The organism is Aliidiomarina maris, assembly GCF_003987335.1.
In the GTDB taxonomy this organism is placed as follows: domain Bacteria; phylum Pseudomonadota; class Gammaproteobacteria; order Enterobacterales; family Alteromonadaceae; genus Aliidiomarina; species Aliidiomarina maris.
The window spans coordinates 286,170-343,840 of record NZ_PIPK01000001.1 but is presented as its reverse complement, the minus strand read 5'-3'; the positions used below and the strand labels follow the sequence as shown (position 1 = coordinate 343,840).

The 57,671-nt window shown below is 50.6% G+C and carries 52 protein-coding genes and 3 tRNA genes (2 of these 55 cut by a window edge); 39 read left to right on the top strand and 16 right to left on the bottom strand.

Annotated elements, in window-relative coordinates:
• On the top strand, positions 1 to 932 hold the 3' portion of the coding sequence (rmuC, locus tag CWE07_RS01665) for a DNA recombination protein RmuC (RefSeq protein ID WP_111568196.1). Its footprint begins 370 nt before the window's first position; 932 of the gene's 1,302 nt are visible here — the last part of the coding sequence; its start codon lies off the left edge, out of view; it ends in the stop codon at positions 930 to 932.
• Here rmuC and CWE07_RS01660 read toward each other — a convergent pair.
• On the bottom strand, positions 929 to 1,915 hold the full coding sequence (locus tag CWE07_RS01660; protein ID WP_111568195.1) for a hypothetical protein: 987 nt from the start codon (positions 1,913 to 1,915) through the stop codon (positions 929 to 931). The genes rmuC and CWE07_RS01660 overlap by 4 nt on opposite strands.
• Before the next feature lie 70 nt (positions 1,916 to 1,985).
• Positions 1,986 to 2,576 (bottom strand): sn-glycerol-3-phosphate transporter, encoded by a 591-nt coding sequence (locus tag CWE07_RS01655; protein WP_157983196.1) that lies wholly within the window; start codon positions 2,574 to 2,576, stop codon positions 1,986 to 1,988.
• A 260-nt stretch (positions 2,577 to 2,836) separates the two neighbouring features.
• Between CWE07_RS01655 and smc the strand changes: the two genes are divergently transcribed.
• The 3 genes from smc to ligA all read left to right on the top strand — a co-directional run bounded on the left by smc (position 2,837) and on the right by ligA (position 9,590).
• Positions 2,837 to 6,346 (top strand): chromosome segregation protein SMC, encoded by a 3,510-nt coding sequence (gene smc, locus CWE07_RS01650; protein WP_111568193.1) that lies wholly within the window; start codon positions 2,837 to 2,839, stop codon positions 6,344 to 6,346.
• 70 nt (positions 6,347 to 6,416) lie between these two features.
• Positions 6,417 to 7,508 (top strand): cell division protein ZipA, encoded by a 1,092-nt coding sequence (gene zipA / locus CWE07_RS01645; protein WP_157983195.1) that lies wholly within the window; start codon positions 6,417 to 6,419, stop codon positions 7,506 to 7,508.
• A 6-nt stretch (positions 7,509 to 7,514) separates the two neighbouring features.
• Complete coding sequence (ligA, locus tag CWE07_RS01640) at positions 7,515 to 9,590, top strand: NAD-dependent DNA ligase LigA (RefSeq protein WP_111568191.1); 2,076 nt, start codon at positions 7,515 to 7,517, stop codon at positions 9,588 to 9,590.
• Between the two features lie 22 nt (positions 9,591 to 9,612).
• Here ligA and CWE07_RS01635 read toward each other — a convergent pair whose 3' ends face one another.
• From CWE07_RS01635 to gloB, 3 genes are all read right to left on the bottom strand, one after another.
• Entirely contained in the window at positions 9,613 to 10,146 is a 534-nt protein-coding gene (locus tag CWE07_RS01635) for a hypothetical protein (protein ID WP_111568190.1), read from the bottom strand.
• On the bottom strand, positions 10,146 to 11,768 hold the full coding sequence (locus CWE07_RS01630; protein ID WP_111568189.1) for a LysM peptidoglycan-binding domain-containing protein: 1,623 nt from the start codon (positions 11,766 to 11,768) through the stop codon (positions 10,146 to 10,148). Before CWE07_RS01630 ends, CWE07_RS01635 begins: the two co-directional genes overlap by 1 nt.
• A gap of 158 nt (positions 11,769 to 11,926) precedes the next feature.
• Positions 11,927 to 12,688, bottom strand: coding sequence for a hydroxyacylglutathione hydrolase (gloB, locus tag CWE07_RS01625; RefSeq protein WP_111568365.1), 762 nt, complete (start codon positions 12,686 to 12,688; stop codon positions 11,927 to 11,929).
• Between the two features lie 55 nt (positions 12,689 to 12,743).
• On the opposite strand from gloB, the gene CWE07_RS01620 reads away from it, so the two are divergent.
• The 5 genes from CWE07_RS01620 (at position 12,744) to CWE07_RS01600 (ending at position 15,602) form a co-directional block, all read left to right on the top strand.
• Entirely contained in the window at positions 12,744 to 13,490 is a 747-nt protein-coding gene (locus CWE07_RS01620; RefSeq protein ID WP_111568188.1) for a class I SAM-dependent methyltransferase, read from the top strand.
• A gap of 77 nt (positions 13,491 to 13,567) precedes the next feature.
• On the top strand, positions 13,568 to 14,314 hold the full coding sequence (locus CWE07_RS01615; protein WP_111568187.1) for a sulfite exporter TauE/SafE family protein: 747 nt from the start codon (positions 13,568 to 13,570) through the stop codon (positions 14,312 to 14,314).
• A gap of 57 nt (positions 14,315 to 14,371) precedes the next feature.
• Positions 14,372 to 14,767, top strand: a complete 396-nt coding sequence (locus CWE07_RS01610) for a rhodanese-like domain-containing protein (protein WP_111568186.1) — start codon at positions 14,372 to 14,374, stop codon at positions 14,765 to 14,767.
• A gap of 17 nt (positions 14,768 to 14,784) precedes the next feature.
• Positions 14,785 to 15,207, top strand: a complete 423-nt coding sequence (locus tag CWE07_RS01605) for a YeeE/YedE family protein (protein ID WP_111568364.1) — start codon at positions 14,785 to 14,787, stop codon at positions 15,205 to 15,207.
• Positions 15,201 to 15,602, top strand: coding sequence for a DUF6691 family protein (locus CWE07_RS01600; protein ID WP_111568185.1), 402 nt, complete (start codon positions 15,201 to 15,203; stop codon positions 15,600 to 15,602). The genes CWE07_RS01605 and CWE07_RS01600 overlap by 7 nt, the downstream gene beginning before the upstream one ends.
• Positions 15,603 to 15,604: 2 nt before the next feature.
• On the opposite strand, the gene rnhA is transcribed toward CWE07_RS01600, so the two are convergent.
• Positions 15,605 to 16,078 (bottom strand): ribonuclease HI, encoded by a 474-nt coding sequence (gene rnhA / locus CWE07_RS01595; protein ID WP_111568184.1) that lies wholly within the window; start codon positions 16,076 to 16,078, stop codon positions 15,605 to 15,607.
• A gap of 71 nt (positions 16,079 to 16,149) precedes the next feature.
• Here rnhA and dnaQ point away from each other — a divergent pair, with 71 nt between their 5' ends.
• The 8 genes from dnaQ to tilS all read left to right on the top strand — a co-directional run bounded on the left by dnaQ (position 16,150) and on the right by tilS (position 24,783).
• The gene (gene dnaQ, locus CWE07_RS01590; protein ID WP_111568183.1) at positions 16,150 to 16,881 is read left to right on the top strand and encodes a DNA polymerase III subunit epsilon; all 732 of its coding nucleotides are present in this window, start codon (positions 16,150 to 16,152) and stop codon (positions 16,879 to 16,881) included.
• On the top strand, positions 16,878 to 18,218 hold the full coding sequence (locus tag CWE07_RS01585) for a TIGR03503 family protein (protein ID WP_111568182.1): 1,341 nt from the start codon (positions 16,878 to 16,880) through the stop codon (positions 18,216 to 18,218). The genes dnaQ and CWE07_RS01585 overlap by 4 nt, the downstream gene beginning before the upstream one ends.
• Before the next feature lie 102 nt (positions 18,219 to 18,320).
• A tRNA-Asp gene (locus CWE07_RS01580) sits at positions 18,321 to 18,397 on the top strand.
• A gap of 47 nt (positions 18,398 to 18,444) precedes the next feature.
• A tRNA-Asp gene (locus CWE07_RS01575) sits at positions 18,445 to 18,521 on the top strand.
• A gap of 43 nt (positions 18,522 to 18,564) precedes the next feature.
• A tRNA-Asp gene (locus CWE07_RS01570) sits at positions 18,565 to 18,641 on the top strand.
• Between the two features lie 265 nt (positions 18,642 to 18,906).
• Positions 18,907 to 22,386, top strand: a complete 3,480-nt coding sequence (dnaE, locus tag CWE07_RS01565) for a DNA polymerase III subunit alpha (RefSeq protein WP_111568181.1) — start codon at positions 18,907 to 18,909, stop codon at positions 22,384 to 22,386.
• Between the two features lie 20 nt (positions 22,387 to 22,406).
• Positions 22,407 to 23,363, top strand: coding sequence for an acetyl-CoA carboxylase carboxyl transferase subunit alpha (accA, locus tag CWE07_RS01560; protein WP_111568180.1), 957 nt, complete (start codon positions 22,407 to 22,409; stop codon positions 23,361 to 23,363).
• Positions 23,350 to 24,783: a tRNA lysidine(34) synthetase TilS gene (gene tilS, locus CWE07_RS01555; RefSeq protein WP_111568179.1), complete on the top strand. Its 1,434-nt coding sequence runs from the start codon at positions 23,350 to 23,352 to the stop codon at positions 24,781 to 24,783. Before accA ends, tilS begins: the two co-directional genes overlap by 14 nt.
• Positions 24,784 to 24,789: 6 nt before the next feature.
• Here the strand turns inward: tilS and CWE07_RS01550 are convergent, their stop codons facing one another.
• A complete protein-coding gene (locus CWE07_RS01550) occupies positions 24,790 to 25,944 on the bottom strand; it encodes a patatin-like phospholipase family protein (protein ID WP_338067856.1) in 1,155 nt (384 codons plus the stop codon).
• A gap of 110 nt (positions 25,945 to 26,054) precedes the next feature.
• Between CWE07_RS01550 and CWE07_RS01545 the strand changes: the two genes are divergently transcribed.
• The 7 genes from CWE07_RS01545 (at position 26,055) to CWE07_RS01515 (ending at position 36,508) form a co-directional block, all read left to right on the top strand.
• A complete protein-coding gene (locus CWE07_RS01545; protein WP_157983194.1) occupies positions 26,055 to 27,293 on the top strand; it encodes an efflux RND transporter periplasmic adaptor subunit in 1,239 nt (412 codons plus the stop codon).
• Positions 27,290 to 30,445, top strand: coding sequence for an efflux RND transporter permease subunit (locus tag CWE07_RS01540; protein WP_241973981.1), 3,156 nt, complete (start codon positions 27,290 to 27,292; stop codon positions 30,443 to 30,445). The genes CWE07_RS01545 and CWE07_RS01540 overlap by 4 nt, the downstream gene beginning before the upstream one ends.
• A 133-nt stretch (positions 30,446 to 30,578) precedes the next feature.
• Entirely contained in the window at positions 30,579 to 31,385 is an 807-nt protein-coding gene (locus tag CWE07_RS01535) for a DUF599 domain-containing protein (protein ID WP_111568176.1), read from the top strand.
• Positions 31,386 to 31,424: 39 nt separating this feature from the next.
• Entirely contained in the window at positions 31,425 to 32,468 is a 1,044-nt protein-coding gene (astE, locus tag CWE07_RS01530) for a succinylglutamate desuccinylase (RefSeq protein WP_111568175.1), read from the top strand.
• A 268-nt stretch (positions 32,469 to 32,736) separates the two neighbouring features.
• Positions 32,737 to 33,921 carry a thiamine pyrophosphate-dependent dehydrogenase E1 component subunit alpha gene (locus tag CWE07_RS01525; protein ID WP_111568174.1) on the top strand — a complete coding sequence of 395 codons (1,185 nt, stop codon included), beginning with the start codon at positions 32,737 to 32,739 and terminating at the stop codon, positions 33,919 to 33,921.
• Complete coding sequence (locus tag CWE07_RS01520; protein ID WP_111568173.1) at positions 33,921 to 34,898, top strand: alpha-ketoacid dehydrogenase subunit beta; 978 nt, start codon at positions 33,921 to 33,923, stop codon at positions 34,896 to 34,898. Before CWE07_RS01525 ends, CWE07_RS01520 begins: the two co-directional genes overlap by 1 nt.
• Before the next feature lie 11 nt (positions 34,899 to 34,909).
• The gene (locus CWE07_RS01515) at positions 34,910 to 36,508 is read left to right on the top strand and encodes a dihydrolipoyllysine-residue acetyltransferase (RefSeq protein WP_111568172.1); all 1,599 of its coding nucleotides are present in this window, start codon (positions 34,910 to 34,912) and stop codon (positions 36,506 to 36,508) included.
• A gap of 53 nt (positions 36,509 to 36,561) precedes the next feature.
• On the opposite strand, the gene CWE07_RS01510 is transcribed toward CWE07_RS01515, so the two are convergent.
• Positions 36,562 to 37,239, bottom strand: a complete 678-nt coding sequence (locus CWE07_RS01510) for a GOLPH3/VPS74 family protein (protein WP_111568171.1) — start codon at positions 37,237 to 37,239, stop codon at positions 36,562 to 36,564.
• Between the two features lie 213 nt (positions 37,240 to 37,452).
• On the opposite strand from CWE07_RS01510, the gene CWE07_RS01505 reads away from it, so the two are divergent.
• Entirely contained in the window at positions 37,453 to 37,875 is a 423-nt protein-coding gene (locus CWE07_RS01505) for a hypothetical protein (RefSeq protein WP_111568170.1), read from the top strand.
• A gap of 6 nt (positions 37,876 to 37,881) precedes the next feature.
• Here the strand turns inward: CWE07_RS01505 and CWE07_RS01500 are convergent, their stop codons facing one another.
• Positions 37,882 to 38,397 (bottom strand): dienelactone hydrolase family protein, encoded by a 516-nt coding sequence (locus CWE07_RS01500; RefSeq protein WP_111568169.1) that lies wholly within the window; start codon positions 38,395 to 38,397, stop codon positions 37,882 to 37,884.
• 261 nt (positions 38,398 to 38,658) lie between these two features.
• Here CWE07_RS01500 and CWE07_RS01495 point away from each other — a divergent pair, with 261 nt between their 5' ends.
• The 4 genes from CWE07_RS01495 to CWE07_RS01480 all read left to right on the top strand — a co-directional run bounded on the left by CWE07_RS01495 (position 38,659) and on the right by CWE07_RS01480 (position 39,947).
• Positions 38,659 to 38,868, top strand: a complete 210-nt coding sequence (locus CWE07_RS01495; RefSeq protein WP_111568168.1) for a cold-shock protein — start codon at positions 38,659 to 38,661, stop codon at positions 38,866 to 38,868.
• A 188-nt stretch (positions 38,869 to 39,056) separates the two neighbouring features.
• Positions 39,057 to 39,281 (top strand): DUF4177 domain-containing protein, encoded by a 225-nt coding sequence (locus CWE07_RS01490; RefSeq protein ID WP_111568167.1) that lies wholly within the window; start codon positions 39,057 to 39,059, stop codon positions 39,279 to 39,281.
• A gap of 10 nt (positions 39,282 to 39,291) precedes the next feature.
• The gene (yidD, locus tag CWE07_RS14675; protein ID WP_111568166.1) at positions 39,292 to 39,564 is read left to right on the top strand and encodes a membrane protein insertion efficiency factor YidD; all 273 of its coding nucleotides are present in this window, start codon (positions 39,292 to 39,294) and stop codon (positions 39,562 to 39,564) included.
• Positions 39,564 to 39,947, top strand: coding sequence for a TM2 domain-containing protein (locus CWE07_RS01480; protein ID WP_241973979.1), 384 nt, complete (start codon positions 39,564 to 39,566; stop codon positions 39,945 to 39,947). The genes yidD and CWE07_RS01480 overlap by 1 nt, the downstream gene beginning before the upstream one ends.
• A 59-nt stretch (positions 39,948 to 40,006) precedes the next feature.
• On the opposite strand, the gene CWE07_RS01475 is transcribed toward CWE07_RS01480, so the two are convergent.
• Entirely contained in the window at positions 40,007 to 40,408 is a 402-nt protein-coding gene (locus CWE07_RS01475) for a glutathione S-transferase N-terminal domain-containing protein (protein ID WP_111568164.1), read from the bottom strand.
• Between the two features lie 115 nt (positions 40,409 to 40,523).
• Between CWE07_RS01475 and CWE07_RS01470 the strand changes: the two genes are divergently transcribed.
• From CWE07_RS01470 to CWE07_RS01440, 7 genes are all read left to right on the top strand, one after another.
• A complete protein-coding gene (locus CWE07_RS01470; protein ID WP_111568163.1) occupies positions 40,524 to 41,045 on the top strand; it encodes a HEAT repeat domain-containing protein in 522 nt (173 codons plus the stop codon).
• 13 nt (positions 41,046 to 41,058) lie between these two features.
• Positions 41,059 to 41,955, top strand: coding sequence for a putative RNA methyltransferase (locus CWE07_RS01465; protein ID WP_111568162.1), 897 nt, complete (start codon positions 41,059 to 41,061; stop codon positions 41,953 to 41,955).
• A complete protein-coding gene (locus tag CWE07_RS01460) occupies positions 41,952 to 42,395 on the top strand; it encodes a YaiI/YqxD family protein (RefSeq protein ID WP_111568161.1) in 444 nt (147 codons plus the stop codon). The genes CWE07_RS01465 and CWE07_RS01460 overlap by 4 nt, the downstream gene beginning before the upstream one ends.
• 167 nt (positions 42,396 to 42,562) lie before the next feature.
• A complete protein-coding gene (pgsB, locus tag CWE07_RS01455) occupies positions 42,563 to 43,768 on the top strand; it encodes a poly-gamma-glutamate synthase PgsB (RefSeq protein WP_111568160.1) in 1,206 nt (401 codons plus the stop codon).
• Positions 43,765 to 44,340 (top strand): poly-gamma-glutamate biosynthesis protein PgsC, encoded by a 576-nt coding sequence (gene pgsC / locus CWE07_RS01450; protein ID WP_111568159.1) that lies wholly within the window; start codon positions 43,765 to 43,767, stop codon positions 44,338 to 44,340. Before pgsB ends, pgsC begins: the two co-directional genes overlap by 4 nt.
• Before the next feature lie 10 nt (positions 44,341 to 44,350).
• A complete protein-coding gene (pgsW, locus tag CWE07_RS01445; RefSeq protein WP_111568158.1) occupies positions 44,351 to 45,526 on the top strand; it encodes a poly-gamma-glutamate system protein in 1,176 nt (391 codons plus the stop codon).
• Positions 45,527 to 45,575: 49 nt separating this feature from the next.
• Positions 45,576 to 46,037, top strand: a complete 462-nt coding sequence (locus CWE07_RS01440) for a methyltransferase family protein (RefSeq protein WP_111568157.1) — start codon at positions 45,576 to 45,578, stop codon at positions 46,035 to 46,037.
• Between the two features lie 29 nt (positions 46,038 to 46,066).
• On the opposite strand, the gene CWE07_RS01435 is transcribed toward CWE07_RS01440, so the two are convergent.
• From CWE07_RS01435 to CWE07_RS01410, 6 genes are all read right to left on the bottom strand, one after another.
• Positions 46,067 to 46,849, bottom strand: a complete 783-nt coding sequence (locus tag CWE07_RS01435; RefSeq protein WP_111568156.1) for an SDR family oxidoreductase — start codon at positions 46,847 to 46,849, stop codon at positions 46,067 to 46,069.
• On the bottom strand, positions 46,846 to 47,457 hold the full coding sequence (gene rnhB / locus CWE07_RS01430; protein WP_111568155.1) for a ribonuclease HII: 612 nt from the start codon (positions 47,455 to 47,457) through the stop codon (positions 46,846 to 46,848). Before rnhB ends, CWE07_RS01435 begins: the two co-directional genes overlap by 4 nt.
• Complete coding sequence (gene argE, locus CWE07_RS01425; RefSeq protein ID WP_111568154.1) at positions 47,454 to 48,611, bottom strand: acetylornithine deacetylase; 1,158 nt, start codon at positions 48,609 to 48,611, stop codon at positions 47,454 to 47,456. The genes rnhB and argE overlap by 4 nt, the downstream gene beginning before the upstream one ends.
• 153 nt (positions 48,612 to 48,764) lie before the next feature.
• Entirely contained in the window at positions 48,765 to 50,315 is a 1,551-nt protein-coding gene (locus tag CWE07_RS01420; protein ID WP_111568153.1) for an AbgT family transporter, read from the bottom strand.
• A 163-nt stretch (positions 50,316 to 50,478) separates the two neighbouring features.
• Positions 50,479 to 51,045 carry a hypothetical protein gene (locus CWE07_RS01415; protein ID WP_126818961.1) on the bottom strand — a complete coding sequence of 189 codons (567 nt, stop codon included), beginning with the start codon at positions 51,043 to 51,045 and terminating at the stop codon, positions 50,479 to 50,481.
• Positions 51,046 to 51,199: 154 nt separating this feature from the next.
• Entirely contained in the window at positions 51,200 to 51,847 is a 648-nt protein-coding gene (locus tag CWE07_RS01410; RefSeq protein ID WP_111568151.1) for a hypothetical protein, read from the bottom strand.
• An 85-nt stretch (positions 51,848 to 51,932) separates the two neighbouring features.
• Here CWE07_RS01410 and CWE07_RS01405 point away from each other — a divergent pair, with 85 nt between their 5' ends.
• The 3 genes from CWE07_RS01405 to CWE07_RS01395 all read left to right on the top strand — a co-directional run.
• Complete coding sequence (locus tag CWE07_RS01405; RefSeq protein ID WP_111568150.1) at positions 51,933 to 54,392, top strand: alpha/beta hydrolase family protein; 2,460 nt, start codon at positions 51,933 to 51,935, stop codon at positions 54,390 to 54,392.
• A gap of 123 nt (positions 54,393 to 54,515) precedes the next feature.
• Positions 54,516 to 55,850 carry a histidine-type phosphatase gene (locus CWE07_RS01400; protein WP_111568149.1) on the top strand — a complete coding sequence of 445 codons (1,335 nt, stop codon included), beginning with the start codon at positions 54,516 to 54,518 and terminating at the stop codon, positions 55,848 to 55,850.
• A 148-nt stretch (positions 55,851 to 55,998) separates the two neighbouring features.
• Positions 55,999 to 57,671, top strand: the 5' portion of a protein-coding gene (locus CWE07_RS01395; protein ID WP_111568148.1) for a TonB-dependent receptor. Its footprint extends 1,198 nt past the window's final position; only the first 1,673 of its 2,871 coding nucleotides appear in the window; its start codon is at positions 55,999 to 56,001; the stop codon falls past the right edge of the window.

Genomic DNA, 57,671 nt, shown 5'->3' with positions numbered 1-57,671 from the left:
AACATACGTTAGCTCCACTGCGCCAACAGATTGACCGCTTTGGTCAGCAGGTCGCGGCTCAGTTCAGTGATGAAACGAAGCAACGTGCGTTTTTAACCCAGCAGTTAAATCAACTGCGCGAACTAAACCAGCATATGGCTAGCGAAGCGCGTGCATTAACCTTGGCGCTGAAAGGCGACAATAAGCAGCAAGGCAATTGGGGCGAAGTGGTGCTTGCGCGCATGCTGGAACAATCGGGGCTGCGCGAGGGGCACGAATATACCACCCAAGCCCAACATAAAGATGAGCAAGGCAAGGCGTTTAAACCCGATGTGGTGGTGCATCTACCGAACCAAAAAGATGTGGTAATTGACTCGAAAGTGTCGCTGGTGGCTTATGAGCGTTACTTCAATAGTGACGACGACCTAGTCCGCCAAGCATCATTGCAGGAACATATTCAGTCGTTGCGTCAGCACATTAAGCAATTAGGTAAGAAAAATTACCACAGCTTAGATGGTGTTCGAACGCTGGATTATGTGTTGTTATTTGTGCCATTAGAACCAGCATTCCTGCTGGCGGTGGATAAAGATCCTGAGTTGATTTCATTAGCGCTGGACAACAATATTATGTTGGTCAGCCCGACCAATTTACTCGTTGCACTGCGCACTGTGCATAATATTTGGCAATATGAATATCAAAATCAGAATGCACAGCGTATCGCTGGTGACGCAGCTCGCTTGTATGACAAGTTTGTCGGCTTCGTTGACGATATGAATAAGGTACGGGGGGCGCTGGATGCGTCCACCAAACATTTAGACAGTGCCTTCAATAAACTGTCTGAAGGCCGTGGCAACTTAGTTAGCCGGGTTGAGAAGTTTCGCAGCTTGGGCGTGCAGCCGAATAAACGTCTGGCTGACAGCGCAGTGCTGGACGACGAGCAGGGTGCAGATTAGTCTGCGCCCTGTGGTTTGTCTGACAATTCAAAATAGGTACCGAACTGTTGATTATAAATCTGTTGGTAGTAAGCCTGCTCGGCTTCCGGCACCCAACTCATATGCAAATCAAAATACCCGCGCTGTTTCACGCTATCGGTAATTGCACGGTCAAGATCAGCAAGGAATCGGCGGCTCACATCAGAGCGGCTGCACATCACGTAACCCAGTAGTGGCTCGCTGGCTTCGCGCAGTGGAACAACCAGCAGCTCTGGTTCAAGTTGGCGCAAATCCATAAAATGACGCATTTCCACTGAATTATGCAGTGACATGTCGATACGTCCGTTGAGCAACATGTCGAATAACCCAGTAGCGCGATCAGGAACGGTACGTATCCAAACTTGTCCGTTTGGTTCGAGTGTTTGAATCACGCTATCGACTGCAGGGGTGTACGAGCGGCCGCGCATAGCGCCAAGTACGAGTTCAGGCCCGAGCTCTACTAGCACTTCAAGGGGGACATGTCCGTCTGGACTGCGGTTAATTAAGTCGCGCACTTGCGCCGCGCGTGGGTGGCTCGCCAACATGTAGAGGCGCAATGGTGGAAAAACTACCTGAGGTTGTGATGAAAAATAGCCCAATGCACTGCGTTCTGCTGTTTTGACCGCTTTTGGCCAACAATAGTTGGTACGTTGCTGCATTTCGCTAAGCGCTCTGGGTGCATTGATAAAGCGTGAATGAAGCTGGTAATCGCTCAGGTAAGGCGAATAGAAGTCGAACAGCTGGGCTCTGATGTCCAGCACTGGCGAGTTGCCCCCGGCGTACGCACTTGGGTGGATATCACTGATAATAACAATGTCGGTGCGATTTGCCTGAGCCTGAAGAGCTTCAGTGGTTTGCGTGTTATTCGTTACCTCACTTGCTACCGTCGTTAGGCTGAGCAGCAGACAACAGGTTGTTACGGAACGAGCCCAATGGCGTACAGATTTGCCGAGATGAGCGTACATACTTCACCGCTATTGTTAACATTACCGTTACAATCATATAGTAGTAATGTTGACTAATGCAATAGCGGTGTTAAAAGCTGTAACCCACGTTTAGCATGACGCCAGACGTACCAAAAAGAATCATCTCACCATTAAACCGTTGATAATGCAGGGTCAAACTAGGAATGGCGGCAGGCGCGGTGCCAAAGCTATTGAATGGAATTTTATCTTGAAATTCATTGCGATAACCATGAATAAAGCCCGCACCTACTTTGACTCGCGCTTGCCATGACTCGCGTTGCCAAATGGCTTGCGTAAAGCCAGCGTAGGCGAAAATGGTACTCTGGTCGAATGAGTTACGAAAGTGCGCGATACCGAGCATAGGGTCAGCTTCCGCTAAGCGTTCGAATCGTTGCTGTAGTGGTCGCGTGACAAAATTATCGCCATAGCGCTCAATGCCTAAAAAGCGTTGCGTATTGTTATGCTCGGGACGTGGGTTAAAGTGCGTAGTCCAAAGTGATGTGCTGAGGTTGTATTTGACCGCCTCGCCATTGATATCGATGGTTTGGCGCGGTTCAGCGGCGACTGCGGCTGAGCTGGCGAATAGGCAGGTTGCCACCAGCGCGCTACGCTGACCAAATGCTGAATCGTTACTGAAGAACCGCAGCTTAGACTTTAACAATTCATTCCACACCCGTCATGACTCCCTTCGTTCGTCTTGGCTTTGGGCTGCAAGATTGGCTTTACATCTTGGTAAAACAATCGCAAATGCCCGTAGTAAAAGCGCTATAGTGTAGTAATTTCGAGGCTTTAGCGCAATTCGAATCGTGTAGATTTGCAGCTTACTAACATTCTTGTGGAAACACGTAGTTTACCGCTAGACTAGTGATTGAAATGAAGATTCCATAGCAACCTGACAACGCCAATAATAATACCAACTACATGCGCCTAAATTATATCAAACTTGCTGGTTTTAAATCTTTTGTGGACGCCACAAAGGTGCCTTTTCCCGACCAAATGACCTGTGTGGTGGGGCCAAACGGCTGTGGTAAATCAAATGTGATTGACGCGGTACGCTGGGTGTTGGGTGAAAGTTCGGCGAAAAATCTGCGTGGCGACGCCATGACCGATGTTATTTTTAATGGTTCCAGTGCGCGCAAACCTGTGTCCAGAGCCAGTGTTGAGTTGGTTTTTGATAATAGCGAAGGGCGCTTACAAGGCGAATTCGCTAGCTATAACGATATTTCGGTCAAACGCGTGGTGACCCGCGATGGGCAGTCCAATTACTTCTTGAACGGCAGCAAATGTCGTCGTCGCGACATTACTGATTTGTTTTTAGGTACTGGCTTAGGGCCGCGCAGTTACGCCATTATCGAACAAGGCATGATATCCAAATTGATTGAGTCACGTCCGCAAGAACTACGCGTCTTTATCGAAGAAGCAGCGGGGATTTCAAAATATAAAGAGCGGCGCAAAGAAACTGAAAACCGGATGCGCAAAACCCATGAAAACCTCGAGCGCCTAACCGACGTGCGCGATGAGCTAGGCACGCAATTAAGCAAGTTGCAACGCCAAGCGGCGGCGGCACAGCGTTATAAAGCATTAAAAGCCGAAGAGCGCGAACTTAAGGCACAGTTGCAGGGTTTACGTTGGAACCACTACCAGCAACAATGCGATCTCAATGAACAACAGTTAGCTGAACAACAAACCGAGCTTGAACGTTGGGTGGCGCAGCAACGTGGCTCCGAGCATGGTCAACACCAGTTGCGTGAACAGCAACAAGACCTCAAAGATCAGTTGGACGATGCGACCCAGCAGTTTTATCAGTGCAATAATGAAATTACCCGCATCGAACAAGGGTTGCAGCACCAACGGCAACTGGCGGAGCAACGCCGCAAAGATCTTCAGGATGCGACATGGCAGTTGTCCCAACTTGACCAAGAGTATCAAGCTGAGCATGACGAACAGGCTACGTTTGAAGCGGATCTTGTGCGCTTAGAGCCTATGATTGCGCTACATCAAGCCAAGCAAGAAGAAGCGGCGGCGCGTCTGGATACGCACGATGACGCGATAGAGCAAGCACAAGCTAAACTTCAGCAGGCGCAGCAGCAGGTTGAGCACCAGCGTCAACAAGTCCAGGTCATCAGCACTCAGCTTGAGGGCCAGCAGGCATTGACGCAGCGCTTGTTGCAGCAGCAGCGAGACACCGAGCAGCGTATCGAAACTATAAAGCACCAAACCATTGAAGCACAGTTGGCGCAAGCAAACGCTGAACTTTTGCAGCAACAGCAGCAGCTAAGCGCCGCAGAAGCGGCCCATAGCCAAGCGGAGCATGACCTCAACCAAGCTCAAATGGAACTTGAAAACCAGCGTCAAGCACAGCAAAGCGTCGAGCAAGATTGGCTAAATGTGAATAGCCAATTAGATAGTTATCAGACCTTACTTGATAACGCGGATACACCACCGAGCGAGGCACTGCAAACCTGGTTAGAGCAATATGAGTGGCGCCCACTGCGCGAGTTGTTGCAGGTTGACGATGTCTATAGTTTGGCTGTCGAGGCAGTGGCTGAGCCTTGGCTGAATGCGCCGGTTTTGTTGGGTCAAGACGTTGATACTATTGTCACTGCCCCAGGGCAGCATGGTCAACTGTTAGCGCTTGATACGGAGCAGCCAGCACCTCCCTCTGCGAGTTTAGCGCACCATTTGCTGGCGCGTTCAGTCAGCGGCGGCAAGGACTCGATTAAGCAGGGGCTAGGTGCTTACTTCAGCTTATTTCGCCAGGTTGCTTGGATACCCGATGGAGCCGAGGCATTGGCGACATTACGCCAAAGCGGGCTGGCGATGGGGGTCGACGAGAAAGGGCGAATTTACACCAAAGATGCTTGGCGTCAGACACCCCAAGATGGTCATCAGGTATTGGCCTGGCAGCGTATGTGGGACGCTTTAAACGCCCGTAAGCAAACCCTTGAGCCGCAACGCAGCCTGGTAACACAGCAAGTGCACAAGGCCCAAGATGCGTTGCAACAAGCGAAACAGCAAGCTCAACAAACTCAGCAGCGTTGGCGCGACGCCCACCAGCAAAGTGTGCAGCTCACGGCTCAATGTGACACCTTGCGTCGGCAGCATAGCGATCAACAGCATCGCCTCGATGAGTTACAGCTTGAACTTGAGCAGGTCAGTTTGCAGCTTGCTGAGCACACTGAAAAAAGCCACATGCTGGCGCTTGAACGCGAGGAGTACGCCGACCAACTCGCTCAGCACAACCCCCAGTTACAGCAGCTGCAACAGCGGGTTAATGATTTGAAGCAAGAGCTGCAGCCGCTTCGCGATCAGTTTCAGCAACTGCAACAGCAAGGTCATCAGCTCAACCTGCAAGTGCAACAGTCGAAGCAAGGCGCGCAGCACAGTGAGCGTAATTTAGCACGCTTGCAGCAAAGCAAAGTTCAATTGCAACAGCGAATTGATTTGCTGAGCGCTAGCGAGAGCGACGTAGACACTGAGCTTGAGCAAGCACAATTAGAAGAAGCGCTATTACGTCGTGAAGAAGCAGAAACACGGCGCCGTGATCTAGGTGAACAGCTGGCTCAGGTAGACGCTGAAATTCGAACCCTCAACCAAGGCCAGCAAGGGGTTCAACAGCGCATCGAAGCGCAACGTGAAAAAGTTGAAGCCAGTAAGCTGGCATTAACCGCTGCGCGTGAGCGCGGACACAGTTTGCTCGAAGGGCTACAAGAAACAGGTTACTCACTGAAGCAAGTCTTGGAAAGTATGCCTGCAGACGCAGATGAAGCGGCTTGGCAGCAACGGCTTGATAAGATTAGCCGCAGCCTGCAACAACTCGGCGCGATTAACTTAGCGGCGATAGAAGAAGCCCAGGCACAAGCTGAGCGCAAAGCGTACCTGGATGCCCAGCACGATGACTTAACCCAGTCGCTAGCGCTACTGGAAGACGCGATTAAGAAGATAGATAAAGAAACACGCCAACGTTTTCGCAAAACTTTCGATCAAGTAAACAGTGACTTAGGACAGCTGTTTCCGAAGGTTTTTGGTGGCGGGAGTGCATATTTAGCGTTAACAGATGATGACTTACTGGAAACAGGTGTTACCATTATGGCGCGGCCACCAGGCAAGAAAAATAGTACGATTCATTTGCTTTCGGGTGGCGAAAAAGCGCTAACCGCATTATCGTTAGTATTTGCAATTTTCCGCCTCAATCCAGCGCCGTTTTGTATGCTGGACGAGGTCGATGCACCATTAGATGATGCGAACGTCGGACGTTTTTGTCGCTTAGTGGAAGAAATGTCGGAAACAGTACAATTTATTTATATTAGCCATAATAAAATTGCTATGGAAATGGCAACCCATTTAGCTGGGGTCACCATGCAGGAGCCGGGTGTTAGCCGGTTAGTAGCCGTGGATGTTGACGCCGCCGTTGCGATGGCGGAAGCTTAATTGAGGCGGTATTGGGTTCCCCAGCGCAGTTGCTGATAACAAAAAGGTTTGAGAGTCCAAGATGGATAGTATGCGTACGGTTTTAATTATTATTGGGTTAATGATTATTTTAGCCTTGCTGGCCCATGGCTTGTTGACGATTCGGCGTAACAACCAAGCGGCGAAAGACCGGCGCGAGCAGGTTGAACGCAAACGTAGACGTTCGTCTGAAGATTTATTCAGTCAAAACGAAACCGTTGACGAATCGACGCTGCAAGACCCATTGAAGCCGCGGCCGAGCCGCAAGCAACGAGCCGTGCATGTCGAGCAAGCAAATGCAGATGACAGCGTGCGCGCACAAGTACGCGAACCCGAGTTGGACTTAGGTTTAACCGATGATTTGTTTGCACAGCAAGATTTAGCCGCCGATATCGAGCAAATGGAAATTGATTTAGAAGACGACACATTCGCACAGCGTCAGCAGGCACCTACACGGAAGCGCTCAGAGGCCGACAACGACCAGGCGGAGGCATTGTTGGATGATGTCGAGCCCCGAACCTTGAGCGCTGATGAATCCGGTATTGATAGCGCGGATGAACTTGATATTGACCTCGATGAGGTGGTAACCCGTGACGCATTTGAGGATGACCCAGAGCAGCTGCTAAGTGACGATGAAGAGCATTTAACACGCCAAGCCGATAAGGCGCCCAGCGCAGATAAGAAACAAGCCCCCACCCAAAAAGCGCCTGATATGGAAGTGATCACCTTGTTTGTGACCGGTGACATTCAAGGTGCTATTTTGCTGCAAATGACCGCTGAACTTGGCTTAAAGTACGGCGATATGGACATTTTCCATCGCCATCAAGAGTCTTCTGGCCATGGCCCCGTGTTGTTTAGTGTGGCGAATATGTTTAACCCCGGCACCTTTGATATTACTAATATGGAACGCTTCCACTCCCAGGGCATTGTCTTATTTATGACATTGCCACTTAAAAGCGACGGCCATCAGGCGTTCACTATGATGTATAATGCGGCCAATAAAATTGCCGACGCAATGCCTCGCGCGGCGGTGTTGGATGGTAATCGTAACCCGGTGACCAAGCAATCGGTGCAGCATACCTATCAGCGTATCCGCGAGTTTGAGCGCAAGCAGCGCCTGCAAAAACCTTCAGTTCAGTGGTAAAGGTGAATGACCAAAGCATTAGAACAAGCCAGCGTTGAGCTGGCTAAACTGCGTGAGCGGTTAATCCAGTTAAATAACGAATATTACGTGCAGGACGCTCCCAGTGTACCTGACGCAGAGTACGATAGACTCTTTCAACGCACGCTGGCGTTGGAAGCTGAATTTCCGCAGTTAGCCAGCGATGATTCGCCAACCCAAAAAGTAGGTGCACCACCTGCGGGAGCCTTCGCCAGCGTCACTCACGAAGTGCCAATGTTGTCGTTAGACAATGCCTTTGACCAAGACAGTATGGATAATTTTATCCGTCGCGTCGGTGAGCGTAGTCAAACCTCAGAGTTAACCTGGTGTGCGGAGCCTAAACTAGATGGTGCCGCGGTAAGCTTACTCTACGAAGCAGGCAAGTTGGTGCGTGCGGCGACGCGCGGCGACGGGTATCAAGGTGAAGACATCACCGCCAATGTGCGTACGATTCGCAATGTACCGCTGAAACTGACGGGTAACGTGCCAGAGCGTTTAGAAGTTCGCGGTGAAGTGTTTATGCCGTTGGCCGGTTTTACCGAGTATAACGAGCGTGCGCGCGAGCAAGGCGACAAGGTGTTTGCTAACCCGCGTAATGCGGCTGCGGGTAGTTTACGACAGCTCGATTCGAGAATTACCGCCAAGCGACCCTTGATGTTTTATGCCTATGCCATGGGGCAAGTTGAACCGCAACGTGAGCTTGATGATGATAGTCACTATGCACGGCTAATGCAGCTTAAAGCGTGGGGGCTTCCAGTATGCCCCGAAACACGTCAGTTACCGAATAATGCTGCCTGTCATGGGTATTACGCCGACATCATGGCAAAGCGCGACAGCCTGAAGTATGAAATTGACGGCGTCGTGTTTAAAGTCGATGCGATTGCGCTGCAAGAGACGCTCGGGTTCGTTGCGCGTGCTCCGCGTTGGGCAGTGGCGTATAAATTCCCAGCTCAGGAACAATTAACCTGGTTACAAGGTGTTGATTTTCAGGTTGGGCGCACTGGTGCTATTACCCCAGTAGCTCGCCTTGAACCGGTCAATGTGGCGGGTGTGGTGGTATCAAATGCAACCTTACACAATGCGGATGAAATTGAGCGCTTAGGGGCGCGTATTGGCGACCGCGTCATCATTCGGCGCGCCGGCGACGTGATCCCACAAGTGGTCGGTGTGGTGCTTGACGAACGGCCTGCCGAAACTCATGCCATTGAATTTCCCGTGCAATGTCCGGTGTGTGATTCCGCGGTAGAGCGGGTCGAGGGTGAAGCGGTGGCGCGCTGTAGCGGCGGCTTATATTGCGCGGCGCAGCGCAAGCAAGCGCTGATCCATTATGCTTCACGCAAAGCCATGGACATTGACGGCCTGGGTGACAAGCTAATTGAGGCTTTGGTTGAGCGCGAGTGGGTGACCAGTCCAGTTGATTTATATCGCCTGACCGCACATCAATTGGCCTCGCTGCCGCGCATGGGCGACAAGTCCGCACACAATCTAGTCCGCGCCATTAGCAAAAGCCGTCAAACTACCTTGGCGAAATTTTTATATAGCTTAGGTATACGTGAAGTTGGCGAGGCAACGGCACAAAACCTTGCCACCCATTTTACCTCACTGGAAGCACTCATCAGTGCCAGTCGTGAGCAATTGCAGGAAGTGAACGACGTCGGTGCAGTTGTTGCTGAGCACGTGTATCGGTTTTTCCGGGAACCTCATAACATTGAAGTGATTGAAGGCTTAACGAAGCCACGACAGTGGCCGCATGATGAACAAGACACGCGTGGCTACGTGTATTGGCCGGACCCAACGCCGGTGGCTGGCGCTGATGCCGCTGAGTTGCCGTTCCAGGGCAATACCTATGTGATTACAGGCACCTTGAGCGAGATGACCCGCGATGAAGCTAAGCAGGCGTTGATGGCACTGGGCGCGAAGGTGGCAGGTAGTGTGTCGGCTAAGACGACGGCATTGATTGCTGGCGATAAGGCGGGTTCAAAGCTGAGTAAAGCCGAATCGCTCGGTGTACCGGTGTGGTCTGAAGCCGAGCTGGTAGACGTACTAGCGCGTTATCGCGGCTAGCCAGGCGATTGAACGCCGTGTCCTATTGGGCACGGCGAATCGATAAGTCGCGCAAGGTGCGCTCAGCGACAATGTTACTTAGACCTTGCTCGCTAAACTCAATACGCAGGCGAGGGTGGCTGCTATCAAAGAGAAACTGGCGGTCGTCGATACGTAAGCGCATACCGAAGGAAATATCTGCACTGCTTGCCTGCATCAGCTCAATCTCCCGACCTTCAAATGTCACCTTAAAATGCTTCAACGGCTGTTGACTAAACTCCAGCACATAGGCTTGGCCGTTGCCGTCCATGATCATATTCAAATAATACGATGACGGTGGGTTGTCCCGAAACACGTACTCAGGACCAACCCGGAAGTACCATCCGCGTGTCTGACTTTGCTGAAATCCGATCAACATGTTGATGTCGATTGACTCGCCGCTGGCTAGGGTGGCAGTTCCTTGCATGCGGTGCGAAAACCCACGATCACCGTGCTCGACTTCAGAGCCAACGGCTTTTACCGAGGTAGAGAGCGCCCATAAAATCAGGCAAATGCTAATCAGTAAAAGCCGCTTCATCAGATACTCACCTGGGTCACGTCAACGTACAAGGTTAATTGCTGACCTGGCTGTAAAAAGCGCTCGCGGTTGATTTTATTCCAGCGTTCAATGTCGCTAATGCTCACCCGAAAACGATTCGCGATGCGGTCAAGGGAATCACCTGAACGCACACGATAATGCACGGCGCGCACCACCGCGTCGTTGGTTGCGGCGGCTGGACGCTCTTGTCGCCAAATGGTCAGCGTTTGGCCAGGGCGTAAAAAATCACCCGGTGCCATATTGTTCCAGCTGGCTAAGCTACGTACAGGCACACCATAAGTGCGGCTTAAATCCCAAAGGGTATCGCCACTGACAACTTGGTGATTAATACGATGGTTGCCACGCGACCGGTTTTGCGTTGCAGTACGGCGTTGTTCGGCACTAAGGGTATATTCTACCAAGTCCAAACTTGCCACTGGGATCAGTAGGTGGTCGCCTTGGCGAATAACGTGACCGTCAATATTATTGGCTAATTGAATGGCGCGAGTTGTGGTGCCATATTGCTGTGCGATACGGCTCAATGATTCGCCACTTTTGACTTCATGACGCTGCCAATTCATCCAGTCCTCAGGCGATGACTGAGCTAACTGCTGACTGAAAAGTTCGGCGTTCTCTGCAGGTAACAGTAAACGATGCGGACCATCAGGCCCTGTGGCCCAACGGTTATAGCCCGAATTGAAGCGGTGCAGCTCACTTAAGCTCATGCCTGCCATGTCAGCGGCTTGAGCTAAGTCAATCTGATTGTCCAACTCGACCACAGTTGTCACCGGTTGGTTGGCAATGTAAGTCCAGCTTACACCGTGATCTTCACTATTGCGCAGTAACTCTGCAAGGGCGAGAATTTTCGGCACATAGTTTTGAGTTTCACGAGGCAGGTCGAGTGACCAAAAGTCACTTGGCTGGCCGGCTTGCTCGGCACGACGAATATGTCCGGCAACACGGCCTTGTCCCGCATTATAGGCGGCAAATGCGTGTTCCCAATCGCCATTAAAGGTGCGGTGCAAGCGCTCTAAATAATCCAGTGCTGTTTCGGTGGCGGCCAAAATATCGCGACGGCCGTCGTACCACCAATTAATTTCGATACCATAGTGCACTGCAGTACTTGGAATAAACTGCCAAATACCCGAAGCGCTGCCGTGAGAATAAGCGAAAGTATCGTAGGCACTTTCCACAATCGGAATTAACGCTAATTCAACTGGCAGGTCGCGCTCTTCAATCATCTCAATAATTAAATGTAAGAAGGGTGCGGCCTGTTGCGAAATGCGATTCAGGTAATTTGGATGGCTTTTATACCAGTCAATATGGGTTTGCACGCGTTCATTGTCAGGCACTTCAAGGCTGAGCTGCATGCGAATACGATCCCACAAGTCAGCTTGCTGTTGGGGTGACAAATCGGCACGCATAAGATTTGGCGTGGTGTCATTAACTGTCAGCTTTTTGACGTTGCCATTGGCGGCGAAACGCGCAATACCTTCATCTAAGCTGTCTACGGTTTGAACTTGGTTGCCAGCGGTTGGCCTAAGATTGTCTTGTACCCACTGCGTTGTCTGGCACGCAGACAAAGACAACGCGCTGAGTACGGCAATACTCAATCGTTTCATATAATACCTTTAGCGCACGGCTCTATGGCCTTTTCTCACTTATACCGTGAGTTGATATAAAAACAAAGTCTATATTTTACCCAGCTTGTCGAGCAAAAACTACGCCATTTGTGCTAAGAATTAAGTAAAGTAACCAACAAAGCTACTATCACCTTGAGTTAGAAGTTATCTTTCCACGCGCGCAAACTGGCGAAGACGTCAGTCGGCGATGTCAATGCGTGTTCAGCATGCGCTTGTGCCGCTTGTTTGACGCTATTCACCCGAGTGCGTAAAAATGGGTTGATCTCAAGTTCGAGCGCTAATCTGCTGGGCAGCGTCATCTGATCGTGTTGACGTTTACGTGCAACCCAAGCTTGATGTTGGTGTATTGCTTGGTTATCTGGCTCTACAGCGTTAGCAAAGCTGAGGTTAGCAGCGGTATATTCATGGGCACAGTAGACTTCCGTCTCAGCCGGTAGCGCTGCTAGCTTATCAAGGCTGGCTAAAAATTGCGCCGGTTGGCCTTCAAACATACGCCCGCAGCCCGCAGAAAACAAAGTGTCGCCACAAAAAAGCCACGGCTGTGCATAAAATGCAATATGGTCTAGGGTATGGCCTGGGCATTCTAGCACTGCAAACTCGAGCGCTAGTGCGTCAATATGCACGGTGTTGCCCTCATGAACGGGGTGCGTAATACCGTCAAAACGCGAGTTTTCAGGGCCATACACCGGGCATTCGTGTTGCGCAAGAATGTCGCGCACACCCCCAGTGTGGTCGCCGTGGTGGTGGGTAATCAAGATCGCCGCTAAGCGCAGTTGGTGCTGAGCAATAAACTCGAGTACGCCTGGCGCTTGACCTGGGTCGACCACAATGCAATCGTGTTGGTTATCGATGACCCAGATATAATTATCGTCGAACGCTGGAATAGCGCTTACGTTCATTTGCATAGCATCTACCTATAGCTGTTCAGTTAAGCACTAGTATAAGGGGCTCAAGGTGTTTATTAAACCCGCATTAATTGACCGCGCAAAAGCCCAACCCATGAGTTGGCAGGATATTGCTTTTGGGCGCTGGCTTAGCCGCCAAGAAAAGCTAGCCTTCGATCCGTTCTGGAGTCGTATGGCGGGTGATTACGCACTTACTTTGGGGCCATTGAGCGAGGCGGTTGCTACCGCATGTAAGGCAACTGAAGTTATCAGCGTGCATGCGGGCGATAGCGCTCGAGTGCGAGCTGATTTAATGGCGCTACCTTTTGCTAAACGCAGTGTCGATATGTGCGTGATGGCGCATGTACTGGAATATGCGCGAGATCCCCATCAAGTGCTGCGTGAAGCCGACCGTTGCCTGGCTTTTGACGGTTACCTCGTGATCTCTGCATTCAACCCACTGGCGCTTGCCAACTTGACTGGTTTATGGCCGTCGCACTTTGGGCGCGCACCATGGAACTGCCGCTTACTCACTCGCCAACGCGTCGCCGACTGGCTAAGCTTATTAAACTATGAAGTGCTCACCCAAGGGTATGTCAGTGAGCACGCACTTTGGTTCGGTGATGAGTCGGCGATTGAGCAGCGCAGTAACCCGCTGTGTCACCATGTACCTTGGCTGCGTGGCAGCTATTTTATGATTGCACGTAAGCGCGTGTACCCGTTAACCCCCAACCCAAGCTTTTTACGTTTTGCGCAGCCGATGCGCAGTGCTCAGCCCGCTCAAGCACGCTGGAACAACCCCGTTGACAAATATTAATTAATACTTATAATTGTGGTTATATACATATTCTAAAAAAGAATATTGTTTTAACCTTGGTAGAGGATACGCAACACATGGTGTTATTGGGTGCTCTGATTATAGGTCTTAGTTTGGGCTTGTTTGGCTCGGGCGGCTCTATTTTAACGGTGCCCGTGTTGCTGTACTTACTACACCAACCCCCGCAAGTCGCAATCGCTTCATCGCTACTGATTGTCGCAGGTATCAGCGCGTTTGGTTCGGTACGAAATGGCATAAAAGGCTTAATTAGCTGGCGCCATGTGGCGCTATTTGGTGTGCCTGGCATCTTTGGTACTTGGTTAGGCGCTTTGGCAGGCCTAATGGTTGATCCACGTTGGCAATTATTGGTGTTTGCGCTGCTCATGGTAGTGGCAGCATGGATGATGTGGCGCGTGAAGCTACCTGAAGCCACCCAGCCTGTGGTGATTAAGCCCTACAAGGTCATGTTGGAAGGTACGCTAGTGGGCGCCATTACTGGCTTTGTAGGCGTCGGTGGCGGCTTCTTAATTGTCCCTGCCTTGGTGTTATTGGCCGGGCTGAGCTTACCGATTGGGGTGGCGACCAGCTTAGTCATTATCGCGCTGAAATCGACGGTCGGTTTTGCCCAGTATTATGTACCTATGGTCAACGCCGGCTATGAATTCGACCTGCAAGTGATTGTGACCATGGTGGTTGCTGGTGTCTTAGGCAGTTATGTCGGTAGTTGGTTAGGAAGCCACCTGCCCAAGCAACGGATGCAACAGGGCTTTGCGGTCTTTTTATTGATGATGGCGGTGGTAGTTATCTACCAATCTGTCTGGTAGTTACAACAACTTACCAGCATTGACTTTAGATAGATTCGATTTAAATAGGAGAGAATGATGAAAACAGCACAACAATTAGTTGCAGAAGCAAAACAACGCATCCAAGAGGTGAGTGTCAATGATTTAGCTCAAGTCCTTGAAACCGATGCGCTGATTATCGACACCCGCGAGCCGGCAGAATATGCCGACCATCATATCGCTCAGGCAGTGAACTTGCCACGTGGCGTACTTGAATTTCAATTGGCGAGTCACCCGCAGGTGGTTGCCAGCGGTTGTGCCCCCGAAGTGGCGCTAGAACAGCTGCGTCAACGCCCAACCTACTTAATTTGCCGCTCAGGCGGACGTTCTGCGTTGGCAGCTGATGCGCTGCAGCAAATGGGATTGGAGCGTGTGTACTCAGTGGCTGGTGGTATGCAAGCGTGGGTGGATGCCGACAAACCAGTGGTTAAATAATCAAGCGAGTATCAATGATGGAAAACTTTACACCGTTCAGCGCATTGGCGGGTGGCGCGATGATCGGCGCCGGTGCACTTATATTGTGGCTATTTCTGGGCCGTATTGCGGGCATTTCAGGCATTACCCAGCAAGCGTTTACCAACGCCCAAGGCCGCGGCTGGCGGCTAGCCTTTGTCGCTGGCTTGTTATGTGGACCCTTGGTGCTGACATCATTCTGGCAAGACTTTAGTTACGCCACGCCGCAATTGGGCTGGCAAGTGGTGGTGGCTGGCTTATTGGTGGGTATCGGTACAGGGTTAGGCTCTGGCTGTACCTCGGGTCATGGTATTTGCGGTATCGGGCGACTGTCGAAGCGCTCACTCAGCGCAACTATAGTGTTTATGCTCGCAGGCGTATTGATCGCCACGGCATTCACCCAAGGAGCGGCGACATGGTAATTATCATTGCATTTTTAAGTGGCTTACTAATGACCTTGGGCATGGCAGTCTCAGCCATGATAGACCCGAATAAAGTACTTGGCTTTTTACATATTGGCCCGAACTGGGACCCAAGCTTGGCCTTAGTGATGGCTGCTGCGTTGGCCGTTTTCGCGCCGGGTTACTTCCTGAGTAAAAAACGCCAAGCGCCGGTATGTGAGCGCGAATTTCATGCCCCAACCAACCAGCAGATTGACCGTCGCCTATTAGTCGGCGCGGTGCTATTCGGGCTTGGCTGGGGATTAGTCGGATATTGCCCGGGTCCCGCGATTGCCGCGTTAACCTCGGGCAGTATCGCAACCATCACATTTGTAGCGTGCATGGGACTAGGTTGGTTCGTCAGTCGTAAAATCTAACCTTACGCGTTGGCGTCGTACCCGTAGTCTTCCTCATGCGGGCCTTGCTCTGCGGCTGACCGTGCAAGTTGGTCGCATTGCTCATTCTGTGGGTGACCCGAATGCCCCTTGACCCAATGCCAGTTGATGTCATGACGCACAATGGCTTGGTCCAGGGCTTGCCATAAATCTTGATTTTTAACCGGTTTCTTACTTGCAGTCATCCAACCTTTCTTTTTCCATCCATGAATCCATTTCGTAATCCCTTGGCGAACATACTCACTATCGGTATATAGTTCGACCGCACAACGCTTTTTTAACGCGTTCAGTGCCACTACGGTGGCCATCAGCTCCATACGGTTATTGGTGGTTAAACGAAATCCTTGCTGCATGGTTTTTTCATGCTTACCGGCTTGTAATACAATGCCGTATCCGCCAGGTCCTGGGTTCCCCAAGCAGGACCCATCGGTAAATATATCCACATGCTGTAAAGGCATACTTCTTCTCGCGTGGTGATGTTGCTACTATAAGCCCGCATTTATATAAGTACAGACAGCGAAGGTGATACATGCACGAACTGACAGACTCGCAAGCCCGCCGCCAAATCGTGTTAGATACGGAAACCACAGGTATCGACCCGAAACAGGGACATCGTATCATTGAAATTGGCTGTGTCGAGTTAATCGATCGTAAACTGACTGGGCGTCATTACCATGTGTACCTGAATCCTGAGCGCTTGGTTGAAGAAGAAGCTATTCAAATTCATGGTATCACCAACGAATTCTTACAAGACAAGCCCGTGTTTGCGCAAATCGCAGATGAGTTTGTTGATTTCATTCGTGGCGCCGAACTAGTCATCCACAACGCGCCCTTCGACGTCGGTCATATGGATCATGAGTTCGCGCGCCTTAATTCTGATTATCGCGTGGACCGCATTGCTGATGTGCTTGACACCCTGGCACTCGCGCGCAAGTTATACCCAGGCCAGCGCGTTAGCTTGGACGCTCTGTGTAAACGCTTCGATATTGATAATTCACACCGCGAGCTGCACGGCGCTTTGTTAGATGCGGAGATCTTAGCCGATGTGTATCTATGGATGTCTGGTGGGCAGCGTAAATTATCGCTGCAGGACAAAGGCGCGGACGGGGCGGGGATTGACCCGACAGCCATTCGCCGTTTAGATAATCAGCGCCCCGCGCTAAAGGTTTTAGCTGCGTCGGCCGAAGAAGAGAAAGCGCATCTTGAGCGCATTCGTCAGCTCAGCGAGAAGGGAGGGCCGTCTCTTTGGCCGCAACAATGATAAAATTTGGCAATGCCATAAGCGTCGCACTGAGTAGCTTGCTGATGTGTGTGGCGCTTATCGGTGTCGTGTCGGTGCCTAAGGCGTCAGCGCAGACCAGCGAACGCCTGCCAAACCCCTACGACGCGTTTCGTCTGGCGGACATGACCCCTGACTCGCAACTACCTCTATTGGGCGATCGCTTTCGCATTGACGACCATATTGATGAAATCACTATGGTGTTTTTCCGCCAAACCCAAAGCCGTCCAGTGGTACTGATTCTGCCCGATGGCAGTAAATGGTATAGCTCACGTCACCCTGAGCATGTGCGCTGGGAATCCGGGCCTGGCTTTGATCAAGTCAGAATTCAAAACCCGATGCGTGGGCCTTGGCAAGTATCTGGCGAGTTGCGCTCAGAAAGTCGCTTGATGGTGATTTCCGATTTAACTTTTCAAGCGGACCCTTTACCTGAGTTGATTTTTCGCGGTGAACGTCTTGCCGTGACGGGGCGCTTTTCAGAAGCCGGTGAGCCCATTGAACAACGTGATTTTCGTAACGCGATTGAAATGCAAATGTACTTGGTCAGCACCAATAGCGAAAATGAAGAGAACTTTGGTCTGAATCCACGTCTTGTCGGTGAATTTGTCGATGACGGACGAGGTTTAGACGCACGTGCCCGAGACGGTGAATTTACTGGTGAAATTGATTTCAGCGTGCCGACGGGATCTTATATTCCGTCGTACCGTGCGCACACCCCTTTGTATCAACGTACTTTCGAGCAGCCTCCGATTCGAATCACTCGCTTGCCAGCGACCACCCATGTAGACGTCTCAGAAGTGGCTGAGCGTTCGCATCGGCTCGAGTTCAAAGTGAATGATGCATACTTCGACCCCGCAGATATTGTTTTGCGCGGTGAAGTAGAGTTTCCTAATGGTGAACTGCAGCTGATAGATATTCGTACCAAACAAGGTGATAGCTTGGTGCAACGCATTCCAAACTATGTCACTGGGTTGTTTAGTGTGCGTGCCACTTTGTATGCAACGTCACGCCACGACGGTCGTGAAATAGTGGCGCAATTGGACGACTACGAATTTATTTCCCGTCAACCAGAGCCACCAGGCCCAAGTGACGAGGAATTGATGCAGCAGCGTTTGGCAGAACGTGAAGCCGCGGCAGTCGCGCGTATCGAAGCTGAGCAGCAAGCCCAGCGTAGTCAGGTTCGCATACTGATGATGATCATTGCATTTAACTTGTTATTGGCGACAAGTTGGATTGTTTGGCTACTTTGGCGCAAAGGTATGATTGGTAAGCGCGGGGCTAAACCGGCGAAGAAAGGCGCAAAGAAAGCTAAAAAGTGAGCGTTTTGATGATTTCGTGCGCAAACGCGCATAAACCTTAAAAAAGGGGTTGACTGAGGCGCAGGCTGCTCGTATTATCCTCGCCGCATTGAGGGCAAACGTGGAGCGGTAGTTCAGTTGGTTAGAATACCGGCCTGTCACGCCGGGGGTCGCGGGTTCGAGTCCCGTCCGCTCCGCCAACTCAACTCTCAATGTAAGTAGTACCTGACGTAATGCCACGTGCAGTGGAGCGGTAGTTCAGTTGGTTAGAATACCGGCCTGTCACGCCGGGGGTCGCGGGTTCGAGTCCCGTCCGCTCCGCCATTTGCACAAGGTTTACGACGCTACATCCTGAGTTTCTTAGTGTGGAGCGGTAGTTCAGTTGGTTAGAATACCGGCCTGTCACGCCGGGGGTCGCGGGTTCGAGTCCCGTCCGCTCCGCCACTTAAGAACTAAGCTCAGGAAAAAAGAATCGCCTTCATGGCGATTTTTTTGTTTCTAGTGCTGCAATCTTTTCCTAACGCCTATTTTCTACTTTAAACCTCTGCATTTCGGCACTTGGCTACCGGTGTAAGCGCACCGTTAATCAAGACTTAAACGGTGGTTATCCGCGCCGCTTTAAGGCACAATGTTTGCCCCCGTTGCGCGGCTATCTTTAGCTGTTTATGCGTTGAGCGGCGACACGATATAGACTATTGAAAGGGTTAAAATGTCGAATCAACCAAGTTTCATTCATTTGCGTGTACATAGCGATTTTTCCATGCTGGATGGCCTGCAAAAAGTGGTGCCGCTATGCAAGCGCGCTGCGGAACTTGGTATGCCGGCGATGGCATTGACTGACCAAATGAACTTATGCGGTTTAGTCCGTTACTACAAAACGTCTGAAAGCCTGGGCATGAAGCCATTGATTGGTGCTGACGTTTGGGTGCTCAATGAGGACTGGCCTGAACAACCGTTTCGCTTAACCTTGATAGCCAAAGATAATCAGGGCTATCAGAATCTTACCAGATTGATTTCAGACGCCTATTTACGTGGGCACAGATGCCAGCGACCCTGCATTGACCAAGCTTGGCTCGGCGAGCGCCATAGTGGCTTAATCATCCTTTCAGGCGCGCGCGATGGCGATGTCGGGCGTGCTTTGCTGACCAACAACCACAAAGCTTTACACAATAGCGTGGCGTTTTATCAACAGCACTTCGCAAATCACTATTATTTGGAATTAATTCGTACGGGACGGCCGCAGGAAGAAGATTATATTCATTTAGCCGTGGATTTAGCGGCGCAGCATGGGCTGCCTGTTGTGGCTACCAATGAAGTGGTGTTTACCCAAACCAGCGATTTTGACGCCCACGAAATTCGCGTTGCAATTCACGATGGTTATACCTTGGGTGATCCGCGCCGACCGCAGCTATACAGCGAACAGCAATACATGCGCAGCAGCGAAGAGATGGCGGAATTGTTTGCTGATATTCCTGAAGCACTCGCCAATAGTGTGGAAATAGCCAAGCGTTGTAACGTCACGGTACGTTTGGATGAGTACTTCCTGCCCGATTTTCCGACCGGTGATATGACCATTGCCGACTTCTTGGTCAAAGTATCCGAGCAGGGTCTTGAAGAACGTTTAGAATTTCTATTTCCCGACCCTGAAGAGCGTGCGGCTAAGCGTCCTGAATATGACGAGCGCCTGGCGATTGAGCTTAAAGTGATCAATGACATGGGTTTCCCTGGTTACTTCTTGATCGTCATGGAGTTTATTCAGTGGAGTAAAGATAACAATATCCCAGTTGGTCCGGGGCGGGGCTCAGGGGCAGGCTCGCTGGTGGCTTATGCGCTGAAGATCACCGACTTAGACCCACTCGAGTTCGACCTACTCTTCGAACGCTTCTTAAACCCGGAACGGGTATCGATGCCAGACTTCGATGTCGACTTCTGTATGGACCGTCGCGATGAGGTGATCGACCACGTCGCAGAGTTATATGGCCGCGACGCTGTATCCCAGATTATCACCTTCGGTACCATGGCGGCCAAGGCCGCAGTGCGTGACGTAGGGCGAGTCTTGAGTCATCCGTATGGATTCGTCGACCGCATTTCTAAGCTCATTCCGGGCACGCCGGGGATGACATTGGCGAAGGCGTTCGAGGAAGAGCCAAGACTTGAACAGCTGTACCAAGAAGACGAAGATGTCAAAGAAGTGATCAACATGGCGCGGCGCCTTGAAGGGGTCACACGTAACGCGGGTAAGCATGCGGGTGGAGTAGTCATATCGCCAACTACCATCACTGATTTTGCACCAATTTACTGCGACGAAGAGGGTAATTTCCCAGTCACTCAGTTCGATAAGAATGACGTTGAAACCGCAGGTCTGGTCAAATTCGACTTCCTTGGTTTACGCACCCTGACCATTATTCAATGGGCGCTGGACATGGTAAACCCGCGATTGCAAAAGGCGGGCAAACCAATCATTGATATTGCCGCGATTCCACTGGATGACAAAGCTTGCTTTACCTCACTGAAAAAGGCGGAAACTACCGCAGTATTTCAGCTTGAATCCCGCGGTATGAAGGAGCTGATCAAACGCCTATTGCCGGATAGTTTCGAGGACATTATCGCATTGGTCGCTCTTTTCAGACCGGGCCCATTACAATCGGGCATGGTGGATAACTTCATTGACCGCAAGCACGGGCGTGAAGCCATTTCTTATCCCGATGCCCAATACCAGCATGAGTCATTGCAGCCGATTCTTGAGCCGACTTACGGGGTTATTTTATACCAAGAGCAGGTGATGCAGATCGCTCAGGTCTTGGCAGGTTATAGCCTCGGTGGCGCTGACTTATTACGCCGTGCGATGGGTAAAAAGAAGCCCGAAGAAATGGCCAAGCAGCGTGAAGTATTTCAAGATGGCGCTGCGAAAAACGGGATTGACCCAGATCTTGCAATTAAAATCTTCGATCTGGTAGAGAAATTCGCTGGATATGGCTTTAACAAGTCGCACTCTGCTGCGTATGCGTTAGTCTCATACCAAACTTTGTGGATGAAGGTGCATTTCCCCAGCGAGTTTATGGCGGCGGTGATGTCGGCGGATATGGACAACACCGATAAAATTGTCACTTTGGTGGATGAGTGCGAGCGCATGGGGCTGACCATTCTGCCGCCTGACGTGAATGCCGGTGAATACAAGTTTAGCGTCGATGAGCAGTCGCGCATTGTATATGGCATTGGAGCAATTAAGGGCGTCGGCGAGGGGCCGATAGAATCGATTATTGCGGCGCGTAGTGCTGAAGGCGCATTCAGCGATTTATTCGATTTTTGCCGTCGCGTCGATTTGAAAAAATTGAATCGACGGGTGATGGAGCGCCTGATTAAAGCCGGCGCGCTGGATAGCCTCGGTCCAACCCGTGCTATCTTAATGGCCAGCTTAGAAAAAGCGATGAAACAAGCGGACCAAGCCGCCAAAGACGAAGCGATGGGCCAAGCTGACTTATTTGGTGTGTTAACGGTAGAACCTGCGGCGATAGAGGCCGAATTTGTGCAGGTGTCGCCGTGGCCCGAGCCCGTATGGTTAGACTACGAGCGTGAAACTTTAGGTTTATACCTGACCGGACACCCAATAAATCGCTACCGTAAAGAGCTTAAGCGCTATGCCAGCGGACGTTTAAATGATTTGAATGAAACCCCTCGAGGTCAGTACGTCAGTGCAGCAGGTTTGGTGCTCGACATTCGACCCATGGTCAATAAAAAGGGCCAGCGCTGGGCTATCGTGACTTTAGATGACAAAAGCACTCGAATGGATGTACGCTTATATACACAAGAGTTCGAAAAGTACGAGGACTTGCTGCAAAAAGACACTATTTTGTGGGTAAAAGGAGAAGTCCGATTTGATAACTTCAGTGGCGGCAATACAATGACCGCTTATGAAGTGATGACAATAGAGCAAGCACGGGCACAATACGTTAAAGGGTTACACATAGACCTTGACGTCGCAGCGCTCGACCAAGCCGTGATACTGCGGGTCGAACAAGCCTTGCAACAAGCTAGCGGCGGGCTCTGCCCGGTGCTGCTAAAATGTCAGCTAGATGATATTAGTGTGGCGCTGAAGCCCAGCGCGAGTTGGTATGTCGAACCAACTGATGCCTTATTGTACGAATTGTGGGATACCTTAGGTACCAGTCAGGTGGCACTGGTCTTTTAACCGAATGTTGGAATACTCGAATGAGCTTGAATTTTCTGGATTTTGAACAACCTATCGCTGAGCTGGAAGCGCAAATTGACGAGCTTAAAAGTGTCAGCGCTAAAGGTGATTTTAATATCGACCTTGAAAAAGAGGTGAAGCAGTTACAGAAGAAGCGCTCTGAACTGATCGGCAAGATTTTTGCTGATTTGTCGTCTTGGCAGGTTGCTCAGTTAGCCCGTCATCCGCAACGACCTTACACGCTGGATTACATTCAGCATGTATTTACCGACTTTGAAGAGCTGGCAGGCGACCGCGCTTTTGCCGACGACAAAGCTATTATTGGCGGGATGGCGCGTATTGATGGGCAGCCAGTGATGGTCATTGGTCATCAAAAAGGCCGTGAAACCAAAGAAAAAGTTCGCCGCAATTTTGGTATGCCAAAGCCTGAAGGTTACCGTAAAGCATTGCGTTTAATGGAAATGGCCGAGCGCTTCAAGCTACCGATCCTAACCTTTATTGATACCCCTGGCGCATACCCAGGCGTGGGCGCTGAAGAGCGTGGGCAAAGTGAAGCGATTGCACGCAATTTGAAAGTGATGGCGCGCTTGAAGGTGCCAACGATTTGTACCGTGATTGGTGAAGGTGGTTCTGGCGGCGCATTGGCAATTGGTGTGGGCGATCGCGTTAACATGCTGCAATACAGCACCTATTCGGTCATTTCACCGGAAGGCTGTGCTTCGATTTTATGGAAAAGCGCGAGCAAAGCTGAATTAGCTGCCGACGCCATGGGTGTAACGGCTCAGCGATCCCACGAATTGGGCTTAATTGATACCATTATTGAAGAGCCACTTGGCGGCGCGCACCGTAGTCATGAAGGCATGGCAAAGAACTTGAAAGCACAATTGCTTAAAGACTTACAAAGTCTGCAAGGCTTAGACACCGATACCTTGCTGGATCGCCGATACGAGAAATTAATGAATTTTGGCTACTGTTAAGTCGATTAGCGATACGTTTTATCAGCACTATTGCAGGGCCCTTGCTAAAGTGGTGGCTCACCACTCGGTACAGCAGGGGCCGTTGTCGATCGTGGTGGCGCTGGGCGGTGGCGCAGACTCCCAAAGCGTACTCGATTTAACCTTGCGCTATCGCGAGGAGCACCCGCAGCATCATTACCTGGCCATTCACCTCGACCATTATTTTCATCCGCATTCGCCAAAGTGGGCTGAATTTTTACGCCAGCAATGCATTCAGCACGGTATCGCGCATATCGTTGAGCCCTTAGACGTTCCCAAGCAAGGGCGTGCAAGCAAAGAGGCGCTGGGGCGTGAGGCGCGTTACAGTCGGATGGCACAACTGACCGACCCACGAGCCGTGATCTTGCTTGGCCATCATTTAAGTGACCAAAGTGAGACCTTCTTACTGCAGCTAAAACGTGGGGCCGGTCCGAAAGGGCTTGCAGCGATGGCGCCCATTGCCCCCTTTACCGATCAGCGCTTGCTGGTGCGGCCGTTACTTGGGCTCAATAAAGCGCAGATATACCAATATGCGCAAGCACGCAAACTACAATGGATAGAAGACGATACCAACACCGACACCCGCATTGAACGTAACTTCCTGCGTCATCAGGTATTGCCCGTGTTAACCGCCCGATGGCCGCAGTTTGAAACGACTTTAGCGCGTTCTGCGGCGTTATGTGCTGAGCAGCAGAACTTATTAGACGAACTGTTAGCGGCTGAACTCGCGTCGCGTAGTGACGGCCAGCGCTTACATATTGAGGGTTTTCTAAGCTATTCGAGCGCACGCCAGAGAGCCTTGATTCGTCAATTCATTGACCAGCAAAACCAGCAATTGCCAACTTGGGCACCGCAGCGCTTGCGCCTTCCAAGCCAAGCGCAGTTAGAGCAGGTGATTAGCCAGTTGGCTAACACTCGCGCTCAGGTCAGTTGCAGTGATTATCAGCTGTGTAGTTTCGCCAATTATTTGTATTTAGTGCCGCACTTTGGCGCACTCACTGATGTGACCGCACCACTGCCTTGGCCAACTGAGGCACAACCAAGTCAAGTGATCTTAGCGGATGATATTGGCGTCGTGGTTGCGACCTGGCAGTCCGAAATACCGATGCCCTTGCCAACTGACCTTCTCGCAGTGTCATTGGTGCAGGACGGTGATGAATTTATGCGTCGCACCGATGGCAGCCGCCAGCGCTTAAAGCCGTGGTTAAAGAAACGTCAGCTCGCGCCGTGGTGGCGACAACGGTGGCCATGTGTGCGTTTTAAAGGTGAACTGCTTTGGGTTGCAGGTTTTGGCTATAATATGGCGCACCCTGACGCGCAAACTTGGGCACAGCTGCTGCGTTTAGATTACCAACCTGGCATGCGTGGTGCGCCATTGCAGCAATGGCCTCATCCCGCGTGATGTGAGCTACACAATAGGGCGGCCACCAAGCTCCAAAAAGCGGTGAATATCGTCTTCGCGTTTAAGCGCGTCGGCATAGCCAATATCCATCAGTTCCTGGCAGTATTCTTTTTCAAACAATAAATAGCTAACAATACTGGAAGGTGTGTCGTGATTGACCCCGACTAAGCCAAGTAAGCGTCTGACCGCTTTGGGCATGCGTTCGTAATGGCGGTGGGCTAGTTCGTTAAAATCTAACTGTGGTTTGATAATTAAGGTATCCACCAAACGCAAATCTGGATGCTCAACCCCTGCCTTATTTAACTCACGAATCGTGCCATTGATACGCTGTAAACGCTCAACGTCAGAGTTCAAGGTGTCAGCAAAAATAGTATCTAACAAGTGACCTGCAATGGTCGCACTTGAAGGGGTGTACTGGCGTTGCAAATGCTCTTCCATATGCGGCTGGTCGACGCCGATCACCATAATCTTGCTGGCACCCAAGTGAATCGCTGGGCTTAGCGGCGATATTTGGTGAATCGCACCATCGCCAAAATACTTATGTTGTAGTTCAATCGCTGGGAAAATTAACGGAATAGCCGCAGACGCCATTAAATGTTCTTTGGTTAGGCGGGTGCGCACGCCTTCACGATTAGCACGCTTCCAATTATGGTAATTCGGGTGGCCTTCAAAAAACGAAATTGAGTGACCGTTGTTGTAGCAAGACGCGGTGACTGCAAGTGCACGCAGGTAGCCTCGAGATATCTGGCGATCAACCTTCTTAAAGTCGACAACGCGCTCAATCAATTCACGTAAAGGTTGATTATCAAATAAGCTCGCCGCATGCTGGTGGCTACTTTCAGATTGAAACATGCGCCCAACGCGGCTGATCAGATGACCGAATACTTCTCCAGTGCTACAACGATAGACTTGGTCGGTGGAGAAATTCGCCCAAACTTGCTCAACTTTCTTGACGGCAAGGTGAAAGTTTGAGGCGTAACCTGCCATGGCGGCTGCATTCAGGGCTCCTGCGCTGGTACCGGCGAGAATTCGAAAAGGAAGAGGGTGCGCGCGGGGAACAAGGCTGGCAACGCCTTTCAACACGCCTACTTGGTATGCAGCACGGGCGCCACCGCCAGTCAGCATTAATGCGGGTTCGTATACGTGGTGTACCTTTGACACAGTTCGTTACACTTATCCTAATTTGATTTACAAATGGTTACGAGTTACCTACTGACAGCCCTTAACCCCTCATCCATAATACTTCCAATATTCCGCAATAGTATATGGTTATGGCTGCAAAGAAACGAATTTTTCTCCCGATTATCATTCTGTTGGTGGCGGTTATTATCGCTGTCATTTTATTTAGCATGCGTCCAGCCCCACAGCGCGGTACTCCCGAACGTTTGGCGGTTTTAGTCGAGTACCAAATGGTACAGCCTCAAGCCCAACAGTTTATGGTTGATTCCCAAGGTACAGCGCGGCCTAAGTATGACTCTAGTTTAGTCAGCGAAGTGAGCGGGCAGGTGGTTCATGTGTCGGACCGTTTCGTTGATGGTGGCTTTTTTCAAGCTGGCGAAGTGCTCTTGCAAATTGACCCGTCTGACTATGAAGTTGCCCGCGAAGAAGCACTCGCCAACCTAGCGCGCGCCCAGGCTGGCGTTGCAGAGGAGCGTGCGCTCGGTCGGGTGGCAGAATCCGAATGGCGTTCGATTGAAGCAGGCGAAATTCCAGCGTTGGGTTTGCGTCAGCCGCAGTTGGCTAGTGCGTTGGCTGAATTGCAATCTTCTGAAGCACGTTTGTCGATGGCCGAGCGCAACCTTGAACGGACTCGCATTCGCGCGCCGTTTGATGGTGTATTGCGCAGTCGCCAAGTGACCTTAGGTCAATATGTAACGACCAACACCGTAGTCGCTAATCTTTTAAGCACCAATGTCGCTGAGGTACGTTTACCGCTGACCGACTTTGACTTGGCCTTTATCGACTTGCCGGACAATGTTGAAGACGACGAAGTTGGCCCAGGTGTGACCTTGCATGCACAAATTTCAGGGCGTGAATATCAGTGGTCAGGCAGCATCGTGCGCACCGAAGGGGTGCTTGATGCAGGCAGCCAAGTGACCCATGCAGTGGTGGAAATTCAAGACCCCTATAATCGTCGCGGTCCGACCCATGAGCGGGTGTTAAACTTCGGTCGCTTTGTGCAAGCGCGGGTCCAGGGGGTGTCGGTGGATGGGCTTATCGAACTGCCTCGGTTTGCTGTGAATTCACGTGGTTATGCTTGGGTGATCACAGACGATTCCCCACGCTTGCTGGAGCGTCGTGAAGTCACTGTTGAGCGACGCGACCGTCAGTCCGTTTACATATCAAGTGGCTTAGCCGCTGGTGAACGCGTGATGTTGACTCAGTTGGATAATCCAATTGCAGGCCAGCGGGTACGTATTGAGGGCGATGCCACCGAAGCGAGCGAAGATGCCAGTGTGGATGACAGCGCTGTGGAAGCGGATGAAGATAGTCAGGCAGGGCGTTCATGATGCAACAGTCTCCTATTCCTCAATCACCCCAAACCGGCATTATTGCTTGGTTTACACGTAATACGGTTGCGGCAAACTTGCTGATGGCGCTGATTATTATCGGCGGTATCATGTCAGTGTTGACGATTCGCAAGCAAATGTTCCCGACCGTTGAACTCAATATGATTACCATCCAGGTACCGTTTCCCGGTGCTGCGCCGCAAGAAGTTGAGCAGGGCGTCATTATTCGCATCGAAGATGCGCTGGATAACACCCAAGGCATCAAGAATATCCGCAGTACGGCGCGTGAAGGTTTGGCGTCCATTTCAATTGAAATTGAAAATGACTACACCGTACAGGAGGTCATGGATGAAGTGCGTATGCGGGTGGATTCAATAACCTCGTTCCCAGCGCAAATTGAGCCGCCGAATGTGTACCGAACCCGGCAACAACGGCAAGTAATTTGGCTGTCGATATACGGCGACATCGACGAGCGCGCACGTAAACAGCTGGCCAAAGAAGTGCGTGACGACTTACGCAGCTTTGGCGGCATTAGCCAGGTCGATGTAGTGGGTGCCCGCGATTATGAAATCGCCGTTGAGGTGTCGGAGCAAGATCTGCAACGTTATGGGCTGAGCTTTAACGACGTGGTGAACGCGATTCGTGGCACCTCACTGGATGTGCCTGGCGGCTCAATTCGCACCCCAAATGGCGATATTTTATTACGTGCACGTAACCAAGGTTACGTGGGGGATGATTACAGTCAGATAGTGTTATTACGTCGTGACGATGGTACCCGTTTATTACTTGGCGATATTGCGCAAGTGCAGGATGGTTTTATCGAGCGACGAGGGTTTGCTGAATTCGACGGTATGCCATCGACCTTGGTACGAGTGCAGTCGGTTGGTGACCAAAGTGACTTAGATATTGCGGCACAAGTAAAACGCTATGTCGAGCGTAAAGGTTCGGAGTTACCAGCCGGCGTTCAGGTAGCGTACTGGGGGGATAGCTCGTACTACTTGCAAGGTCGCTTAGATCTGATGCTGAACAATATGTATGTCGGCATTTTGCTGGTATTTCTGGCATTGAGTTTGTTTTTACAAATTCGCCTCGCCTTCTGGGTTATGGTCGGCTTGCCAGTGTGCTTCCTTGGCGCATTTATGCTGATGCAGATACCAGCGATTGATGTGTCGGTGAATATGATATCGCTGTTTGGCTTTATTCTGGTACTCGGGATAGTGGTCGATGATGCGATTATTATCGGCGAGTCTGCGTACTCAGAAATAGAACAGTACGGTAAGAGTGAAGAGAACGTGATACGTGGGGTCAAACGCGTTGCGATTCCTGCAACCTTTGGGGTGTTAACCACAATCGTTGCCTTTATGCCGATGCTGATGGTTGACGGCGCCATGGCAGGCATATGGCAGTCAATTGCCTGGGTCGTAGTGCTGTGTTTAGGCTTCTCACTGGTGGAGTCAAAGCTGATTCTGCCAGCTCATATCAACAAAATGAAATTCTCGCGCACGGCTGAAAGTAAGCAAAATCGCTTTCAACGTTTTCGCAATGGTTTCTCTAACCAGTTAAAGCGTTTTGTTGAAACCAAGTATCGCCCGTTCGCGACCAAGTGCGTTGAGTATCGTTACACCACGATTGCAGCCTTTGTGGCCATGATGATTTTGGTGATAGGTCTGATTGGTAGCGGCGCGGTGCGTTGGGTTATGTTCCCGAATATTCCCAGTGACTTTGTGCAAATGAACCTGGAAATGCAGCCGGGCACCAATGAAGACCGCACGATTGCAGCACTGGATCAAATCCGCGAAGCTATTTACCAAGTGGATGCGAATTATTATGAGCGCTATCAAGAGCATGCGATTCGGCATGTGAACTCATTTATTAGTGGCTCTGACGGCGGCACCATTTTTGTTGAATTGGAAAAAGGGGAAGCGCGCGAAATTGATGGTTTTGCGATAGTTAATCAGTGGCGAGAGCTGGTGCCAGAAATGGTAGGCGTCAAAGCGATGAACTTCCAAGGTTCAATTGGTGGTGGCGGCGGCTACGACATCGAGTTTATGCTCAGTGGCAGCGATTTAGACCAATTGGCGTCCGCGGCGCTTGATTTACGGACCGCGATGGCGGACTACGATGGCGTGTTTGATATTTCGGACACCTTTGGCGCCCCGCAAGAAGAAATTCAACTACGTTTGCTGCCAGCGGCCGATTCTTTGGGTATCACCTTGCAAGACTTAGCCACCCAAGTGCGGTTCGCATTCTTTGGCGCCGAAGCACAACGTATTCAACGGGACGATGAAGAAGTGCGCGTGATGGTGCGTTACCCGTTAAGCGAACGCCGCTCAATTGGTAACCTGGAAGCGATGCGTATCCGCACCGCAGATGGCCGTGAAGTCCCCTTTAACGTGGTGGCTGAGGCCGTCGAAGCAGAAGGTTACAGCACCATTGGCCGCGTCAATGGCGTGCGAGCAGTGAATGTGCGTGCGCGGGTTGATAAAGACAATGTTGAACCCTTTGCAATTATTCGTGATTTGCGTGCCGAGCACATTCCGAGCATTTTAGAGCGTCACCCGAATGTGCGCTTGGGCTTAGAGGGTGCCAGTCAGGAAGAACAAGACGCATTGGGCGCACTCGCAGTGGGTTTTATCTTTGCAATGTTCGGTATTTACGCGCTTATTGCGATACCACTGAAGTCATACAGCCAACCGCTGATTATTATGTCGGTGATTCCATTTGGTATTATCGGTGCAGTGGTGGGGCATTTAGTCCTCGGCATGCCAGTTAGTATTTTATCGTTATTCGGTATTATCGCATTGGCCGGTGTAGTGGTGAACGACAGCTTAATCTTGGTTGATTACGTTAACCAGTCGCGTCAGGAAGGACAGAACATGCGTCAAGCCGTGGTCGATGCAGGCTGTGCGCGTTTCCGGGCTATCGTGCTGACCTCACTGACCACCTTTGCAGGGTTATTGCCTATCGTGCTTGAGCGCAGTATGCAGGCGCAACTGGTGATACCGATGGCCATTTCACTCGCGTTCGGTATTTTGTTTGCGACTGTCATCACTTTATTACTAATCCCGTGCTTATATATCGTGCTGGAAGATATAAAGAATATCTTCCGCCCGAAGACAAATAACACCCACGAACCCGTAAGTTCGACATAAGCACTATTAAAAGCCAGCCAAAGCAACTAGTTAGTTTGCTTTGGCTGGTGTGCTGACAGACTCATCTGCCTTGATGCGCGCTTTACTTAGGTCTATGATGCGATGGCATAATTAACCGCATAAGGAAGCCGCTATGCATATTCTCCCGCTATTCGATGTGATTGCCTTATTGTGGTTTCTCAGCTTATGGGTGGGCTATTCACTATTTGCCCGTCGCAAAGCCCGTCAAACCCATTGTTTATCAAGTATTCTGCGCTCGCTACGCGTAGATTGGATGTACGCAGTCACCCACAAGGACAACCATATTGCCGATGCAGCGCTGGTGGGTAATGTCGAGCGCAACGTCACATTTTTCGCGTCTTCGACGATCCTTGTACTCGCGGGTGTGTTAACCGTTTTAGCATCCAACGAAGCCTTTGTACGCGTCATCGATCAACTGCCATTCACCGTTGAGCAAAGTGCGAATTTAATCTTGCTTAAACTCGCCGGTATGGCAGTGATTCTGGTGTTTGCGTTTTTCAAATTCACCTGGTCGATTCGCCAATTTGGCTTTGTATCAGTGTTATTAGGCATGGCACCATCCATGAGCCGCTCGACGGTGAGTGAAGAAACCCGCGACCGTTATGCGCGCAATACCGCTAAGGTATTGGACCAAGCAGGCCATGAATATAACTACGGTTTACGCGCATACTACTTTGCTTTGGCCTATTTATGTTGGTTTGCCAGCCCATGGTTCTTTATTATTGCCAGCGCCGTGGTGGTGTATATTTTATATCGCCGTGAATATCGTTCGCGTGTTTTACGTGCATTACTCGCTACCAAGGGCTTTGAACCTGGCCCGATGCCAGAGGATGAGCGTCAAGCCCAGCTGCGCCATATTAGCACGCGCTTAGAAGATACCAAGGCGGGCAGTGCAGCAGACAAAGTTAAGGCGAATTAGTAGCCGTTATCACTCATTTAAATTGAAAGGTCGACAACCGTGTTACAGCCACAACAGAATTTTCTTGCCTTCACTCGTGATCATGAGTGGGGCATCGAGAGCGACGAATCCATACTGTTTAGCCAAACCATTGACAGCATCACGATGCAGGTTTGGGACAGCGGTATTGTGGTATTCACGCCACCCAACCCAGGCCCACTGGACATCGTATTAAGCTGCGCGGTGCATGGCGACGAAACTGCACCGATTGAAATTTGTGATGAATTGATAGAAGCCATACGCAGCGGCAAGCTCGTGCCCCGTCATCGGGTGTTGTTTATTATCGCCAACCCCGCAGCAATCAATATCGGTAAGCGCTTTGTGGATGAGAATATGAACCGCTTATTCAGCGGCGCCCACAGTGAGGGCGAGGGCTTAATCAATCAAGAGCGCGTGCGGGCTAAAGCGATTGAAAGCTATGTCGCACGTTTTTTTGCTGAAGCCCCCAGTGGTCCACGGCAACGCTTACATTACGACATGCACACAGCGATACGTGATTCCGCCCATGAAAAATTTGCGGTCTACCCGTTCACTCATGGTAAGCCGTATAAAAAGCGTCAGCTGCAACTATTAGCGGCGATGGGCGTCGATACCGTGTTGCTCCATGAAGGGCCAACCACCACATTTTCTTACTTTAGTGTACGCCAATTCGATGCGGACGCATTCACCGTAGAGCTGGGTAAAGTGCGTCCGTTTGGGCAAAACCCGCAACAGAACTTTGCGGCTTGTCGCGACACCTTGGCCCGCTTAATTGCTGGTGATGAGCTACAGTTAGGTGAGTTTGACGCCAAGCAGCACCATATTTATCAGGTGCAGCGCAGTATCAACCGTACACAGCAGCACTTTGAGCTATGTTTTGCTGATGACGTGGCTAATTTTACATGGTTTGAAGCCGGTGAGTTACTTGCGCGCGACGGTGACAGTGACATTCATGCGAATGAGCCTGGGGAAGCGATTATTTTCCCAAATGCTAAGGTAGCGATTGGCCAGCGTGCGCTGATTACCGTACGCCAAATCAATGCCGAACAGCTTGATCTGGTCTGAGCAGGGGCCGCTTGGCTACCACCTGAGCGTATTGAATGTAATGAGGCCAGCGTATTTGCTGGCCTTACTGTGTTTTAACCGAGGTGAAGATTGTTAAAACTGTAGCGCCTGGTGAACACCTAATTAACATCTGTGACTGTAAGCCCCATTGCAACAACGTTGACGTAAAGGTAAAGTCACGCACATTTACGCTAGTATCCATTCAAGACTGAGCGCGTTGCGCTAGCACCGCTAGACAGCCAATGCTCAGTACGAAAGAGAGACCATTATGGCTACACAAACCACGCAACAGCCTGACGTGACTACATCCATGACAGTGATCGACGGTCACGCGTTACGCATTCCTATGTTTCAGCTGCTCGACCAAGATGGTGTGCCACACCCTGATGTGACTTTGCCAGAACTGGACAAAGAGTTAGCGCTGAAAATGTTTAGCACCATGCAGTTTATTCGCGTACTGGATGAACGCATGATAGCCGCGCAGCGCCAAGGCCGGATTAGCTTCTACTTGTCGTCACTTGGCGAAGAAGCTGCCAGTATCGGGTCAGCCGCAGCGTTACAGTTCGAAGACATGATTATGGGTCAGTACCGCGAGCAAGGGTCACTGGCGTTTCGTGGCTTTAGCGTTGAACAATTTATGAACCAATTGTTCTCAAATGCCAAAGACTTGGGTAAAGGCCGTCAAATGCCAGTGCACTACGGTTGTGCTGAATTGAACTTTATGACCATTTCATCGCCGTTGGGCACGCAAATACCGCAAGCGACGGGCTATGCGTTTGGTCAGAAGCAAGCCGGTGAAGGACATTGTACACTGGTGTATTTTGGTGAAGGCGCGGCGTCTGAAGGCGATTTCCACGCCGGTTTGAATATGGCGTCGGTACTTAAAGTACCAGCGATTTTCTTCTGCCGTAATAATGGCTATGCCATTTCAACCCCTGTCGCTGAGCAGCTTGCCGGTGATGGTATTGCGCCACGTGGCGTGGGTTATGGTATGAAAACCATTCGTGTCGACGGTAACGATATTTTGGCGGTGTACGCAGCGACCCAAGAAGCACGCCGTTTAGCGGTGGAAGAGAATGAGCCGGTATTGATTGAAGCCATGTCGTATCGCATGGCAGGCCACTCAACGTCAGACGACCCGACAGGCTACCGTACCCGTGACGAAGAGAACGCGTGGCGTGATAAATGCCCACTGAAGCGTTTCCGCCAGTATTTGTTAAGCAAAGGCTGGATTAACGAAGCCGACACCGATGCCCAGCAACAGCAGGTCAAAGAAGCGGTGCTTGCGGCGTTGAAAGAGGCAGAGCAGGTGCCAGTGCCACATATCGATGAAATTATTGCCGATGTTTACGACACCCCAACCCAGCAATTACAGCAGCAGTTGGAAGCGCTTAAAGCGCACGTGCGTAAGTATCCTGATGCCTATCCAAAAACTTCACAAGGGGTCAAATAATGGCGAAAATGAATTTACTCCAAGCCATCAATAGCGCCTTGGACGTGGCGATGGCTAAAAATGACAAGGTCAGCGTGTTTGGTGAAGACGTAGGTCACTTCGGTGGCGTTTTCCGTGCCACCAGCGGGTTACAGGAAAAGTATGGCCGTCAGCGCTGCTTCAATACCCCTTTGGTGGAGCAGGGTATTATTGGTTTTGCCAATGGCTTAGCGTCTCAAGGTAGCTTTCCGGTTGCTGAAATTCAGTTTGGTGATTATATTTTCCCAGCTTTCGACCAAATCGTGAATGAAACTGCAAAGTTTCGGTATCGCTCGGGCAATGAGTTCAACGTCGGTGGCTTAACTATCCGTACCCCATACGGTGGTGGTATCCACGGCGGCCATTATCATTCGCAATCGCCCGAAGCCTATTTTGCTCACACCCCAGGCTTGAAAATTGTCATTCCACGTAACCCGTATGAAGCCAAAGGTTTGTTGCTTAGCGCAATTTTTGATCCGAATCCGGTGTTGTTCATGGAGCCAAAACGCATGTATCGCGCGGCGGTGGGTGACGTACCAGAGGGCGAATATACGATTCCTCTTGGCCAAGCCGATGTGGTCAAAGAAGGCACCGACATTACCTTGGTAGGTTGGGGTGCTCAAATTGAAGTCATTGAAAAAGCAGTGGAAATGGCGGAAAAAGACGGCGTAAGCTGCGAAATTATCGATTTACGTAGCATTTTACCCTGGGATGCAGATACTGTTGTAGAGTCGGTGATGAAGACAGGCCGCTTAGTGATTTCACAAGAAGCACCGCACACCATGGCCTTTGGCTCAGAAGTCGCGGCGACGGTTCAGGAACAGGCGTTCTTGTACTTAGAGTCACCAATTATGCGCGTATCAGGTTTAGATACGCCATATCCATTGGCGCATGAAAAAGAGTACATGGCGGATCATTTGAAAACTTACGAAGCCATTAAACGTTCACTCAATTATTAAGGGACCTGAGCATGAGTACAGATTTTATCTTGCCTGATATCGGCGAAGGTATCGTTGAGTGCGAGATCGTTGAGTGGTTGGTCGCAGAAGGCGACAGCGTTCAAGAAGATCAAGTCGTTGTCGAAGTGATGACTGACAAAGCTGTGGTTGAAATTCCAGCCAAATCCGACGGCACTGTGGCGCGCTTATATTACGCCAAAGGCGATATTGCCAAAGTCGGTGAGCCATTGTTTGCGATTAATGATGGTCAAGCCGCAGCAACCAGTGAATCGAAGCCGCAGCCGAAAGAGCCAGCACCATCAACGAAGCAAGAACAGCAAGCCAGCGCACCAAAGCCTGCGAGCACAAGCACCACGCGCAATGCTTCAGCAAATGATTTTATCTTGCCAGACATTGGTGAAGGTATCGTTGAGTGTGAAATCGTTGAGTGGCATGTCAACGAGGGCGACCGTGTTGAAGAAGACCAAGTCGTGGTTGAAGTGATGACCGACAAAGCAGTGGTTGAGATCCCTGCGAAGTCTGACGGCGTGGTGTCTAAGCTGTATCACGCAAAAGGTGATATTGCCAAAGTAGGTAAGCCTTTGTTTGCGCTACAAACCGCAGGCCAAGCCAATACTGCGACGACACCAGCAGATACCAAAAAGGACGCGCAAGATGCGAATAGCAACGGCGCTGCCAGCAGTGCCCCCGCGCGTGCGGCTGCCCAAGGCAAAGCATTAGCCAGCCCTGCGGTGCGTCGCCGCGCCCGTGAAGCCAATGTGAATATCGCGGATGTACCAGGCTCTGGCGCCAAAGGTCGGGTCCTGAAAGAAGACATTCAAGCCTTCTTAAATGACCAAACCGCGGACAATAAAGGCGTGCAGCAGCCAATCAGCGGCACGCAACAAGTCGCTAAGCCTGCTGGCGGTACCCGCACCGAGCCGTTGAAAGGTGTCAAAGCAGCTATGGCGCGCCAAATGGCTGAATCGGTACGCACCATTCCTCACTTTACCTATGCCGAGGAATTTGATTTAACTGAATTGCGTCGCGTGCATCAGCGCTTGAAAGCGAAGTATGCTGAGCAAGGGGTTAAATTAACTTTGATGCCATTCTTTATTAAAGCCTTGTCGTTGGCGATCAAAGAATATCCGATCATGAATGCGCAGTTAAATGACGAGGCGACAGAAATCACTTACTTTGATGACCATAACATCGGTATGGCAGTGGCAACCAAGATTGGCTTAATGGTGCCGAATATCAAAGGCGTGCAGAACATGACGCTGTTGCAGGTTGCTGAAGAAGTGACGCGTTTAACCAACGCCGCTCGTGACGGTAAAGTGTCGCAAGCGGATATGAAAGGCGGCACCATCACGATATCGAATATCGGTGTGGTGGGTGGCACGGTGACGACACCAATTATCAATAAACCAGAAGCGGCTATCGTTGCCCTCGGTAAAGTGCAGCAGTTACCGCGCTTTGACGAGCATGGTGCGGTAGTGGCGCGTGACATCATGACTGCGAGTTGGTCAGGCGATCATCGGATTATTGACGGTGCTACGGTGGCCAACTTTAACAACCGCTGGAAGGAATTCCTGGAAGACCCCACCAGCATGTTAGTGGCAATGTCCTAAACCTCAAAACCCTGCCAAGTGGCAGGGTTTTTTGTATCTGCGGACAGGCCAATTTAAGTCGAGGTGACAGTGGTAATGGTTGGGATCATCACCGCAACCATTACTGCAATTTGCACCGCCTCGATGACTTCGCGGGTGGCATCGCCAAGTTGGTTGCCCTTGACGAGTTGCTTGATACGGGGTTTGTGTTCACGTAATTCTTTACGAGTGAACACCTGAGGCAGTAATTGCGCACCTTGGCACAGGGCGAGTAACACCACAGTGCGGGCATCTACTACAGCTTCTGGGTTCATCACCAGCTGACGCAACCGCTGGCGTAATGCCTGTTCAGGCTCTGGATTAATTTCAGGGTAGACACGGCGGGTAAATAACCATAGCACCTTATCTTCAGTCGCATCGACCACACCGTGGGCGGCCAAATTTTTGGCCACTTTATGGTTTAAATCTTTAATAAATGCGAGATGGTTGACCCAGCTGCGCAATACTTTCGGGCGCTTGGCATGACGAATAATCTGCATGCATTCAGCCAAAACAGGGTCGTCGACTGGGCTGTTGTCGATAACTTTGACATGTTTGCGTCGCCCCGATTCGAGTTTAATGCGTTGTTGCAACTTGAGCTCAGCGAGCACGCCTGCAGCAACCGCGTAGCCAATATAGGCACTTTGGATGGTGCCTTTTTCCTCACACAGGGCGAGCAACATCAATTCTTCATAAAGTGCTAACGACTGCATCAAAGCTCCTTGTTTCATGGCTATTTAGCTATTCAATCACGCTTGATTGCTTACCTTAGCAATAATTGTTTAACGGGCACAGCGGAGCGCTAAGGATAATCTGTAAACGAATATTGCAACGTCTTTACGTGCACTTTGATGGCATCTGTGAGCCCATCAACTATGGTTATAACTATCGATATAGATTTGGTTGGTACTATTGGAGGAACGACAATGGGCTTTTGGAAAAAATTATTTGGTGGTTCTAATCAACCGGACGGTTCTGAGAGTGTGGGCGTAGACCCGACGACGGATAAAAAGATGAAACCAGCCGCCAAGGGGCATCCATCAGGCACGGAAGGTGCGAAATACAGCGGTCGTACCGAAGATACCAAGGCACAGAAACGAGCTGACCCTGAAACCCGGGAAATCATTCAGGATGCGGAAAATTATCCGCAAGAAGCCGAGCCATTGAAGACCAAACCTCGCGCAGGCGTTGAAGCGTCGGCCAAAGTAGGCAAAGGCGAAGCGCAAAAAAGCGCCGCCGAAAAGAAGAAAACCCAGCCAAAACCGGCGTCTAAACAACGTACTACGCCCAAAGAGGCGCAGCCCGGCACACCAAAGCCTCAAGCCGGACAGCACCAACGTAAAGACTAAGGCTGGCTAGCGAATTTGCTGCTGTAAAAACTGACTAAATGCGTGCCACGACGCTTGGTCAGCTGGTAAGTCATAGTCTTGACTTGAGTAAACCGTGAACGAGTGCAGCGCACCACCATGAAATGACACATACCCTTGCACATCCATGCCCGCGCGCGCCATTTCCAGACTCGCACGAAATTCGTCTCTATCGGCATACAGCTCGCGGGTTCTGGCCCGATTCTCTGCCATGGAGGTAGGTTGACGGTCGCGGCCAAACAAATCAACCGCGAAGGCGCGATAGCCCATGCTGGCTAACTGCTCAGCGCGCAGTTGCTCATAGCGGTTGGGGCCATCCCAGTCGTGAATAATCATCACGGTGCCTAAGGGTTGTTCTAAGCGAGTGTTTTGCGCGACATACCCAAGATAAGTTTGGCCGTCGTGCTGGTAGCTCAGTTCACGCAGTTCGACTTGTGCATGAGCGCTCGTAACTGAGAGGAACAAGGCGCTCAGTAAACTGGTGTAAAAGGTACGTTGGTGCATGGTAGTCTCCATTTTGCTCGTCACGATTTAACTCACTACGCTGATAATCGCTGAAAAGGGTGTAAAGATAGGGGATATTTCTAAAATACCTTTGACAATTGGTATAGAGCGCGTAGACTTTAGTCAGTCGGTTAAGAAATATTTAATTGATACTCCACTTCGATGCCAGATTATTCGTAATTTTTCCTCGTCCTGTAGTTTCAACTAGCTTTTATTTTTACCCGCATTAACATCTAAAGTTTTTAATACAGGATTTATATTATGTCTGAAGTCATCAAAGGTTCAGTAAAGTGGTTCAACGAGTCTAAAGGTTTTGGTTTTCTAGAGCGCGAAGGCGGTCCAGATGTATTCGCACATTTCAGTGCTATCCAAGGCTCAGGCTTCAAAACTTTGACTGAAGGCCAGCGCGTTGAGTTCTCTGTAACTCAAGGCCCTAAAGGTCCTCAAGCTGAGAACATCGTACCTTTATAAGGTGAGATGTCGGCTGCAAGGCTTTATGCTTTTGTAACCAACACAAATTTTAAAAAGCAGACCTTCGGTCTGCTTTTTTTGTGCCTGCTGTTTGACATATTTTGTCACTTATTTGTATTTGCCTAGCCCGCAGGCTTGCGTCATAGTCGGGATTCTTGATTGTAAAATTATCAGCACAAGGAGCTGTAGTGAGCGACACCCAAAAATTTCGAGAGTATAAAATAGTGCATATCGTCGAGGGCGGATGTGGCACTATCCTATTAGGCTCTTCTGGTTTGCCGATGCGCAAAATCGAAGCTGAATTGAATGCGTATGCCGCTGAGGGTTGGCAAGTTGTTTTTCAAGTACTTGAAATGAAGAGATTTTGGTTGTTTTGGCAGCGTGAAGCTATGATTGTCACACTAGGGCGTTAGAGGCCTCTTGATGCTTACACAACTGGTTGTGAAAGCCATTACCGGTTACCAACGTAGCGGGGGCAGTCGGCGCTGGTTCGGTATCACCTGTTGTTACCAGCCAACCTGTTCTCAATATACCTTAGAGGCCATTCGTAATGTGGGCTTGTGGCGAGGCGCCAAGGCTGGCTGGCACCGAATTCGTCGTTGTCGGCACGGCGATAGTTTTTGTTATTGCGTAGAACCATGGCAAGGGGTAACGCACCAATCTAAAGCAAAGCACGGAGATCAAAGCGGATGTTGATGAGCAAGCATGTGAACGCCGAAGAGGAGCAATTGCGTAAAGAAATTGCTGCGCTAAGTGATATTGAGCGCCAAGCTTTTTATGCAGCCGTGCGTCGTGAATTGAAAGACCCTGACACTTACGCCGTGTTAAATTGGTTTTTAATTTGTGGGCTGCATCATTTTTATTTACGCCGCTGGTTACGAGGTGCGGTGAACTTAGTTGTATTTGTGGTGGCAGTGGTGCTGATTAAAACCGGTTTTGGTGTGATAGGTGGCCCCTTGTTATTAGGTATACTGGCGATTGAGCTACTCGCACTGTTCCGTTCACAAATTATTGTTCAGGACGCTAACAATAAAATATACCGTCGGCGCTTACAGCAATTACACGGAGAGCCAGTTTAACGGCTCCCGTTATTGGTATCTGCCCAGGGCTAAAAAATCAAGGCTTAGAAATATCAGGGCTAAGAAATATCAGCGAAACGCTTGCTTAAATAATCGTTAATCGCGTCTGACTCATACATCCACTCCACATCATTTTCATTCTGTCCGCTGGCAATGCGTAAGCATGGTACTTTAATTTTTCCGCCGCCACTTAATAGCGCATCGCGGTGCTGTTGCACTTGCTGCGCATCCCGCAATTCGATCGGTAAGTTAAGCTTGCGTATATGTTTGCGTACTTTGATGCAAAATGGACAGGTGCGAAATTGATACAAAGCAAGCTGTTGGCACGCAGCATCGACTTCGCGTTGACCTTCAGCGCTGCGTTGCATAGGCTTAGGCGTGGTCAGGGTTTCGCTGATAAGCATGATAGGTGCCAACAGTAATCGCACAAAGCGAAAAAAATATCGAATGACTACTTTCATCGGGTTTAGACCTGTAAACTATCGAATAATGATAAGTATTATACCTGAATTCAAATGCCGCTTCGACCACCGCTAGGGGGTTGCAATAGGCTCTTTTTCCAACGGATTATTTGCTGTGAAAACTGATTTGAAAAGCGTTACATGGAAGCCGCTGGGTGTATCAAGCTGTGTGCTGCTGTTAGTCGCTGCATGTAGCAGCGCACCGACAACCTCGGATACTGACGACACCACACCTGTCGTGGTCGCGACCGACTCAACAGATGGCGCTGAGCCTGACGCTACACAAGACACCAGTCAAGATCTCGAATACAACTTAGCCCGCTTAAGTGACCCAGATTATACCCAAACCTATGGTGACGGTGAGAACGAAAAAATTTGGTATAGCGCGGCGGAGAATCTTGGCATGATCGGCAAGCCAGCGATTCCTCACTTAATTGAAAAGCTAGCATCAGACGATGACTTCGAAGTCATGCTTGCGCTCTACGCATTGCAGCTCGCCAGCCAAGATCAAGTGTTGCAGGCGCAAACCGACGGTAATTATTTAACCTTACCCAGCGTGCTAAACCCGCGTGCAAATCGGCATAACCGCGCGATTGCGTTGGATTGGTGGCAAACCTACCAACATCTTTGGGATTAGGGTAATAGCGACGATGCAACCTGCACTTATATGCCCATTGTGCCAAGCTAGCTCTGCGTCGGCTCGGTTCGATGATGCCGAGCTTCAAGCTAATTCACAGGGCGCTTGGGTGTGCCCTCAGGGCCACACCTTTGATCAGGCCAAACAAGGCTATGTCAACTTGCTACCGGCTCACTTTAAACGCTCTAAGGACCCTGGCGACAGTAAAGCCATGGTGCAGGCTCGGCGTCGGTTCTTAACCAGCGGTCGTTATCAGCCTATCGCGGATGCTTTGTACGCCGCAGTTCGCGATGTTGTGCCAACTGAATCAAGTTTCAGCGTGCTAGATGCAGGATGCGGTGAAGGCTATTATTTGCGTCAACTAGCAGCGCATTTTGATGCGCATCAAGCTAATTGGCTGGGTAACGATGTGTCAAAATGGGCAGTGCAGGCTGCGGCACCTTGGCAAAAAAAAGGCCGTTATGTGGTGGCCAGTAATGCCCGCTTACCTTTTGCAGATCATAGTATTGACGTGGTGGTGTGCGCATTTGGCTTTGCCAGCGAAGCCGAATTTGCGCGGGTATTGAAGCCTAACGGCGTCGTGATCAAGCTTGACCCTAGCGCACACCATTTAAGCGCGTTACGCGATGTTTTATATACCAAGGAACAAGCGAAGCAAGCCGCAACTAAGCGTGAAGCACCTAGCTTAGATGGCTTTGATTGCACACATACGCGCACTGAGGCGTTTGATTTTGAGGTTGATAATAGCTTGTTGCAAGACCTGATTGCGATGACCCCTCATGCATATCGCGCACCTGCGCAGGGCTTAGCGGCCGCCGCCGAGTTGGCCGAGCTTCGGGTGCAAGCATCCGTGTATGTTCAAGTATTCAAGCCTGTCAAGCAGGTGAGCCCACAAGGTAATAGTGAATGACAATTTGGGTCGATGCGGACGCGTGTCCAAAAGTGGTTAAAGAGATTTTGTGTCGCGCAGCGAATCGCACGCAAACACCTTTAGTGTTTGTGGCGAACCAGCGCATTCCTGTGCCGCCTTCGCCGTATATTCGTAGTGTGGTGGTGAGCAGCGGCTTTGATGTCGCGGACGCCGAGATTGTGAATCGTTGTGAAGCCGGTGATTTGGTGATTACCAGTGATATCCCTCTTGCCTCTGAGGTCATCGCCAAACAGGGTCACGTGATTAGCTCGCGCGGCGAGGTGTTAACCCAAGCCAATATTGGCGAGCGTCTGAATATTCGTGATTTCATGGACACCATGCGCGCAAGTGGAGAACATACCCGTGGCCCCGCGCCGCTCAATCAACGTGACCGCCAGCAATTTGCGAATGCCTTGGATAGTTATTTAGCCAAGCGTTGAAGCGCTCAGTCGAGCTTAATTAATGCCTAAGCAAGACATCCAAGTGCAAATTTTCGAAAGTAAAAACTTTGTATAATGAGTGGCTAATTTCTTCCAGCTGTATATAACTTAAACAAGCCAAACCAAATTGGCTAAGAACTAAGTTTTTGTTGTCTGGGGGAAATTGTGTGGCCATACCTGAAACCTTAGCGGTGATGGCGGCGCTTTGGCTCGTGCTAGTAATAGCTGGGCTAGGTGAAGCATGGCGTCATCGTCGTATCCTTAAATCCATTCCTGTGCGTGTGCATGTCAACGGCACTCGCGGTAAAACCAGTGTCACGCGTTTAATTGCTGCGGGTTTGCGCGGCGGTGGTAAGCGTGTCTGTGCGAAAACCACCGGCTCGGCGGCGGCATTTACTGACCCTGAGGGACGTGAGTTTTCGCTTTACCGCATTGCTGGCGCAAATATTATCGAGCAAATGCGTTTAATTGCGCGCATGGCGAAATTAAAGCCGGAAATTGTGGTGGTGGAATGCATGGCATTACAGCCGCATTATCAGTCATTGACCGAGCTTCGGATGGTGCGCTCCAACGTGGGTGTAATCACCAATGCACGTGCGGACCACCTCGATGTGATGGGGCCTGGCGAGCGCGATGTTGGCTTAGCTCTGGCGGGTAGTACCCCAGTTGGTGGTGATTTATTCACGGCAGAACGTGATTTGCTGGATATTTTTGAACTGTCCACCCAAGACCGCGGTTCGCGCTTACATGGCGTTACGCTGAATGAAGTCAACGCTATTTCGGATCAAACCTTACGTCAATTTCAATACAGCGAACACGCCGAAAATGTGGCGTTGGCGCTTAAGGTGTGTGAACACCTGGGGGTTGACCGAGACGCCGCGCTGCAAGGCATGATAGCCCTTGAGCCCGAGGCGGGTGCGATGCGGATTATGCATCTTGAGTACTTTCGCCGAGACATGATTTTCGTCAATGCCTTCGCTGCCAATGACCCCGAATCAACCGGTGGTATATGGCACCGCTTGATTGAGCGTCATGGTGAAGGCCGTAAGTTGATTGCGCTCGTCAACTGTCGTGCAGACCGTCCACATCGTTCACAACAAATGGCGGAAGCTGCGGTCACCTGGACCCCCGCCGACCGCTATATTGTGATGGGCTCAGGCACACTGATGTTTGCGCGCATGGCGGTCAAAGCCGGTATCGACCCGAATAAGATTATCGTCATGGAGCAAGGTGCGATGGTAGACGTGATTGAGACTATTTTTGAAGAAGTGGGTGCCCGTGGTTTGGTGGTCGGGATGTGTAACATTCATGGTGGTGGTGAAGACGTGGCCCGTTTCTTCCAGAACCGCGCCTTGAGAGAGGAAGACGTATGATCGCGTTAAATATTTTAGCGGTATCCATAGGCATCGGCTTATTTTTTACCTTGTTACTGAGCACCAGCTTTGGCCTCGCCGCTGGTGGTCTGGTGGTGCCTGGCTACATGGCGCTTCAACTGATGAGCCCATTGAGTGTGATGGTGACCTTATTTGCTGCGTTTGCGACATTCTTGATTGTGCGCATGGTGTCAAGTTACGTGGTTATTTATGGCCGCCGACAAACCATCATTATGATTTTAACGGGGTATTTAATTGCAGGCTTACTGGACATGTTCTTAGGCAGTTTAGTGGCTTGGGCCGACCTCGAGATGATTGGTACGCCTGGAGACGCCGAAGCCCAAGTGGCGCAGCTTGAATCGGGCTTTATGATGGCGGTGATGGAAACCAGCATTATCGGTTATATCATCCCAGGGTTGATAGCCATTTGGTTCGACCGCCAAGGCGTGCTGCAGACGCTATGCGGCCTTGCAGTCACTGCCGTACTCGTGCGCTTAGCCTTAATAGTGATTATGCCCGATGCTTTGATGGCCTATGAAGCCAATCAAGCGATGCAGATGCCAGGTTGGTAGGAGTAGAGTTATGTTCAAACAAGCAAATAAGAAAGCTGGCGGCTACACCAAGATTTACTGGCGAGCATCGAAGATCCCAACGTGGGGATTAGTATTCCTATCATTAATCGCGATTGTCATTTTGCTGGCCGCTGAGAATATCACCGTACGTGATCCTGTGGTGGAGGCACATTATTCCACGATGGTGGCGGCATCGCGCACGGTGCGCGATGGGTACGATGCCATTCGCCCAGTGCGCGCCGACTTACGCCCAATCAACCCTGAAAATGATCCGACACGCTCTGGCATGTTAGGCATCTCCAGCAGTGAAGTGACCACCACGATTGGTGGCTTGGAATCTAAGCAAACCACAATCAACCCGAACTGGGGTGCTGTGGCGGTTAAATTATTAGCCGATGCAGGCGTGGAAGAGGGTGATTTGGTTGCGGTGGCCGTATCCGGTTCGTTTCCGGCACTTAATTTAGCGGTATATGCAGCAATTGAAGCCTTAGGGGCTGAGCCTGTGATTATTGCGTCAGCGTCATCGTCACAATATGGCGCCAACGTCCCAGGGTTGTTATGGCTGGATATGGAGCGTGAATTGCGCAGTGCCGGAGTTATCGCTTCGCGTCCGGTTGCAGCCTCGATTGGTGGTGTTGAAGACCGTGGCGCCGATATTTCAAATGAGGGGCGTCAGATTATTCTTGATACCATTGCGCGTGCTGGCGTGCCGTTGATTGAGCCAAGTAATTACCAAGAAGCGGTGGCTGATCGTATTGCGCTTTATCGTGACCACTCAGAAGGGCGCCCGTATAAAGCGTTCGTGAATGTCGGTGGTGGCGCCACTATTGTTGGCCCACCCGGTATCGATAGTCAGTTCTCACCAGGGCTACAGCGCAATGCGCCGGCTCGCGCTTTCGCCGTTGATACCGTCATGGGGTATTTTATTCGCGAAGGCGTGCCGGCCATTCACTTTATTGGTATTCAGACCATGGCGGAGCGTCATGGCATGCCAATTGCGCCTCGCGACCCGGTGCCTGTCGGTGATGGCGGGGTGTATGCAAGCCAAACCTATTCAAGAATTTTGGCGTTAATCTTGGGCTTTGCACTGCTTGGTTTTACCTATTTGATGGTGCGCTCAGCCGGTATTATTGGCTTTTGGAAGCGCGAGGGTCACAGTGGAAAAGGGGTGAAACCCATGGTTTAATAGCAGCCGTTTAGGTTGGCTGCGAAACCATTTTCGCCAAGGACACACTTTGAAAAGGTTAGAACTTAAAATTCCGCCGCTGGTTATTCTTTTACTAGCGGCGGTTTTTATGTATGTGGTGGGGCGCTACGCCCCCGTTGTGCTTATCATGTTTGCAGGTCAGGTGGTGATAGCGGTTATTCTGGCGATTGTTGGCGCGCAGATCGCGATTGCTGGCGCTCGTGCCTGCTATGACCATAAAACCACAGTGAACCCACTACACCCGGAACAAACTACCCACTTAATGACTGACGGCGTGTTCAAGGTTAGTCGCAACCCGATTTATTTGGGCTTAGCCTGCATGCTACTTGGTTTCGTAATTTGGTTAGGCGCGTTGACAGCTTTGTTGGTGTGGCTAGGCTTTGTGGCGTATATCACGCGTTTTCAGATTATTCCTGAAGAGCGTAGTTTACAGCAGCAATTTGGCGATACATATAGCGCTTACCGCCAGCGCACGCGGCGCTGGCTCTAAAGTTTCTGCTCGCGGTGAATCGTACTTGGTTAGTCGCGTTTGGCTATCATGTTGCGTAGCAGGCCGGGGGCAACACGCTGTAACCACGGGGCTATTTTCGATAGCCCTTTACCTACCACGATTTCATCGCGGCGTTGTTCAATGGCGCGCACTATTTCCTGCGCGCATTGCTCAGCGCTAATACCACCAGCGTTATCAGGGTCGGCTTGACCCAAGCGCGAACCGTCAGCAACCAGTGCGTTGTGGGCAATTTGGGTGTGCACAAAGCCTGGACATACGGTTAAGCAATGCACATTCGAGGCTTTTAATTCAGCCCGCAGCGCATCCATAAAGCCAATCACGGCAAATTTCGCCCCAGAATAGCCTGAGCGGCGTTTGGTGGCGACTTTACCAGCCACACTGGACACACTGACAATGCAGCCGTGACCTTGTTCAACCATGCGTGGCGCAACCCACTTACTCAGGGCGACAACGCTGAAATAATTAATTTCCATTAAATCACGATAGACCTGAAATTCAGTGTCCAAAGCTAAGCTGCGCTGAGACACTCCGGCATTATTGATTAAGATATCAATTTTTTGCTCGCCTAACGCAGTTGCAGCGTTGCGCACCGCTTCCTCAGGCTTGGATAAGTCCAGACTGAGCACCTGATGCTCACCCGGAAGGCGTTCAGCCAGGGCTTCTAAGGTCTGTGTGCTACGCGCGGTTAAAATCAGCTTGGCGCCTTTGGCGGCAAGTTGCTCTGCCAGTGCTAAACCAATGCCCGATGACGCGCCGGTGAGCCAGATAGTTGCGCCTTGTATAGTTGTCATGGGTTGGAGCCTCCTGCTGCTTGTTGTGCTTGTTTAGCCAGCACCTCGCGCACGGGGCGAAAGCTGCGGCGGTGAATGGGGCTCACACCATGGGTTTGAATGCACGCTAAATGCGCTGCCGTCGGGTAGGCCTTATGCTTGGCAAAGTCATATATTGGATACTGTGCGTGCCATTCTAACATTTGGCGGTCGCGCTCTACTTTCGCCAAAATAGAGGCTGCACCTATGCAGGCTTCACTGGCATCGCCTTTGACAATGGCGGTGGCAGGGACTTTTAACGCAGGTAGGCGATTACCGTCGACCAGCACGTGTTCAGGTGCTACCGGCAAAGCTTCAACGGCACGCGACATCGCAAGCATTGAGGCATGTAAAATATTTAGCTGATCAATTTCTGCCACATCGCACTGGGCAATGGCCCAATACAGTGCGTGGGTTTTAATCTCTTCGCTCAGCACTAAGCGCTTTTTCTCGCTTAATTTCTTTGAATCCGTGACCCCTTCAATGGGGTGGTTAGGGTCAAGAATTACGGCTGCCGCAACTACCGGCCCTGCAATCGGGCCGCGGCCGGCTTCATCGACGCCGCATATCAAGGTAAGCGCTTGGTTCATGCTTGGCACACTCGACGAATAATTTGGTTCAATTGTTGCTGCGACGGGGCGATTTCCGCAAGGGTAATGAACTCATCGGGCTGATGGGCTTGGTTAATTGAGCCTGGGCCCATAATGATGGTTTCACAGCCAAGATCTTGTACAAATGGCGCTTCGGTACAGTAATTAGCTGGGGTGGCACTGTGCCCGGTCAGCTCTTCGGCAAGCTTCACAATGGCCGAGTCAGACGGACACGCGTAACCGGGAATCGGTTCATGCATGGAACGGATTTCAATCACTCCAGGCATGCGCGCTTGCAAAGGCTGCAACGCACCATGTAATAACCCATAAAAATCATCTAAGCGCATGCCAGGTAACGGGCGCGTGTCGAGGTGTAATTCGCAACATGCACAAATACGGTTGGCTGCGTCACCGCCATGAATATGACCAAAATTCATGGTCGGATAGGGCACATCAAAGCCTCCGTGATGATATTTTTCTGCCATGGTTTGACGTACTTTGATTAATTCGCCGATCACCTCATGCATAACGTCAATCGCGTTTAAACCCGCAGCAGGGTTTGAACTATGCCCGCTACGGCCAATAATTTTGACGCACTCGGTGGTGTGGCCTTTGTGCATAATCACAGGCGCCATATTGGTAGGTTCGCCAATAATCGCGTAATCAGGCTTTAAGTCGCTAAATTTACTTAATTCACGCGCACCCGCCATGCTGGTTTCTTCGTCGGCCGTAGCAAGTACCCGAATTGGTTTGGTTAACTGGCCCAAGTCTTGTTGGCGTAAGGCTTCAAGTACAAAGGCAAAGAAGCCTTTCATGTCAGCGCTACCTAAGCCATATAGTCGCCCGTCGGCTTCGGTGAGTTTAAATGGGTCACGGGTCCAGCGGCCTTCGTCCCATGGCACCGTGTCGGTGTGGCCGGCGAGTAACAAACCGCCCTCGGTGACACCATGTGGGCAGTAGCTGGCCAGCATATTGAATTTGCCACGCTGTGCCGCGAGCTCATTCACCTGCACGCTAAACCCTAAGCTTTCAAACCAACCCGCGAGTTTGTCGATCACCGCTTTATTACTAGTGTCCCAAGACGGGTCTAAACACGACACCGATGGGCTGGCAACCAGCTCTGAATACATGGTTAAAAAACTTGGTAGCGACATACTCACCTCAATCGATTAATTCGCAACTACTGCAGGGCGACATTGCCTGTGCCTGACAGCTTTAGGACTATCATACCATGGCGCAAATAAAAAAGAGCGCCACTTAAAAGTGACGCTCAGGTAGATAATTACTGTCTAAGGTATAGCTAATACTTAGGCTGGATACCCGTAGCTTGACTGCACACCTAGTGGAATGCCAAGTGCCCAGTAGGCCAGCAAGAATAGGGTCCAGATAATACCTAACGCGACACTATATGGCAGCATCAGTGATACCAAGGTACCGATACCCGTGTTCTTCACATAACGCTGACAGTACACCACCACTAGCGGGAAGTATGGTAACAGCGGGGTGATAATGTTACTGACTGAGTCACCTACACGGTATGCCGCCTGAGTTAAGTCTGGCGAGATACCAAGTTGCATCAGCATCGGCACGAAAATCGGTGAAATCAGCAACCATTTGGCACTGGCTGAACCCACAAACAAGTTGATCAGCGCAACCAGGAATACAATCCCGACGATAGTCACAGACCCAGGCACTGCTAATGATTGCAGGAAGTTAGCGCCTTTCATGGCAATTAAAATGCCTAAGTTTGAGTCACCAAAGGCTTGAATAAAGAGCGCACAGAAAAACGCCATAACCAAGTAGTACGCCATGGTTTCCATGGTTTTTGACATCGCCATAATAATATCGCGCGACTCTTTAAACGTGCCCGCAATATACCCATGCACAATACCTGGCACCCAAAATAGCAGGAAAATCAGTGGAACAATAGATTGCATCAATGGGGCGTCAAACGCGGCGATTTCACCCTGTGGGCTGCGTAGCGCTGAGCCTTCTGGCCATACCGCCGCCACCAATAAGGCAATGCCTGCCAGCATGGTCAAGCCACCAGCAGTAAAGGCTTTTCGATCTTGTGATGATACTTCTTCGATTTGCGGCATTTCGCTTGGATCGCCGTCAATTTCGGTGCCTTTTAAGCGCGGCTCGATAATTTTGTCAGTGATGTACCAACCAATACCGATGACGACAATCGACGATAAACTGGTGAAGAACCAGTTATTCAAAGGGTTAAGTACGATACTCGCATCGTACAACCGCGCCGACGCTTCGGTGATACCTTGAAGCATGGGGTCAATGGCGCTGGGTACAAAGTTGGCGCTAAAGCCACCTGATACCCCTGCAAACGCAGCGGCGATACCGGCAAGTGGGTGACGGCCAGCGGCGTAGAAGATAATCCCGCCCAGTGGAATTACCAACACATAACCAGCATCGACTGCCGTGTGGCTGACAATGGCCACTAAGATAAGTAGCGGCGTGAGTAAGAACTTCGCGGTATTGTTTAGCAGCAGCTTGATACCAACATTGATAAAGCCACTACGTTCAGCGACACCAATACCCAGCATAGCAACTAGCACCACGCCAAGTGGCGCAAATGAGGTGAAGGTGGTAACCATGCCCGCCAGAAAGTTGGCTAGGGCGTCAGGTGCCAGCAGGTTATTCACCACGATGGCTTCAGACGTTCGTGGGTCAATTTCACTGTAACTAAATTGAGCGAAAATTAAGCTTAACACCCAAACAATCAGTAATAACCCTGCAAACATGACCGCTGGGTCAGGCAGTTTATTACCAATAATTTCGATTCTATTTAGAATTCTATCGAGTAGGCCGTCTTTGCTTTTGACGGATTGTTGGTCACTCATGGTGATTCCCCGTATGGATAGCGCAACGCCTGTGAGCAGGCTTTGTTATAGTAAGTGTTATATTAAAACTGGCTAAGCATACATGAGACTAGGGGTACTGACCAGTACCCCAGGCTGGCAAAGCGATGAGTTGTTATCGCCTTGTTGAATGACTAAGCAGTGCTTAGTAGAGCACTCGCAGGCCGAAGCTCCAATTTGAGTTGGCATATACGTCGCTGAAATACACCCCTAATGCGGTTTGCGGGGTGAAATAGAAGTGGGCAGATACCACCACGCCATGGTTACTATCAAAGCCGCTCATATCAATGTAACGATAACCCAAGCGATACTCTAACGCGTCGTGACGCTGACGCACGCCACCATTTAAGGTGTAGAAAGTGTTACCTGAGCCGCTGAATACGTTCGAGCCTTCAACAAAGTTACCCACGCTGGTCGATACATCTAAAGTTGTGCGGTCATACACATTGAAATAACGGCCAACACCGAGGTCAATCACGCTTTGGCGAGGACGGTTGCTGGACTGGCTGATATTTTCGTAATGCCCGGTGACAAAATACTTATGCCCGAACTCGTGCTCTACGTCGATCATGTAGGCGCGTTGTCCACGGGAATTCTCCCCAACGCCAGCTGACACATGGGTGTAGCTTGGTTGAGTGAGGTTCAACGCTTGTGCGTTAGCAGCGCCGGTTAGCGCAAGAAGGGTCAGTGCAGGGATGATACGACGAAGCATAATAAACATTCTCAAGTCGAGTGCTGCGCGCACATTAGGTAAGTTGCTACCACTGCCTGCGCGCAGCCACATATTAATTGATGAATGTCATAGTCTATAAGTACCTAAGCCATCGCTCAAGTGACTTGCACATATTTAACGCCGAGCAAGGCCTTTACCAGCTAAAGCGAAACTCGACACTGGCAACGCTGTAGTCATCATTGTCCTGGTAGCGCAAGCCTACCGCCAGGGTTTCCCAGACCGTCAAAAACGCGCCCACGTGCCAGCGTAACTGGTCGTCGCGTTGACCGTCATGAAACACATAGGCAATCGCGGCTTGGGCTTCAATTGGACCATGGGCTTCACGCAACCCGAACTGGACACCGAAATAATTGCTCTCGTCAATAAATGCGGCATTGGTGTCATCGCTAAGCGGGCGCTGAAAAGTCTCACGCCCCACCAATAACGACAAATCCGCATGCGGGCCTAACTCTGAACGTTCCATATAGCCGACACCGAGCTGTAAGTCTTCGAGCTCAAGAGGGAAGGCAAAGCCGCTCAGGTTTTGACTGAAATCTAGATAGCTGGCGCTAAGGTATATGTTCTCAAGGAGGCGCTGCTCAAAGCGAAAATTGACGTCACTGGCATTGTCATCATAGTCGTCGAAGCGGGCCTGGGCGTAACCTATGACCAGACTGCTGTAAGGTGGCTCGACATATTGTTGATAGGTGCTAAACACCTGGGAATGGGCCATCGCCGCAGGCAACATACAACAGGCACTTAGGGCCCAAGCGGCGCGCTTAAACACTCGATTCAGAGCCATGGGAAAGATTCCTTGTATAAATTTGTTGTAATTATTTGTACAGTGTAGCGGTTAATTAAGTTTATGACAGTATAGGGCTTTACGCATGACAACAAGCAGACAAATAGGTTTTTCTGGGCTTGCAGGGTGGTTACTGGCTGGCGCTACGCTGGGCCTTTCAACCCAAGCCAGCGCGATTGATCGTGATGCGGTGTGGGTCAATCCCATCAACCAGCCAAGTCATTTATCTTGGTACCAGTCATCGCGCGCTGATGCGATTAGCCAAAGCTTAATCCAGCCTTGGTTACAACAAGAAGCAAGTGGTGATGCATTGAGCCAATGGTCGTCGCAGCAAAGTAGCGCGCTTTTGTATGTGCCAATGGGCGTTGATCGGTTTGTACAGGGCACATTGGTGGTGGAAGCTGCTGAACATAGTCGCGTATTCGTCAATGGTCGCCAAATCAACGGTCGCAACGTTGACGGTCACAGCCATTACGAGCTGGCACTACAAACCGGTGATCATCAAGTGTTGGTGCTGGTCGGTGGCGTTGAAGATTGGTCACAGGTTCAACTGGATTGGCAGGGCAAGGCGGATCATGACGTGGTTGATACGACACGCCCTCAAGCGCATCGCCTGTATGCAGAACAACTATTTGATGCGCAAACCACCACCAACGTGTCGTTATCACCAGATGGTGAATATGTGGTGTGGCAACGCCAGCACTTTAGTGAAGCCACTGGCGACAGCCCACAGATGCAGACGCAGCTGTATCATTTAGCCAGTCGAGAGGTGGTATTTGAATGGGCCGATAACGCCAGTCAATTCAGCTGGAGCCCAAATTCCCAGCAACTCGCCTTTATGCGCAATGATCAATTGCACACCATGCAGGTCGGTTCAGGTGACGTCACACGTCAAACCGCAGCCCTTGAACGCCTAAGTAGTTTACGCTGGCTGAATGACGAGACCCTGATGTTTACCTTGATGGAGCGTGAAGACGAGCATGATGGCCAAGTGAAACGCTATCGAGCTTTAGAAGACCGCTGGAACTATTTCCGCCAGCAAGCCGACGTATTTACCTACTCACTCAATGACGGTGTATTGAGCCAGGTAACTGAGTTAGCAGGACGCATCAGCCTACAAGACACGCACGCTGACGGTGACTACGTGCTGGTGAGCCAAAGTTTGGTTGATTACGCTGAACCACCCCACAGTTTAACCCGCTTGCTGCAAATTGAAATTGCCAGCGGCGAGGTTGAAACCATCGGGGAGTACCGTACCTTTAACCAAGCACGCTACGCGCCGGAAGGCTTGTATGTGGTTGCAGGCCCTGAATTTGGTGACGGTGCAGGGCTGGCCCTGAACGATAGTGAGTTAATGGCGAACAACTATGACGGTCAACTGTACCGCGTGAGCATGAATGGTGCTGACGTGACGCCGTTGTCGCGCGATTTTGACCCTGCCATTAGTCAAATCATGCCGACGGCAAACGGCGATTTGGTGGTACAAACCACCGACCGTGACCGCAGTGTGTTGTATCACTTTAATGCGCAGCAAGGGCGTTTTCATCGCGTAGACCAAGTGGTGGATGTGATTGATACCGCTAGTGTCAGTCAGCAAAGCACGCCTCGCGTGGTGTACGCAGGCACCTTGATGAGTGCGCCGCAGCGCACGTATTTTGCTGATATTGGCGATAGCGCTCAGTTACTGTGGGACAGCGCGGATGATGCGTATCGTTTGAATCGCGATGCGAATACCCGTGAATGGAACTTCACCAATGAACGCGGTGACACAATTTATGGGCGTATTTACCTGCCGCATAACTTTGATGAAAGCCGTCAGTATCCAGCGTTGGTATATTACTATGGTGGCACCACGCCGGTTACGCGTAACTTTACCGGGCGGTATCCGTTTAATCTCTGGGCCGATATGGGTTACGTGGTGTATGTATTGCAACCTACGGGCGCGATTGGCTTTGGTCAGGATTTCTCGGCGCGGCATGTGAATGCGTGGGGTGAATATACGACCGACGACATCATTCAAGGCACGCGTCGGTTTATTGAGCAGCATGACTTTGTTGATGCAGATCGAGTGGGTAATTTAGGCGCTTCATATGGTGGGTTCATGACCATGCTACTGGCGACTCAAACCGATTTATTTGCTGCATCGATGTCGCATGCTGGCATTAGCCATATTAGTTCCTATTGGGGCCATGGTTGGTGGGGCTTTGGTTATTCAGGCGAAGCCAGCAAAGGGAGTTTCCCTTGGAATGCGCCAGAGCTGTATCGCGAGCGCAGCCCGTTGAATTTTGCTGACCGAATTAACACGCCGCTGTTGTTAATTCATGGTGACAGCGACACCAACGTACCACCAGGTGAAAGCCACATGATGTATACGGCGCTTAAAATGCTGGATAAAGACGTTGAGCTGGTGGAATTCATTGGTGAAGACCATGCGATAAACCGCCGCACCCCGCGCTTATTATGGTGGCAAACCTACATGGCGTTTTTTGACAAGCATTTAAAAGACGAGCCACAGTGGTGGGATTACCTGTACGCTGACCGCTAGTCAGTTGCTAAAGTTAAAGGGGCCTGCGGGCTCCTTTTTACTTTGCAGCCGAATTATCGTCACAAAACTGACACAGGCAGCTGCTACCGTAAGTCGCTTTATTATCGACTATAAAGGGTTTTCATGCGTACTTCGTTGCTCGTCAGTTTGACCTGTTTGTTTACCGCGCAAGCTACTGCGGTAGATCATATCACCAGCAAAACACCGTATCAGCCACGCCAACATTTCAGCCAGTATGAAGCGCCGCCAAGTGGCTACAGCATTGCCATGGTCCAGCATGTGGCCCGGCATGGGTCGCGCGGACTGTCGAGTGCCGATGATGACGATTTAATGCTGCAATTATGGCAGCAGGCAGAGCAAGAAGGGGCGTTGACAGAACTTGGTCAGCAGCTAGGCCCTGTGTTGGAACGCTTTATCGCAGTGCATGAGAAACTGGGGTACGGCGAACTAAGTACCCTCGGGCGCCAAGAGCATGCACAGATGGCACAACGGATGCTAGCGCGCCATGGAGATTTATTTACCCAAGCGCGACCAATTTTAGTGTCACATTCGGGACGTTCGCGTGCGGCACAAAGCGGCGATGCTTTTGTTGCAGGATTATTAGCGCAAAAACCCAACTTAGCGGTTCATATTGAAGACGCGTACGCCGATGAAAGCACGTTATATTTTCATAAAGCAGAAGGCTCAGAAGGCTATGACGACTATCGTGACAATGACCCCGATTTAGTCGCTGCAATGGCGGAAATAGAGGGTTCAACGCGCACTCACGAGGTAGCGATTCAAGCATTGCAACGTCTGTTTAGCGAAGATTTTGTCGCACGTTTGCACGCTGGAGACTATCAGTTTGTCGCCAAAGCCGATGATGAAGACCAAATTAACAATGCTTTAGATGCATTATTTGCACTCTATGGTTTGTATTCGATTGCGCCTAATTTAGCTGCCGACGACGCCATCGATATGCAACCGTTTCTAAGTGCTGAGCACGCGAGCTGGTTGGCGTACGTGGACGATGCAGATTCATTCTACGGGCGCGGACCAGGGTTTGCAGGCAACGACATCACCTACCGTGGTGCCGATGCGTTATTCAAAGAGATGATGACGCAAATTGAGCAATTGCCGGAGGGGCCTAGCGCCAGTTTGCGCTTTACCCATGCTCAAGTGACCATGCCAATTGCCACTTGGTTGCAGCTCGAACACACTGATTCAGCCGTCACGCCTGGCACGCTATACGACTATGCAACTAATCCGTGGCGGGCCGCACTGGTGTCACCGATGGGGGCGAATGTGCAATGGGATGTTTACCAAAATAGCGTGGGAGATCGTTTAGTCAGAATGCTGCACAACGAAGCCCAAGTGAAGTTTGCAGACGTATGTCAAAGTTATGACCAAATGACCTATTTCTACGCCGTAGAAGAACTCAAGCGTTGCTTGGGTGAATTACATGGTCTTGATTGGTAAACCTTTTTAGCGCTGGCCTTGGTCGGTCAGCGCTACACTCAAGGTTTACTTTGTCATCGGATTGTCATCCAAATTCAGTTTAACCGTCACACAGTCGCTCTACCATGACCTCCCATCTAAAACGTAACCACAACAGATGGGAAATATCATGCGCTCTCACACTCTCTCAAAGACTCGCCCAACGCCTAAGCCGTTTGCGAACAAAACACTGATTGCTTTGACCGTCTCGGCGGTGTTAGCTGGTGCCACCTTTAGTGCAACTGCAGGCCAATCAAGCCAGCCACTGAGCTTAATTTCGGCCTCTGCCCAAACGATCAACAGCCAAGCGATTCGCGGCGAAATCGCTGACCCGCGTGGCCAGTTTGTATCGGGTGCCATCGTGCGCTTGGTTGGAACCAACCGTGAAACGACCACGGATCGTCAAGGTCGTTTTCGTTTTGACGGCTTAGAGGCAGGTGATTACCAACTGACGATTGATTATTTAGGCTACGAGAATCAGCAAATCGACGCTCAAGTGAGTGCCCAAGGCGGTCAATTCATTACCATTAGCCTTGAAGCGTTGCAGGCTGAAGAGGGTATGGAGCGCATTCAAGTATTTGGCGGTCGTGGCGCGCAGGCTCGCGCGCTGAATGCACAGCGTGCAGCAGACAATATTACTTCAGTGGTGTCATCAGATTACCTAGGGCGCTTTCCTGACAATAACGTCGCCGAATCCATGCAGCGTTTGCCTGGTGCTGCTATTCAGCGAGACCAAGGCGAAGGTAAGTACGTGAACGTGCGTGGCGCGCCACTAGAATTCTCAAACGTATCCATTGACGGCGTGGTACTGCCATCACCGGACGGCGGCACACGTGCAATTGATTTAGATACCATTCCAGCCGATGTCATATCAGCACTTGAATTAACCAAAGCCATTACCCCAGATATGGACGCGGACGCGATTGCGGGTAACATCAACATCGTGACTCAAGGCGCACTTGATAGCCGCGGACGCATTTTGCGCGGTCACGTAGCATTAGGTGAGAACGAAAAAGGCAGCGGTAACGCCTATCGCGGCGGTTTAACTTTAGGTGACCGCATTGGTGGTCGCGATGACTTAGGGGTGTTGTTCTCGGTTAACCACAGTGAAACGAACCGGGTTACCGACAACATCGAGCACACTTGGGTGCTGCAAGACAACGGTGCTTACATTCCTGAAACCACAGAATTCAAAGACTACGAAGTCAAGCGTATTCGCACTGGCGCGACAGGTCGTGTCGATTTCCGTCCAAGTGATAATACCCATGTATATCTGTCACACACGTATTCACGCTTTGAAGATAACGAGTATCGCGACACCATTGAAATTTCATGGGATCGCTTTACCCCTGAATCGAACTCGGTGACTGGTGTGTCTGGGCGTACCACGTTTGATAACGAAATTCGTCACCGTACCTTTATTAACCGGATTAACTCAACGGTGTTAGGCGGCCGTCACCATTTTGACAACGCCACGCTAGAATTCTCAGCCGCTTATTCAACGGCATCTCAAGATTACCCGGACCGTGATTACTTGGTGTATCGTGAAACGTCACGTCCAGCCATGGCTTACGATTTTACCAACCCTGATTTACCAAGCTTTGCCATTCTGGATGGTGATAACAACGTGGTCCAGGAGAACTTTGATTTTCCATTAGATTCTTATGCATTTCGTCGTTACGAGCGCCGCTTTGGTGGCAGCGATGAAACCGAGCAGGCATATGCCCTTGATTTAAGCATCCCGTCACAATGGGGTAACGCCTATGTTACCCATAAAGTGGGCGCTAAATTACGCTTGAAGAA

Excerpts from the sequence above, each read along its gene's own strand:
- CWE07_RS01460 (WP_111568161.1), top strand. The coding sequence starts at position 41,952 with ATGACAATTTGGGTCGATGCGGACGCGTGTCCAAAAGTGGTTAAAGAG.
- CWE07_RS01500 (WP_111568169.1), bottom strand. The coding sequence starts at position 38,397 with ATGCACCAACGTACCTTTTACACCAGTTTACTGAGCGCCTTGTTCCTC.
- pgsC (WP_111568159.1), top strand. The coding sequence starts at position 43,765 with ATGATCGCGTTAAATATTTTAGCGGTATCCATAGGCATCGGCTTATTT.
- dnaQ (WP_111568183.1), top strand. The coding sequence starts at position 16,150 with ATGCACGAACTGACAGACTCGCAAGCCCGCCGCCAAATCGTGTTAGAT.
- pgsW (WP_111568158.1), top strand. The coding sequence starts at position 44,351 with ATGTTCAAACAAGCAAATAAGAAAGCTGGCGGCTACACCAAGATTTAC.
- CWE07_RS01520 (WP_111568173.1), top strand. The coding sequence starts at position 33,921 with ATGGCGAAAATGAATTTACTCCAAGCCATCAATAGCGCCTTGGACGTG.
- CWE07_RS01410 (WP_111568151.1), bottom strand. The coding sequence starts at position 51,847 with ATGGCTCTGAATCGAGTGTTTAAGCGCGCCGCTTGGGCCCTAAGTGCC.
- ligA (WP_111568191.1), top strand. The coding sequence starts at position 7,515 with ATGACCAAAGCATTAGAACAAGCCAGCGTTGAGCTGGCTAAACTGCGT.
- CWE07_RS01465 (WP_111568162.1), top strand. The coding sequence starts at position 41,059 with ATGCAACCTGCACTTATATGCCCATTGTGCCAAGCTAGCTCTGCGTCG.
- CWE07_RS01435 (WP_111568156.1), bottom strand. The coding sequence starts at position 46,849 with ATGACAACTATACAAGGCGCAACTATCTGGCTCACCGGCGCGTCATCG.
- rnhA (WP_111568184.1), bottom strand. The coding sequence starts at position 16,078 with ATGCCTTTACAGCATGTGGATATATTTACCGATGGGTCCTGCTTGGGG.
- CWE07_RS01475 (WP_111568164.1), bottom strand. The coding sequence starts at position 40,408 with ATGAAAGTAGTCATTCGATATTTTTTTCGCTTTGTGCGATTACTGTTG.
- CWE07_RS01600 (WP_111568185.1), top strand. The coding sequence starts at position 15,201 with ATGGTAATTATCATTGCATTTTTAAGTGGCTTACTAATGACCTTGGGC.
- CWE07_RS01540 (WP_241973981.1), top strand. The coding sequence starts at position 27,290 with ATGATGCAACAGTCTCCTATTCCTCAATCACCCCAAACCGGCATTATT.
- CWE07_RS01505 (WP_111568170.1), top strand. The coding sequence starts at position 37,453 with ATGGGCTTTTGGAAAAAATTATTTGGTGGTTCTAATCAACCGGACGGT.
- CWE07_RS01630 (WP_111568189.1), bottom strand. The coding sequence starts at position 11,768 with ATGAAACGATTGAGTATTGCCGTACTCAGCGCGTTGTCTTTGTCTGCG.
- CWE07_RS01525 (WP_111568174.1), top strand. The coding sequence starts at position 32,737 with ATGGCTACACAAACCACGCAACAGCCTGACGTGACTACATCCATGACA.
- CWE07_RS01415 (WP_126818961.1), bottom strand. The coding sequence starts at position 51,045 with ATGCTTCGTCGTATCATCCCTGCACTGACCCTTCTTGCGCTAACCGGC.
- rnhB (WP_111568155.1), bottom strand. The coding sequence starts at position 47,457 with ATGAACCAAGCGCTTACCTTGATATGCGGCGTCGATGAAGCCGGCCGC.
- CWE07_RS01585 (WP_111568182.1), top strand. The coding sequence starts at position 16,878 with ATGATAAAATTTGGCAATGCCATAAGCGTCGCACTGAGTAGCTTGCTG.
- CWE07_RS01535 (WP_111568176.1), top strand. The coding sequence starts at position 30,579 with ATGCATATTCTCCCGCTATTCGATGTGATTGCCTTATTGTGGTTTCTC.
- yidD (WP_111568166.1), top strand. The coding sequence starts at position 39,292 with ATGCTTACACAACTGGTTGTGAAAGCCATTACCGGTTACCAACGTAGC.
- CWE07_RS01615 (WP_111568187.1), top strand. The coding sequence starts at position 13,568 with ATGGTGTTATTGGGTGCTCTGATTATAGGTCTTAGTTTGGGCTTGTTT.
- accA (WP_111568180.1), top strand. The coding sequence starts at position 22,407 with ATGAGCTTGAATTTTCTGGATTTTGAACAACCTATCGCTGAGCTGGAA.
- CWE07_RS01405 (WP_111568150.1), top strand. The coding sequence starts at position 51,933 with ATGACAACAAGCAGACAAATAGGTTTTTCTGGGCTTGCAGGGTGGTTA.
- CWE07_RS01400 (WP_111568149.1), top strand. The coding sequence starts at position 54,516 with ATGCGTACTTCGTTGCTCGTCAGTTTGACCTGTTTGTTTACCGCGCAA.
- CWE07_RS01495 (WP_111568168.1), top strand. The coding sequence starts at position 38,659 with ATGTCTGAAGTCATCAAAGGTTCAGTAAAGTGGTTCAACGAGTCTAAA.
- smc (WP_111568193.1), top strand. The coding sequence starts at position 2,837 with ATGCGCCTAAATTATATCAAACTTGCTGGTTTTAAATCTTTTGTGGAC.
- CWE07_RS01635 (WP_111568190.1), bottom strand. The coding sequence starts at position 10,146 with ATGAAGCGGCTTTTACTGATTAGCATTTGCCTGATTTTATGGGCGCTC.
- CWE07_RS01480 (WP_241973979.1), top strand. The coding sequence starts at position 39,564 with ATGAGCAAGCATGTGAACGCCGAAGAGGAGCAATTGCGTAAAGAAATT.
- CWE07_RS01545 (WP_157983194.1), top strand. The coding sequence starts at position 26,055 with ATGGCTGCAAAGAAACGAATTTTTCTCCCGATTATCATTCTGTTGGTG.
- zipA (WP_157983195.1), top strand. The coding sequence starts at position 6,417 with ATGCGTACGGTTTTAATTATTATTGGGTTAATGATTATTTTAGCCTTG.
- CWE07_RS01510 (WP_111568171.1), bottom strand. The coding sequence starts at position 37,239 with ATGCAGTCGTTAGCACTTTATGAAGAATTGATGTTGCTCGCCCTGTGT.
- gloB (WP_111568365.1), bottom strand. The coding sequence starts at position 12,688 with ATGAACGTAAGCGCTATTCCAGCGTTCGACGATAATTATATCTGGGTC.
- CWE07_RS01515 (WP_111568172.1), top strand. The coding sequence starts at position 34,910 with ATGAGTACAGATTTTATCTTGCCTGATATCGGCGAAGGTATCGTTGAG.
- CWE07_RS01605 (WP_111568364.1), top strand. The coding sequence starts at position 14,785 with ATGGAAAACTTTACACCGTTCAGCGCATTGGCGGGTGGCGCGATGATC.
- CWE07_RS01660 (WP_111568195.1), bottom strand. The coding sequence starts at position 1,915 with ATGTACGCTCATCTCGGCAAATCTGTACGCCATTGGGCTCGTTCCGTA.
- dnaE (WP_111568181.1), top strand. The coding sequence starts at position 18,907 with ATGTCGAATCAACCAAGTTTCATTCATTTGCGTGTACATAGCGATTTT.
- argE (WP_111568154.1), bottom strand. The coding sequence starts at position 48,611 with ATGTCGCTACCAAGTTTTTTAACCATGTATTCAGAGCTGGTTGCCAGC.
- CWE07_RS01610 (WP_111568186.1), top strand. The coding sequence starts at position 14,372 with ATGAAAACAGCACAACAATTAGTTGCAGAAGCAAAACAACGCATCCAA.
- CWE07_RS01420 (WP_111568153.1), bottom strand. The coding sequence starts at position 50,315 with ATGAGTGACCAACAATCCGTCAAAAGCAAAGACGGCCTACTCGATAGA.